This is a genomic window from Kitasatospora cheerisanensis KCTC 2395 (assembly GCF_000696185.1).
Classification (GTDB): Bacteria; Actinomycetota; Actinomycetes; order Streptomycetales; family Streptomycetaceae; genus Kitasatospora; species Kitasatospora cheerisanensis.
The window spans coordinates 7,305,645-7,352,510 of the sequence record NZ_KK853997.1; the positions used below are offsets into that span (position 1 = coordinate 7,305,645).

Annotated in this window: 46 protein-coding genes and 6 pseudogenes; 30 read left to right on the forward strand and 22 right to left on the reverse strand. The window is 75.2% G+C overall.

All coding sequences use genetic code 11. The features are described 5' to 3' along the window. Nucleotides 1-190: 190 nt before the first annotated feature. A complete protein-coding gene (locus KCH_RS32890) occupies nucleotides 191-928 on the reverse strand; it encodes an SDR family NAD(P)-dependent oxidoreductase (protein WP_035869256.1) in 738 nt (245 codons plus the stop codon). 90 nt (nucleotides 929-1,018) lie between these two features. Between KCH_RS32890 and KCH_RS32895 the strand changes: the two genes are divergently transcribed. Further along, nucleotides 1,019-1,864, forward strand: coding sequence for a LysR family transcriptional regulator (locus tag KCH_RS32895; RefSeq protein WP_035869258.1), 846 nt, complete (start codon nucleotides 1,019-1,021; stop codon nucleotides 1,862-1,864). A gap of 7 nt (nucleotides 1,865-1,871) precedes the next feature. Here KCH_RS32895 and KCH_RS32900 read toward each other — a convergent pair whose 3' ends face one another. Next, nucleotides 1,872-3,098, reverse strand: coding sequence for an FAD-dependent monooxygenase (locus KCH_RS32900; RefSeq protein ID WP_051653709.1), 1,227 nt, complete (start codon nucleotides 3,096-3,098; stop codon nucleotides 1,872-1,874). A gap of 100 nt (nucleotides 3,099-3,198) precedes the next feature. Continuing rightward, nucleotides 3,199-3,876, reverse strand: a complete 678-nt coding sequence (locus tag KCH_RS32905) for a hypothetical protein (protein ID WP_035869260.1) — start codon at nucleotides 3,874-3,876, stop codon at nucleotides 3,199-3,201. 105 nt (nucleotides 3,877-3,981) lie between these two features. On the opposite strand from KCH_RS32905, the gene KCH_RS32910 reads away from it, so the two are divergent. Both KCH_RS32910 and KCH_RS45385 read left to right on the forward strand, forming a co-directional pair. Then, nucleotides 3,982-4,569, forward strand: a complete 588-nt coding sequence (locus KCH_RS32910; RefSeq protein WP_035869263.1) for a TetR/AcrR family transcriptional regulator — start codon at nucleotides 3,982-3,984, stop codon at nucleotides 4,567-4,569. 9 nt (nucleotides 4,570-4,578) lie between these two features. Continuing rightward, nucleotides 4,579-4,974, forward strand: coding sequence for a hypothetical protein (locus tag KCH_RS45385; protein WP_167573925.1), 396 nt, complete (start codon nucleotides 4,579-4,581; stop codon nucleotides 4,972-4,974). Nucleotides 4,975-6,055: 1,081 nt separating this feature from the next. Here the strand turns inward: KCH_RS45385 and KCH_RS47490 are convergent. Then, nucleotides 6,056-6,379, reverse strand: a pseudogene (locus tag KCH_RS47490) (ankyrin repeat domain-containing protein); the annotation flags it as partial. 81 nt (nucleotides 6,380-6,460) lie between these two features. Between KCH_RS47490 and KCH_RS32935 the strand changes: the two are divergent. Both KCH_RS32935 and KCH_RS32940 read left to right on the forward strand, forming a co-directional pair. Beyond that, on the forward strand, nucleotides 6,461-6,904 hold the full coding sequence (locus KCH_RS32935; protein ID WP_035869275.1) for a hypothetical protein: 444 nt from the start codon (nucleotides 6,461-6,463) through the stop codon (nucleotides 6,902-6,904). Further along, nucleotides 6,897-8,258, forward strand: a complete 1,362-nt coding sequence (locus tag KCH_RS32940; protein ID WP_157032290.1) for a M48 family metalloprotease — start codon at nucleotides 6,897-6,899, stop codon at nucleotides 8,256-8,258. Before KCH_RS32935 ends, KCH_RS32940 begins: the two co-directional genes overlap by 8 nt. A 69-nt stretch (nucleotides 8,259-8,327) precedes the next feature. Here the strand turns inward: KCH_RS32940 and KCH_RS32945 are convergent, their stop codons facing one another. Then, nucleotides 8,328-8,897 carry an SMI1/KNR4 family protein gene (locus KCH_RS32945; RefSeq protein WP_035869283.1) on the reverse strand — a complete coding sequence of 190 codons (570 nt, stop codon included), beginning with the start codon at nucleotides 8,895-8,897 and terminating at the stop codon, nucleotides 8,328-8,330. A 75-nt stretch (nucleotides 8,898-8,972) separates the two neighbouring features. Between KCH_RS32945 and KCH_RS32950 the strand changes: the two are divergent. The 5 genes and pseudogenes from KCH_RS32950 (at nucleotide 8,973) to KCH_RS32970 (ending at nucleotide 15,911) form a co-directional block, all read left to right on the forward strand. Then, nucleotides 8,973-9,922, forward strand: a pseudogene (locus KCH_RS32950) (TIGR01777 family oxidoreductase). 392 nt (nucleotides 9,923-10,314) lie between these two features. After that, nucleotides 10,315-11,286: an ABC transporter permease gene (locus KCH_RS32955; protein WP_084224061.1), complete on the forward strand. Its 972-nt coding sequence runs from the start codon at nucleotides 10,315-10,317 to the stop codon at nucleotides 11,284-11,286. Between the two features lie 89 nt (nucleotides 11,287-11,375). Beyond that, nucleotides 11,376-13,127: an ABC transporter substrate-binding protein gene (locus KCH_RS32960; RefSeq protein WP_051653711.1), complete on the forward strand. Its 1,752-nt coding sequence runs from the start codon at nucleotides 11,376-11,378 to the stop codon at nucleotides 13,125-13,127. Between the two features lie 88 nt (nucleotides 13,128-13,215). Continuing rightward, nucleotides 13,216-14,211: an ABC transporter permease gene (locus KCH_RS32965; RefSeq protein ID WP_035869286.1), complete on the forward strand. Its 996-nt coding sequence runs from the start codon at nucleotides 13,216-13,218 to the stop codon at nucleotides 14,209-14,211. Nucleotides 14,212-14,222: 11 nt separating this feature from the next. Beyond that, nucleotides 14,223-15,911: a dipeptide ABC transporter ATP-binding protein gene (locus KCH_RS32970; protein WP_051653712.1), complete on the forward strand. Its 1,689-nt coding sequence runs from the start codon at nucleotides 14,223-14,225 to the stop codon at nucleotides 15,909-15,911. 19 nt (nucleotides 15,912-15,930) lie between these two features. Here KCH_RS32970 and KCH_RS41895 read toward each other — a convergent pair whose 3' ends face one another. After that, a complete protein-coding gene (locus KCH_RS41895; RefSeq protein WP_157032291.1) occupies nucleotides 15,931-16,152 on the reverse strand; it encodes a hypothetical protein in 222 nt (73 codons plus the stop codon). 724 nt (nucleotides 16,153-16,876) lie between these two features. Between KCH_RS41895 and KCH_RS32975 the strand changes: the two genes are divergently transcribed. Next, nucleotides 16,877-17,236 (forward strand): MerR family transcriptional regulator, encoded by a 360-nt coding sequence (locus KCH_RS32975; RefSeq protein WP_035869290.1) that lies wholly within the window; start codon nucleotides 16,877-16,879, stop codon nucleotides 17,234-17,236. 75 nt (nucleotides 17,237-17,311) lie between these two features. Here the strand turns inward: KCH_RS32975 and KCH_RS32980 are convergent, their stop codons facing one another. Beyond that, nucleotides 17,312-17,953 (reverse strand): NADPH-dependent F420 reductase, encoded by a 642-nt coding sequence (locus tag KCH_RS32980; protein WP_035874871.1) that lies wholly within the window; start codon nucleotides 17,951-17,953, stop codon nucleotides 17,312-17,314. 81 nt (nucleotides 17,954-18,034) lie between these two features. Here KCH_RS32980 and KCH_RS32985 point away from each other — a divergent pair. From KCH_RS32985 to KCH_RS41900, 3 genes and pseudogenes are all read left to right on the forward strand, one after another. After that, a pseudogene (locus tag KCH_RS32985) lies at nucleotides 18,035-18,387 on the forward strand (winged helix-turn-helix transcriptional regulator). Continuing rightward, complete coding sequence (locus KCH_RS32990; RefSeq protein ID WP_035869292.1) at nucleotides 18,384-18,644, forward strand: hypothetical protein; 261 nt, start codon at nucleotides 18,384-18,386, stop codon at nucleotides 18,642-18,644. The pseudogene KCH_RS32985 and the gene KCH_RS32990 overlap by 4 nt, the downstream one beginning before the upstream one ends. Nucleotides 18,645-19,156: 512 nt before the next feature. Beyond that, the gene (locus tag KCH_RS41900) at nucleotides 19,157-19,294 is read left to right on the forward strand and encodes a hypothetical protein (RefSeq protein WP_157032292.1); all 138 of its coding nucleotides are present in this window, start codon (nucleotides 19,157-19,159) and stop codon (nucleotides 19,292-19,294) included. Between the two features lie 68 nt (nucleotides 19,295-19,362). Here KCH_RS41900 and KCH_RS32995 read toward each other — a convergent pair whose 3' ends face one another. From KCH_RS32995 to KCH_RS33005, 3 genes are read right to left on the reverse strand one after another with little or no spacing between them, the layout of a single operon-like run. Further along, nucleotides 19,363-19,695 (reverse strand): STAS domain-containing protein, encoded by a 333-nt coding sequence (locus KCH_RS32995; protein WP_035869296.1) that lies wholly within the window; start codon nucleotides 19,693-19,695, stop codon nucleotides 19,363-19,365. Further along, nucleotides 19,692-20,780 (reverse strand): cobalamin B12-binding domain-containing protein, encoded by a 1,089-nt coding sequence (locus tag KCH_RS33000; RefSeq protein ID WP_051653713.1) that lies wholly within the window; start codon nucleotides 20,778-20,780, stop codon nucleotides 19,692-19,694. The genes KCH_RS32995 and KCH_RS33000 overlap by 4 nt, the downstream gene beginning before the upstream one ends. After that, nucleotides 20,777-22,420: a PP2C family protein-serine/threonine phosphatase gene (locus KCH_RS33005; RefSeq protein WP_084224063.1), complete on the reverse strand. Its 1,644-nt coding sequence runs from the start codon at nucleotides 22,418-22,420 to the stop codon at nucleotides 20,777-20,779. Before KCH_RS33005 ends, KCH_RS33000 begins: the two co-directional genes overlap by 4 nt. Before the next feature lie 349 nt (nucleotides 22,421-22,769). Here KCH_RS33005 and KCH_RS33010 point away from each other — a divergent pair, with 349 nt between their 5' ends. Continuing rightward, nucleotides 22,770-23,180, forward strand: coding sequence for an ATP-binding protein (locus tag KCH_RS33010; RefSeq protein WP_051653714.1), 411 nt, complete (start codon nucleotides 22,770-22,772; stop codon nucleotides 23,178-23,180). Between the two features lie 45 nt (nucleotides 23,181-23,225). Here KCH_RS33010 and KCH_RS41905 read toward each other — a convergent pair whose 3' ends face one another. Both KCH_RS41905 and KCH_RS38785 read right to left on the reverse strand, forming a co-directional pair. Further along, nucleotides 23,226-23,384 (reverse strand): SsgA family sporulation/cell division regulator, encoded by a 159-nt coding sequence (locus tag KCH_RS41905; protein WP_157032293.1) that lies wholly within the window; start codon nucleotides 23,382-23,384, stop codon nucleotides 23,226-23,228. After that, on the reverse strand, nucleotides 23,369-23,629 hold the full coding sequence (locus KCH_RS38785; protein ID WP_051653715.1) for an SsgA family sporulation/cell division regulator: 261 nt from the start codon (nucleotides 23,627-23,629) through the stop codon (nucleotides 23,369-23,371). The genes KCH_RS41905 and KCH_RS38785 overlap by 16 nt, the downstream gene beginning before the upstream one ends. A 263-nt stretch (nucleotides 23,630-23,892) precedes the next feature. Between KCH_RS38785 and KCH_RS33020 the strand changes: the two genes are divergently transcribed. The 10 genes and pseudogenes from KCH_RS33020 to KCH_RS47495 all read left to right on the forward strand — a co-directional run bounded on the left by KCH_RS33020 (nucleotide 23,893) and on the right by KCH_RS47495 (nucleotide 30,772). Continuing rightward, nucleotides 23,893-24,366 carry a Dps family protein gene (locus KCH_RS33020; RefSeq protein WP_035869302.1) on the forward strand — a complete coding sequence of 158 codons (474 nt, stop codon included), beginning with the start codon at nucleotides 23,893-23,895 and terminating at the stop codon, nucleotides 24,364-24,366. A gap of 199 nt (nucleotides 24,367-24,565) precedes the next feature. Next, on the forward strand, nucleotides 24,566-25,420 hold the full coding sequence (locus KCH_RS33025) for an STAS domain-containing protein (protein ID WP_035869304.1): 855 nt from the start codon (nucleotides 24,566-24,568) through the stop codon (nucleotides 25,418-25,420). Beyond that, on the forward strand, nucleotides 25,417-25,794 hold the full coding sequence (locus KCH_RS33030; protein WP_035869306.1) for an STAS domain-containing protein: 378 nt from the start codon (nucleotides 25,417-25,419) through the stop codon (nucleotides 25,792-25,794). Before KCH_RS33025 ends, KCH_RS33030 begins: the two co-directional genes overlap by 4 nt. Beyond that, a complete protein-coding gene (locus tag KCH_RS33035; protein WP_035869309.1) occupies nucleotides 25,791-26,207 on the forward strand; it encodes an anti-sigma regulatory factor in 417 nt (138 codons plus the stop codon). Before KCH_RS33030 ends, KCH_RS33035 begins: the two co-directional genes overlap by 4 nt. Next, nucleotides 26,195-26,686 carry an anti-sigma regulatory factor gene (locus KCH_RS46820; protein ID WP_341865444.1) on the forward strand — a complete coding sequence of 164 codons (492 nt, stop codon included), beginning with the start codon at nucleotides 26,195-26,197 and terminating at the stop codon, nucleotides 26,684-26,686. Before KCH_RS33035 ends, KCH_RS46820 begins: the two co-directional genes overlap by 13 nt. Further along, on the forward strand, nucleotides 26,683-26,883 hold the full coding sequence (locus KCH_RS46825; RefSeq protein WP_341865445.1) for a hypothetical protein: 201 nt from the start codon (nucleotides 26,683-26,685) through the stop codon (nucleotides 26,881-26,883). Before KCH_RS46820 ends, KCH_RS46825 begins: the two co-directional genes overlap by 4 nt. Further along, nucleotides 26,883-27,374, forward strand: coding sequence for a SpoIIE family protein phosphatase (locus KCH_RS46830; RefSeq protein ID WP_341865446.1), 492 nt, complete (start codon nucleotides 26,883-26,885; stop codon nucleotides 27,372-27,374). The genes KCH_RS46825 and KCH_RS46830 overlap by 1 nt, the downstream gene beginning before the upstream one ends. Next, a pseudogene (locus KCH_RS46300) lies at nucleotides 27,371-28,759 on the forward strand (sensor histidine kinase); the annotation flags it as partial. The gene KCH_RS46830 and the pseudogene KCH_RS46300, both read left to right, overlap by 4 nt. Then, nucleotides 28,759-29,142 (forward strand): response regulator, encoded by a 384-nt coding sequence (locus tag KCH_RS45400; RefSeq protein ID WP_244305537.1) that lies wholly within the window; start codon nucleotides 28,759-28,761, stop codon nucleotides 29,140-29,142. The pseudogene KCH_RS46300 and the gene KCH_RS45400, both read left to right, overlap by 1 nt. Then, nucleotides 29,139-30,772, forward strand: a pseudogene (locus KCH_RS47495) (SpoIIE family protein phosphatase). The gene KCH_RS45400 and the pseudogene KCH_RS47495 overlap by 4 nt, the downstream one beginning before the upstream one ends. Before the next feature lie 28 nt (nucleotides 30,773-30,800). On the opposite strand, the gene KCH_RS33055 reads toward KCH_RS47495, so the two are convergent. From KCH_RS33055 to KCH_RS33065, 3 genes are read right to left on the reverse strand one after another with little or no spacing between them, the layout of a single operon-like run. Continuing rightward, nucleotides 30,801-31,601 (reverse strand): phosphatase PAP2 family protein, encoded by an 801-nt coding sequence (locus KCH_RS33055; protein ID WP_035869312.1) that lies wholly within the window; start codon nucleotides 31,599-31,601, stop codon nucleotides 30,801-30,803. Further along, complete coding sequence (locus KCH_RS33060; RefSeq protein WP_035869315.1) at nucleotides 31,598-32,590, reverse strand: YihY/virulence factor BrkB family protein; 993 nt, start codon at nucleotides 32,588-32,590, stop codon at nucleotides 31,598-31,600. The genes KCH_RS33055 and KCH_RS33060 overlap by 4 nt, the downstream gene beginning before the upstream one ends. Next, on the reverse strand, nucleotides 32,590-34,188 hold the full coding sequence (locus KCH_RS33065) for a bifunctional phosphatase PAP2/diacylglycerol kinase family protein (protein WP_063750221.1): 1,599 nt from the start codon (nucleotides 34,186-34,188) through the stop codon (nucleotides 32,590-32,592). Before KCH_RS33065 ends, KCH_RS33060 begins: the two co-directional genes overlap by 1 nt. 131 nt (nucleotides 34,189-34,319) lie before the next feature. On the opposite strand from KCH_RS33065, the gene KCH_RS33070 reads away from it, so the two are divergent. Continuing rightward, nucleotides 34,320-35,546 (forward strand): phospholipase D-like domain-containing protein, encoded by a 1,227-nt coding sequence (locus tag KCH_RS33070; RefSeq protein WP_035869319.1) that lies wholly within the window; start codon nucleotides 34,320-34,322, stop codon nucleotides 35,544-35,546. 139 nt (nucleotides 35,547-35,685) lie between these two features. On the opposite strand, the gene KCH_RS33075 is transcribed toward KCH_RS33070, so the two are convergent. Next, the gene (locus KCH_RS33075; RefSeq protein WP_035869324.1) at nucleotides 35,686-35,856 is read right to left on the reverse strand and encodes a hypothetical protein; all 171 of its coding nucleotides are present in this window, start codon (nucleotides 35,854-35,856) and stop codon (nucleotides 35,686-35,688) included. A 200-nt stretch (nucleotides 35,857-36,056) separates the two neighbouring features. Between KCH_RS33075 and KCH_RS33080 the strand changes: the two genes are divergently transcribed. Further along, on the forward strand, nucleotides 36,057-36,578 hold the full coding sequence (locus tag KCH_RS33080) for a GNAT family N-acetyltransferase (protein ID WP_035869327.1): 522 nt from the start codon (nucleotides 36,057-36,059) through the stop codon (nucleotides 36,576-36,578). A gap of 3 nt (nucleotides 36,579-36,581) precedes the next feature. Here KCH_RS33080 and KCH_RS33085 read toward each other — a convergent pair whose 3' ends face one another. The 3 genes from KCH_RS33085 to KCH_RS33095 form a co-directional block, all read right to left on the reverse strand. Continuing rightward, nucleotides 36,582-37,103, reverse strand: a complete 522-nt coding sequence (locus KCH_RS33085; RefSeq protein ID WP_035869329.1) for a GNAT family N-acetyltransferase — start codon at nucleotides 37,101-37,103, stop codon at nucleotides 36,582-36,584. 201 nt (nucleotides 37,104-37,304) lie between these two features. Beyond that, nucleotides 37,305-39,653, reverse strand: a complete 2,349-nt coding sequence (locus KCH_RS33090; protein WP_035874883.1) for an ATP-binding cassette domain-containing protein — start codon at nucleotides 39,651-39,653, stop codon at nucleotides 37,305-37,307. Nucleotides 39,654-39,840: 187 nt separating this feature from the next. Further along, nucleotides 39,841-40,719, reverse strand: a complete 879-nt coding sequence (locus KCH_RS33095) for a LysR family transcriptional regulator (protein ID WP_244305538.1) — start codon at nucleotides 40,717-40,719, stop codon at nucleotides 39,841-39,843. Nucleotides 40,720-40,869: 150 nt separating this feature from the next. Here KCH_RS33095 and KCH_RS33100 point away from each other — a divergent pair, with 150 nt between their 5' ends. The 3 genes from KCH_RS33100 (at nucleotide 40,870) to KCH_RS33110 (ending at nucleotide 43,799) form a co-directional block, all read left to right on the forward strand. Next, a complete protein-coding gene (locus tag KCH_RS33100) occupies nucleotides 40,870-41,370 on the forward strand; it encodes a hypothetical protein (RefSeq protein ID WP_208866013.1) in 501 nt (166 codons plus the stop codon). Beyond that, complete coding sequence (locus KCH_RS33105) at nucleotides 41,363-42,961, forward strand: multicopper oxidase family protein (RefSeq protein WP_035869332.1); 1,599 nt, start codon at nucleotides 41,363-41,365, stop codon at nucleotides 42,959-42,961. Before KCH_RS33100 ends, KCH_RS33105 begins: the two co-directional genes overlap by 8 nt. An 82-nt stretch (nucleotides 42,962-43,043) precedes the next feature. Continuing rightward, the gene (locus KCH_RS33110) at nucleotides 43,044-43,799 is read left to right on the forward strand and encodes a metallophosphoesterase family protein (protein WP_035874889.1); all 756 of its coding nucleotides are present in this window, start codon (nucleotides 43,044-43,046) and stop codon (nucleotides 43,797-43,799) included. 129 nt (nucleotides 43,800-43,928) lie between these two features. Here KCH_RS33110 and KCH_RS33115 read toward each other — a convergent pair whose 3' ends face one another. From KCH_RS33115 to KCH_RS42940, 3 genes and pseudogenes are all read right to left on the reverse strand, one after another. Further along, nucleotides 43,929-45,545, reverse strand: coding sequence for a serine/threonine-protein kinase (locus tag KCH_RS33115; RefSeq protein WP_035874891.1), 1,617 nt, complete (start codon nucleotides 45,543-45,545; stop codon nucleotides 43,929-43,931). A 57-nt stretch (nucleotides 45,546-45,602) separates the two neighbouring features. Continuing rightward, a complete protein-coding gene (locus KCH_RS45405; protein WP_244305539.1) occupies nucleotides 45,603-46,193 on the reverse strand; it encodes a TolB family protein in 591 nt (196 codons plus the stop codon). A 471-nt stretch (nucleotides 46,194-46,664) separates the two neighbouring features. Continuing rightward, nucleotides 46,665-46,866: pseudogene (locus KCH_RS42940) on the reverse strand (MFS transporter); the annotation flags it as partial.

Here is a 46,866-nt window from a genome sequence, read left to right on the forward strand (position 1 = left end):
GGACGGCGTCGTTCTTCGGGCGCGCGGTGCGGCCGCTGTCGGTTTCGGCGCGGCTCGGGCGGTCGGCGCGGTTCGGGCGGTCGGTGTTCGGGTGCATGGTGAGGCCCCCCTCGCTGGTCGGTGGACCGAGGAGTGCCCCGGCCGGACGGCAAGATCGCATGCTCACCGTCAAGCCGTCAATGGCGGTCCGTCACCAGGGGAGCGGGCCGTCCTCGTTGAAGAACCGGCCGCTCGGCCCGTCGTCCGGCAGCGTGGCCAGCTCGACGGCGATCGCCGCGCCCTGGACGGGAGTTCGGGGACCGCTGTGGCCGTTCAGGTCGGTGTCGCAGTAGCCCGGGCAGGCCAGGTTGAACAGGATGCCGGTGTCGCGCAGCTCCTTGGCGTACTGCACGGTGACGGCGTTCAGCAGGGTCTTCGACGGCGCGTACGCGGCCGAGATCGGCCCGGTGAAGGCGTCCGGTTCGGACTGCATCGCCAACGAGCCCACCGCGCTGGACATGTTGACGACCCGTGGGGCGGCCGAGCGGCGCAGCAGCGGCAGGACGGCGTTGGTCACCCGGATCACCCCGAGCACGTTGGTCTCCAGCACCGCCCGCACCTCCGCCAGGTCCACGACGGTCGGCTCCTGCGGTATGCCGCCCGTGACCGCCGCGTTGTTCACCAGCACGTCGAGCCGTCCGAAGCGCTCGTCCAGCAGTTTCGCGGCCGCCGCCGCGGAGGCGTCGTCGGTGACGTCCAGCGGCACCCCGAAGGCGTCCGCGCCCCGGGCCCGCAGCGCCGCCACCGCGTCCGTGCGGCGCCGCTCGTCCCGGGCGCCGACGCCGACCAGCCAGCCCAGCGCGCCGAGGCCCGCCGCGATCTCGTACCCGATGCCCTTGTTCGCGCCGGTCACCAGCGCGACCGTCCGCCCGTTCGTGTTCTCGTTCATGCCGCCATCGTCCGGCCGGGCACCCGGTGGTGGCCAGGACCGATCGGGTGGGCGGCGATACCGCAGCGGTATCACCGTAGGCTGGGGCGGGTGGAGACCCGGGAATTGCGCTATTTCGTGGCCGTCGCCGAGGAGTTGCACTTCGGACGGGCCGCTCGCCGGCTCGGGATGGCGCAGCCGCCGCTGTCCCGGGCCATCGCCCAACTGGAGCGGCGGCTCGGCACCGTCCTGCTGGAACGCGACAGCCGCGGCGTGGCGCTGACCGACGCCGGGCAGGTGCTCCTGCACGAGGGCCGCACCGCGCTGGCGGCGGTCGCCGCCGCCGAGGCCCGCACCCGCCGGGCCGGCCGCCCGCCCGGACTCGTGCTGGCCTCGAAGGCCGGCGCGTCCACCGACCTGCTGGCGGTGCTGCTCGACGCGTACGCCGCCGGGCCGGACCCGGTGCCGGTCGACCTGCGGCTGTGCCGGGTCGGCGAGCAGGAACGGCTGCTGCGCGCGGGCGAGGTGGACGCGGCGCTGCTGCACGTGCCGTTCAACTCCACCGCCGGCCTCGACAGCGAGGAACTGCACACCGAGGGCCAGGTCGCGCTGCTCCCCGCCGGCCACCCGCTGGCCGCCCGCAGCACCGTGCGGATGGCCGAACTCGCCGAGCTGCCAGGTCTGCCCGCGCCGCGCTTCCCGCGCCACGACGGCAGCTTCCCCGAGGGCGCCGGGCCGGAGATCCACGACCACTCCCAGCTCGGCCAACTGGTCGCCCTGGGGCGGACGTTCGCCGTCCTGCCGGACTCCAGCCGGAGCCAGCTGCGCCCCGACGTCGCCGTCGTCCCGGTGCTCGACGCCCCGCCCGTCACCTCGGTGCTGGCCTGGGCCCCGGGTTCCACCTCCCGCGCCCTGGCGGGGCTGGTCCGGGCGGCGATCGGCGCGTTCGGCGGCTGACGGGGCGTCAGTTGCGCCGGTCGGGGATGGTGGGTGGCTGCCAGGTGTAGGTGGGGGCGGAGCGGTCGAGGAGGAAGCGGTCGGGCAGGCGGCCGGCGAGGGCGAGGGCGGTGTCACGCAGGAGGGTGCCGGGGCCGCTGCGGACGGCGACCAGGCGGCTGATGCTGCGGGAGCCCGCGACGATGCGGGAGGTGCGGGGGAGGCGGGCGGCCGAGTAGCCGGGCAGGGCCGAGACCGGGTCGGATCCGGAGCGCCGGGGCGGCATCGCGGCGGCGAGCACGACCGCGTCCTCGATGGCCTGGCAGGCGCCCTGCCCCTGGAACGGGGACATCGCGTGCGCCGCGTCGCCGAGCAGTGCGACCCGGCCGCGGTGGAACGCGGGGAGCGGGTCGGTGAGCTCCCACACGTCGTGCCGCAGCACCCGGGAGGCGTCGGTGCGGCTCAGCAGTTCCGGCAGCGGGGCGCACCAACTGCCGTACCGGCGCAGGAGCTCCGCGTGCTCGTCACCGTCGGCGGCGCGCTGCCCCGCCGGGGCGAGGGCGGCCGCGTACACGTACACCCGCCCGGCGGCGAGCGGCACGATGCCGGCCAGGGCGCCGCGGCCCCAGATCTCGCCGACGGCGGCCGGCGGGCGGTCCGGGGAGTCGATGACGGTCCGCCAGGTGGTGAACCCGGAGTAGCGCGGGCCCGGGTGACGGGGGAAGAGGTCGCTGCGGGCGGCCGAGCGGATGCCGTCGGCGGCGACCACCAGCGAGGCCGGGACCGGCCCGTCCACCGTTTCGACCAGGGCCGGGGTGGCGGCGTCGCCCGGGTCGGCGAGGGCGGCGGGGGAACCGGTGCGGACGGTGCCGGGCGGGAGGGCGTCCACCAGTGCGGCGATCAGTTCGGCGCGGGCCACCGCCAACACTGGGTCGCCGAAGTGCCGTTGCACCGCGTCGGTGTCGGTCCGGGCCAGCCAGCGGCCGGACGGACGGCGCAGGCCCACCGCCGGGTGCCGCACGGCGAGGGCGCGCAGGCGCGCGCCGACCCCGAGAAGGTCCAGCGCCCGCAGCGCGTTCGGGGCGAGGGCCAGGCCCGCACCGACCGGTTCGAGGCTCGCGGCGCGCTCGTGGACGGTGACCGGGATGCCGCGACGGTGCAGGGCGAGGGCGGCGGCGAGGCCGCCGATGCCGCCGCCCAGAACGAGCGCGGGGTGCGCGGCGGGTTGAGGAGCGGAAGGTGACGCGGAGGGCATGGCGGGACTCCGATCGGCCGGTGGGACTACAGACGTAGTGTCGAGTGCCGTGGCCGAGCGTACTACGGATGTAGTTGCGGTGGTCGGGTGCGTCCGGGCCTCAGAGGGCGGCGAGGGTCTCCACGACGGTGGCCGGGCTCCAGTGCCCGGCCGCGCCCGGACGGGTGGCCAGGTAGGCGGCGGACTGTTCGAGGGTCCAGCCGTGGGACTCGGCCAGGCCGCTGGCGAAGTTGGCCAGGTAGGCCGGGGTGGGCGGGTTCAGCTCGGCGTCCGCGAGCGTCCACGGGCAGGTGAACGTGAGCACCGGGATGCCGTCCAGCGTCCCCGCGCAGACGAGGGTCTCGTAGCGGCCCGGCCCCAGCCGGTCCCGACCGGTGGTCACCGCGCGGCCGAGGTCGAGGTCGATGCCCGGCTCGCGGTGCATCTCCTGGGCGGCGATGTCGGCGAACTGCCCGGCCGTCACCAGGTACGCCCGGGCCGGCATCTCGCCGGCCGGGGCCGGATCGTAGAGGCCCATGGCGCCGCCCCAGGTCAGCGACTCGAACGCGAAGTAGAGGGTGCCCGGCAGCAGCAGCGGCACCGTCCGCGCGGGCAGGGTGCGGTCGCGGCAGCCCGGGTACGTCCGGCCGCAACCGGGCGGGCGGCCGCCGGCGATGTAGCAGCCGAGACGGACGGCATGCATGTTCGACCCGTACGCCGCGTACCAGACCGAGGTCCAGGGCAGCGGCGTACCGGGCAGTGCCTGCGGGCGTCGGGCGGCCGGCGGGGTCTCGTTCATGCTGCCGACGGTAGTCGCGTGCTGACGGACCGTCGGCTTGCCGGGTGGGGTGTCGGGTGGGGCGGCGTTTTGGGTGGTGGAGCTCCGGCGCGGGATGATCGGGCCATGAGTGTGCCGCGCCCGACCCGAATCGCCGATGCCGCCGTAGCCGTGATCGCGGAGCGCGGCCTGCGCGGACTGACCCATCGGGCGGTGGACGAGGCGGCCGGCCTGCCCGTCGGGTCGACCTCGAACCTGGCGCGGACGCGCTCCGCGCTGCTGGAGCTGGCGTTGGTGCGGATCGCCGAGGTGGAGTCCGCGGCGGTGGTGGGCGACGTCCCGGACGTCCCGGTCGGCGACCGGCGCGCGGCGCGGCGGATGCTGATCGCGGTGGTCGCCGACGGCCTGGAGCAGGCGCTGACGACCGGGCGGACGTTGACGGTGGCCCGGATCGAGCTGGCGCTCGAAGCGGCGCGGCGGCCCGAACTCCGCTCCGTCTACGACCGGTTGGGGGCGGGCTTCCTGGACGTCGCGGTGCGGCTGCTGCGCGCGTGCGGCTCGGCCGGGCCGACCGCCGACGCGCGACGCCTGGTGCGCTGGTGCGAGGGCGTCCTGTTCAACGGGACGGCGGGCAGCGGCCACGCGCACCCGCCGGGCCGCGCGGAACTCGCGGCGGACGCCGAACGGTACCTGGCCGCGCTGCTCGACGGGTGACGGCAGAGCATGCTCGGATTGCCGGCGGGTTCGTGGTGGGACTGGGACGTGGTCTGCTGGGATCCGGGCCGGCTGGTGCTGGCGGCGGGCCATGACCTGACGTACCACCACCTGCTGGAACTGCACTTCGACGAGCCGGAGTTGGTGGTCTGTCCGGCTGCCTTCCACGATCCGGTCTTCCGCGACCCGACGCCCGCCGAGACGGCCCGCGTCCGCGGGCGACTCGGCGAGGCCCCGCCCGTGCTCGTGGCGTTCACCGCGGACGCGGGCGGCGCCGAGCCGTTCGACGGACTGATCGCCGCGGGCGGGGTGCGCATCGTCCAGGGGCTGGTGTACCGGTACTGGCGAGGGGAGTTGGGCCCGGGGGAGCGCCACGCGCCGTGGGTGCGACCGGGTGGCGGGTGACGGGCTCACGGGTGGGGAGGCCGGCGTGACCCTGTGCGGTAGCGCGGATCCGGTGCCGTGTCGCGGACCCGGTTCGGAAGGGGCCGGTCAGGGGCCGTGCCGGCGGAGGCGGTGGCAGGCGACCTCTTCGAGGAGCCAGCAGGCGGGGGAGGACTCGTCGAGCGGGCCGAGGGTGTTCAAGGTCGCGTCGCCGCGGGGGTCGTTGCGGAGGGCGAGGCGGGCGGCGGCCTCGATGCGGACGGTGTGGTCGGGGTCGGCGAGGAGGGCGGCGAGGGCGTCGGCGGCGGCCGGGGCGTGGGGCGGGCTGCGGCGAGGGTGCGGCAGGCGTGCTGACGGACCGTGGGGTCGGGGTCGGCGGTGAGGGCGACGGCGGTGGCGAGGGCCGGGCGTCGCCGCGGCGGACGGGGGCGGAGAGGCCGATGACCGCGGAGATTCGGACCCGGGCGTCGGGGTGGCGGGCGAGGGTGCGGAGCGTGGCGTCGCAGCGGGGATCGCCGGTCTCGGCGAGGCCGGTGGCGAGCACGTGGGTGACGCGCGGGTCGGGTTCGACCGCCACCCAGGTCAGGAACAGGTCGATCAGCCCGCCCTCGCTCGAACAGTCCTCACGCTCGTCGAAGAGGACGAGGAGCCGGACCACCTCGGCGCCGAAGCAGCGCTGGAGCGGGTCGGGGCTCTCGCGCAGCGCGGCGGCCTTCCGCCAGGTCTCCGGGTCGTCGCGGCGGGCGGAGAGGACGAAGACCGACTCGCACCACACCTCGTGCTCCGGGTCGGCCTCGGCGAGCGCGCGTGCGAGCAGGCCTTCGAAGGGGGTGACGGTGCCGTACTTCGGTTCGAGCCAGGTCAGGATCGCCGAATGGCCCGTCCTGAACACCGCGTCGTCCAGGGAGAGTTCCTCGCAGGTCGACCCGATGGAGGAGCGGACGGTCCGGTGCAGGACCGGGCCCGGGCGGCCGGTGCGGTGGTACAGCTCGGTGCGGAGATCCACCCCGTGCCAGTGGCGTGCCAGCGTCAGCGCGTCGCGGCCCTCGCCGTCGGGGAGCCACATCGCGGCGCCCTGAGCGACGAGGAGTCGGACGAGGTCGAGGGCGCCCAGTTCGATCGACCGGTGCAGGGGCGTGCGGCCCAGCGCGTCGGGGCGGTCCGGACGGGCTCCCCACTGGAGCAGGGTGTCCGCCATCGTCTCGTCGAACGCGTCAACGGCGAGGAACAGCAGGGGAGTTCCGTGTTCGTCGACGGCCTCGGGATCGGCGCCCGCCAGGATCAGGGCGTGAACCCGCTCGGGGTCGCCGCCGCGCACCGCGCGGGCGAGTGCCGGATCGTCGGCGGCGGGTCGGGCAGTGGTCATCGGATCCTCCCGTAGCTGTGTCGGAGGATCCGGCCTGTCTCGCGGCCCCGTCAAGCGCATTGCTGCGAAGGTGGGTTACTGCCGGTTTGCCGGATCGCCGGGTGGGGAGACCGTCGGCAGGAGCGCAGAGAGGGGCAGACCGTGACGGTCGAGGCGTACTGGGACAAGAGCGACGACGAACTGTACGAGCTGATCGGGGCCGCACTGCTCGGCGACGGCCCCGGGCTCTCCCCGGAGGACGAGGAGGAGCACCGGCGGTTCGGCCGGGAGTGGTTCACCAACAAGCACCGCGAACTCCAGCGGCGGATCTGCCACGACCCGCGCCTGCAGGGCCTGTTGGGCACCACCTCCTCGGACCGGCTGCTCGACGCCGCCGGCATCTACGGGGTCCTCCAGGGCCTCGAAGGGGATTCGGCGGTCACGGGCGCGGTCAACTCGGCCGTGCTGGCCGTCCTGGTGGCCCGCATCGGTCTCGGCACCTTCTGTGTCAACGCCCGGCCGGACTGTGACCGAACCGACCATGGCCGAGCGCCACCGCCTCCTGGTGGCGCCCGACCGGCAACAGCAACTCGCTTCCATGCGTGAGGAGTTGGACGCCCTGGGCGATGCCCGCGGGCGGGCCGACCTCGACGGGGCGATGAGCGGCTTCCTCGGCTCCGAGTGGGCCGACCACCAGGACCCGGTGACCGCCCTCGCCGAGCAGCTCACCGACGACCTGACCTCGGCCCTCGCCGAACTCGGCACCGCGCCCGCCCAACTCGCAGGCGTGGTGGCGACCTTCACACTCCAGGACGACGCATCCGCCCGGCTGCGCCCGTTCGCCGACGGCTCCGGACTGGTGATGGTCTCCGATGCGGTCCTCACCGCGGCCGACGTGTACGCCGCGGCGGCCGCGGGCAGCCTCGCCCGGCTCGCCGAGGGCGGCGTGCTGCGACGACTGTGGCGCGCCGCCGGGGCGCACCGGCGCGGCGCGTTCGCCAGGGACCCGCAGGTGCTGACCGGGCTGCTGCGCTACTACCACGTCCACCAGCGGGTCTACGGCCTGTCCGGCAAGCTCGGCGTGCGGGTCGGCGGCGACGGCGGGCAGATCCGGACCCTGCTGAACGTCCAGGCCGCGAGGTTCGTCTTCGGCCACGAACTGGCCCACCACGTCCTGGGGCACGGCCGGGCCGTCAGCGGATTCTCCCCCGACGAGCGACTGCCCGTCTGCTCCGCCGCGCAGCAGCAGGAACTCGACGCCGACCTGCTCGCCCACCGGGCGAGCGTCCGCGCCCTGGAACGGGACCTGGCGAGCGTTCCGCAACTGGCCGAACTCGCGGGCCTGATCGCCGTCCTGGGCAGCCTGACCGCGATGCTCGCCCTGCACTCCACGGAGCGGGCGCTCTTCGTCCGGTGCGGCAACACGCATCCGCCGGCCGGGGACCGGGCGGCCCGGCTGCTGGCCCGGCTGAGTGACCGTCACCAGCAGTTCGCCGCGATGCTGCTCGGCTCCCTGCTCCCCGTCACCGAGCAGGCCTGCGCCTACCGACCGGACGCGACCCCGTTCGACCCCGCCCTGCCCGGGCGCGTGCGCGAGCTCGAAACCCCGCACCCCGCCGCGTACTTGGCGAAGATCGGCGCGCTCGACACCCTGCTCTGCCGGCCGACCGGCTGGCTGGTGCAGGTCCTCGCCGACGCCGACCCGGAGGGTGCGCCGCAGCTGGGCACGGGAGCACGGCAGGCGGCGGACGGGGAGGCCGAACAGGCACTGCTCACCTGGGGGTTGGCCCCGGCCCTGGCCGCCCGCACCGCCGACCCCGGCCAGGCCCTGACCTTCCACACCCTGTACAGCAGGCTGCGCACCGCGATGACCGCCGCCGGTATGCCGACCGAGCAGCGGCTCGCCCTTCCGCTGGCGGCCGCCCGGCTGGTGGAGGACACGCTCCGGGCGACGGGCTGACCTCGCGCGACGGCTCCGGGTGTTGCCGGGGTGGGTGAGGGGGCCGGCGGGCGCACGGACCGGGGCAGGTCAGGACACGGCGTCGTGCCAGTCCTTGTTCGCCGCCCAGTGGGCGACCCAGCCGGCGAAGCCCGGGGCGGCCGTGGTGCCGCCGAAGGGTGCGCCGTACGGGTGGGCGCCCTCGCCGCAGATGAACCAGATGTGGCCGCGGTGCGGGCCGGTGACGATCAGGTGCCAGTACATGCCGCAGCCGTCGGTGCCGAGGACGATCGAGCCGTGGTGGAAGACCGGGCCGAGGGCGCCTTCGTCCTCCTCCTCGTCCTCGTCGGGTTCGTCGTCCTCCCAGAACCAGGGCTCGGTGAGGGGGAAGGGCTCGGCGAGTACCCGTTCGGGGCGGTTCGCGCCCCAGTCCGAGGGCAGGTCGGCGAGCGCGGTCAGGCCGCGGGTCGGCGGGCCGAGGTGGGAGCCGTCGGTGATCTCGGCGACGAAGGTGCGGTACGGCTCCGGAAGGACGATGCCGTGCCGGGCCTCGAAGGCGTGCACGGCCTCCCAGCCGAGCGCGGACGCGCCGTCGTCGGTGACGTCGAATGCGGCGCGGAGGACGGCGAGTTCGGCCGGGTCCGGGTGTTCGGTCTGCATGCGCCATGGATACCAGCACGATCGGACAGCCGAAAGAATTGAACGCGTTCAGTGTGACGGTATACGTTCCTTCTCGTGAAGTTCGTGATTCCCGGCGGGACCGGGCAGGTCGGAGCGATGCTGGAGCGCGCCCTGCGCGCGGACGGGCACGAGGTGGTCCTCCTCACCCGCACCCCCACCCGGCCCGGGCAGGTCGCCTGGGACGGCAGGACGCCCGGCCCGTGGACCGAGGAGCTGGACGGCGCCGGCGCGGTGATCAACCTGGCCGGGCGGACGGTGAGTTGCCGCTACACGCCGGAGAACCTGCGGCAGATGATGGACTCCCGGGTGGAGTCGACCCGGGTGATCGGCGCGGCCATCGCGGCTGCCGCCAGGCCGCCCGGGTGTGGCTCCAGATGAGCACCGCGACCGTCTACGCGCACCGCTTCGACGCCCCCAACGACGAGACGACCGGCCTGATCGGCGGCAGCGAACCCGACGTCCCGGCCTACTGGGAGTACAGCGTCCGGATCGGCCGCAACTGGGAGGCCGCCCAGCAGGAGGCCGTCACCCCGGCGACCAGGAAGGTCGCGCTGCGGACGGCGATGGTCCTCAGCCCGGACCGGGGCGGCGTGTTCGACATCCTGTCCTGGCTGCCCCGGCTCGGCCTGGGCGGCTCCGTCGGCGGCGGGCGGCAGTACGTCTCGTGGATCCACGAGCACGACTTCGTCCGTGCGGTGCGCTTCCTGGTGGACCGGGAGGACGTGTCCGGCCCGGTCAACCTGGCCGCACCGAAACCGCTTCCGCAAGGGGAGTTGGCCCGCGAGCTGCGCCGCGCCCACCGGATGCCGCTGGGCCTGCCGGCGACCCGGTGGATGGCCGAGATCGGGGCCTTCGCCCTGCGGACGGACACCGAACTGCTGCTGAAGAGCCGCCGGGTCGTCCCGGGCCGGCTGCTGGCCGACGGCTTCTCCTTCGCCTACCCCGAATTCGCGGACGCGGCGCACGAGTTGGTGACGCGACGGCGAGCGGGGGCGGCGCGGTGAGACAGTTGCCGAGCCGCGAGTGGGGCTCGCATCGACCGGGGCGGTGAGCTGAGCCGGAGGCGCGACACGGAGCTCGTCTCCTGACGGTCCGCCACCGGTGCGGCATGGGCTGTGGCGGACGTCTCAGTATGCGGAACGGACGGTGCGGTTCGAGGGGGTATGTCCGTTCTTCTGCAACGGCCGTGTTGCGGGGAAATGAAGCCGCCACAATTCCGGAAACAGGGCGGAAGGAATGCGGCAGGAGTTCCGCAAGGGGATTTGCGGAACGGCGGAGAGATCCGATCTGATGGCGCTCGAACGGCAGCCGGGAAACCCCCGGGAGTCGATTCGGAAATGCCCACCAGCGCACCCTCACCCACGGGGCGGCGGAGAATTCGGGGAGTACGCCTCTCATGGCAGCGCTCGACACAGTCGCAGTCACCGGCCCGGTCCCCGGGCCCGCCGAACCGAGCCTGTTGCGCAGGGTGGTGCACGACCGGGTCGGCGCTGCCGCTCTCGCCGTCGTCCTGTTGTTCCTGCTGCTGGCCCTGGCCGCGCCGCTGATTGCCGCGCTGTACGGGAAGAATCCGGTCGAGCACTACGGTCAGAACACTCCGGGCCTGCTCAGTGACGGTGGCGTGCCGATGCTGCCGAACGGCGGGATCTCCGGCGAGTTCTGGTTCGGCCTGGAGCCGGGCCTCGGCCGGGACGTGCTGACCCAGTTGCTGTACGGCATCCGGACCTCGCTGCTGATCGCTTTCGCCGCGGCGGGCGTGACCACCGCGCTCGGTGTGCTGGCGGGCGTCGCGGTGGGCTATCTCGGCGGTATCGCGGACCGGTTGTTCGGGTTCCTCGCCAATGTGCTGCTGGCCTTTCCGACACTGCTCCTGCTGCTCGCGATCAGCCCGGTGATCCAGTCCCGGCTGGTCGATCCGAATGCGGCGGAACCGGATTGGATGCAGTTCCTGGTGCTGGTCCTGGTGTTCTCCGCGTTCGGATGGATTCCGCTCGCGCTTTCGCTCCGGGCCACCGTCCGCTCGCTCCGGGAAAGGGATTTCGTGCAGTCCGCCCGGGCGCAGGGCGCGAGCCGGTTCCACGTCGTGGTCCGCGAGCTGCTGCCGAACGTCCGCTCCCAGCTGCTCGTGCACGCCACCATGGCCGTGCCGGCCTTCGTCGCCTCCGAGGCCGCGCTGTCGTTCCTCGGCGTCGGCGTCACCGAGCCCGTCCCCGACTGGGGGCGGATGATCTCGCGCGGCTCGGAGGTGTTCCGGTCCGACCCGACCTACCTGGTCTTCCCGGGCGTGGCACTGCTGCTGTTCGTGCTGGCCTTCAACCTGCTCGGCGACGCCGTCCGGGACGCGCTGGACCCGCGCCGCGCCCGCTGAACCCCCGCGCCCCGCTGCCCACTTCTTCACCGATCACCCATCCGAACCCTCCCCGACGCCGACGTGCTCGGGCCAAGGAGACATTCGCCATGCGCTGGACCAGACCGTCGCTCGCCGTCATCGCCGCCGCCCTGCTGACGACCTCCTGCTCGGCCGGTGCCGGCAGCACCGGCCACGCCGGCGGGGCCGCGTCGAAGGACACCTCGCCGCTGACCGCCGCGCTCGGCACCGAGAAGGACAGCGCCGGCCCCGCCCCGGCCGTCCCCGGAGCCCGCCCGGGCGGCACGGTCAACGTGTACAACAGCGTCGAGTTCCGCCACCTGGACCCGCAGAAGGTCTACGCGGGCGCCACCTACAACGCCTCGCTGCTGTGGGGCCGTCAGCTGACGCAGTACCAGGTCGTGGACGGGAAGGCCAAGCTGGTCGGCGACCTGGCCACCGACACCGGCACCTCGACCGACGAGGGGCGGACCTGGACCTACCGGCTCAAGGAGGGCGTGGCCTGGGAGGACGGCAAACCGATCACCTCCGAGGACGTCAAGTACGGCATCGAGCGCACCTTCGGCAAGGGCTACGAGGTCGGCCCGCCGTACTGGCCGCAGTGGCTCACCGGCGAGCCCAACTACGAGGCGGCGCGCGCCAAGTACGCCGGCCCGCAGGCCGGGGGCCTGGCCGCGATCGAGACCCCGGACGCGCGCACCCTGGTGTTCCACTTCCCGCAGCCGCAGGCCGACGTGCCGTACATGGCCGCGCAGTCCTCCTCCTCGCCGGTGCGCCGGGACAAGGACACCGGGACGGAGTACGACCGGCTGCCGTTCGCCACCGGCCCGTACCGGATCGTCGAGCACGTCCAGAACACCCGCATGGTGCTGGAGCGCAACCCGGCCTGGAAGGCGGAGACCGACCCGATCCGCAACCAGTACCCGGACCGGTTCGTCTTCACGTACGGCAAGGAGGCGCTCAACGGCAACCAGGAGATCCTGTCCGGGCGCGACGGCGGCGCCAACGCCACCACCGCCTCCGACGAGCTCTCCCCGGAGCTGTACCAGGTCACCGACACCGACCCCAAGGCCGGGGAGCTGGTGGTCTCCGGCCGCCGCGGCGCCTTCGTCAGCCAGCTGGTGATCAACAACGAGCGGGTGCCGGACGTCGAGGTGCGCCGGGCGCTCAACCTCGCCTACCCGCGCCAGCAGGCCCGGCAGGTCCAGGGCGGCTCCCGGACCGGCGAACTGGCCAGCACGCTCAGCTCGCCCGCGCTGCTCGACTGGCAGAAGTACGACCTGAACCCGGCCCGGCCCGAGGGCGACCCGGAGGCCGCCAAGGCCGCGCTCGCCAAGGCGAAGCAGGCCCCGGGCACCCTGAGCTACGCGTACAGGAACACCCCGGACGGGCAGCGCGTCGCCCAGGTGCTGGTCGACGGCTTCGGCAAGGCGGGCATCACCGTGGTGCCCAAGCCGATCGACCCGAAGGCCTTCCTGGACGAGGTGCACCGGGCCGACTCGCCGTACGACCTGTTCGAGGAGACCAGCTCGGTCGACTGGCCGACGCCCTCCACGCTGATCCCGTTCTCCTTCGACGGCCGGGCCGGCAGCGACATCAACTCGGCGCGCTACCGCAATCCCGAGGTCGACCGCGAGATCGACCGGATCAACCGGATCGGCGAGCCGCGCGCCAAGGCCAAGGAGCTGTACGCGCTGGAGCAGACCGTGATGAAGGACCTGCCGGTGCTGCCGCTCGCCTACCCGACCGTCAACCAGCTGCGCGGCAGCAACGTGGGCGGGGCGTTCATCCACCCCATCTACGGTGCGGTCGGGCTGACCTGGCTGTACCTCAAGTCCTGACCCCCTCGCCCGGTGCCCGCCGCCAGCGGCGGGCACCGGGGCGACCCCCGCCCTCCGAATCCCCCGTCACGTCGACCCCGGACCGGCCATGCTCACCTTCGTCCTGCGGCGGACCCTCCAGGCGCTCGGCGTCCTGCTCGCGGTCTCCGCCGCCGCCTTCGCCCTCTTCTACGCCGCGCCCGCCGACCCGGCCCGGGCCGCCTGCGGCCCGCGCTGCGACAGCGGCCAGATCGCGGCGGTGCGCCAGAGCATGGGCCTCGACCAGCCGCTGCTCACCCAGTACACCGAGTACCTGGCCGGCGTCGTCGCCGGACGGGACATCAACGACGTGGACGGCTCGGCCATCCACTGCGCGGCCCCCTGCCTCGGCTACTCGTACCGGCTGCACCAGCCCGTGGCCGAGGCGCTGGCCGACCACCTGCCGGTCACCCTCTCGCTGACCGCCGGGGCGCTCGCCGTCCTGCTGGTCCTCGGCCTCGGCACCGGGTTCGTCTCCGCGCTGCGGCACGGCCGCCGCACCGACCGGCTGCTGTCCGGCTTCACCCTGGTCGGCGCGAGCGTGCAGATCTACTTCCTCGGCTACCTCGCCCAGTGGTGGCTGGTCCACTCGACCGGCCTGCTGCCGCTGCCCTCCTACACCCCGCCGACCGAGGACCCGGCGGCCTGGGCGGGCGGGATGCTGCTGCCCTGGCTCGTCCTCGGCTTCGTCAACTCGGCGGTGTTCGCCCGGCTCTCGCGCTCCCAGCTGCTGGAGACGATGAACGAGGAGTACGTCCGCACGGCCCGCGCCAAGGGCCTGGGGCGGTTGCGCGCCCACCTCAAGTACACCTCGCGCGGGGCGGCCGGGCCGCTGGTGCAACTGCTCGGCCTGGAGGCCGGGGCGCTGCTCGGCGGAGCCGTGATCAGCGAGACCGTGTTCGGACTGAACGGCGTCGGGCGGTTCGCCGCCCAGGCGGTCTCCGGGCAGGACCTGCCGGCCGTGGTCGGCGCGGTGCTGCTGGCCGCCTGCTTCGTGGTGCTGTTCGTCGCGCTGGCGGACCTGGCGGTGGCCTGGCTCGACCCGCGCATCCGACTGGGCCGATAGGAGCCGCAACGATGAAGCCTCTGGAATCCCGAAACGCCGCGGAGACCGAACCGGTGCTCAGCGTACGGGACTTGACCGTCGAGTTCGCCGGTCCGCGCGGCGGCGCCCCGACAACTGCCGTACGGGGACTGTCCTTCGACCTCGCGGCGGGTGAAGTCCTCGGCCTGGTGGGCGAGTCGGGCTCCGGCAAGTCCACCGTCGGACTCGCCCTGCTCAGCCTGCACGACCCGCGCACCACCCGCGTCACCGGCTCGATCCGGCTGGCCGGAAGGGAGTTGGTGGGCGCCGCGGAGTCCGAGCTGCGCGCGGTGCGCGGAGCCCGGGCCGCCCTGGTCTTCCAGGACGCGCTCACCTCGCTCAGCCCCTTCCACGGCGTCGGCGCCCAACTCGCCGAGGCCTACCGGCTGCACCACCCGCGGGCCGGCCGCGCCGAAGCCCGGCGGCGCGCCGCCGCGATGCTCGACCGGGTCGGCATCCCCGCCGCCCGGCTGCGCGACCACCCGCACCAGTTCTCCGGCGGCATGCGGCAGCGGGTGATGATCGCGATGGCGCTGATGAACGACCCCCAGCTGCTGGTCGCGGACGAGCCGACCACCGCGCTCGATGCCCGGGTGCAGCGCCAAGTGCTCGACCTGCTCGGCGAGTTGCAGCGCGAGCACGGCACCGCGGTGCTGCTGGTCAGCCACGACCTCGGCGTGGTCGCGGGGACGGCCGACCGCACCCTGGTGCTGCGCGACGGGGCCGAGGTGGAGTCCGCGCCGACCGCCGAACTGCTGGCCGCCCCGCGCCGCCCCTACACCCGCGCCCTGGTCGGCGCGGCGCTGCGGCTCGACTCGGTACCGGGCAGCGCCCTGCCCACAGTTGACGAACCGTCACCCGCTCGGCTGTTCGCCCGCCGGCCGAAGGCGGCCGGGCGGCCCGAGCGGTGGCTGATGGAGGCGGAGGAACTCTCCGTGCACTTCCCCGGCCGCCGGCGCCTGCCCGCACTCCGGGCCGAATCGGTCCGGGCGGTGGACGGCGTCGGCCTGCGGATCGCCCCCGGCGAGACGCTCGGCCTGGTCGGCGAGTCCGGCTCCGGCAAGTCCACCACCTCCCGCGTGCTGGCCGGACTGCAACGCCCCACCGGCGGACGGCTCCGGTACGACGGCCAGGACGCCACCCGCCCGGACCGGGAGCTGCGCCGCCGGCTCAGCCGCGAGGTCCAACTGGTCTTCCAGGACCCGTACGCCTCGCTCAACCCGCGCCGCACCGTCGCCCAGACCCTCGACACCCCGCTGCGCCTGCACACCCCGCTCGACGCCGCGCAGCGCCGGGAACGCGCCGCCGAACTCCTGGACCAGGTCGGCCTCCCCGCCGCCCACCTCGACCGCTACCCGCACGAATTCTCCGGCGGCCAGCGCCAACGCATCGGCATCGCCCGGGCGCTGGCTCCCGAGCCGCGCCTGATCATCGCGGACGAACCGGTCTCGGCACTCGACGTCTCGGTGCAGGCCCAGGTCCTCAACCTGCTGATGGAACTGCGCGAACGCCTCGGCGTGGCCTTCCTGTTCGTCTCCCACGACCTCGCGGTGGTCCGCCACTTCTGCGACCGCGTCGCCGTGATGCACCGCGGCCGACTGGTCGAACTGACCGACCGGGAGCAGTTGTTCGAGGCGCCGCACACCGAGTACACCCGGGAGCTGCTGGCGGCGAGACACTAGAACTGTGCCGAGTGCCGCCCTACGGGGGGTCCGGGTGCCGACCGCGGTGATGTCGGGGGTCGAGGGCGTCCCGCAGGGCGTGCAGGTCGGCGAAGGTGACCTGCACGGCGAAGCGGGCCAGCAGGCGGCGCAGGCTCCGCTCGTCCCGGTCGCGGACGGCTTCGGCCAGGGCGGCCATCAGCGAGGTCCGCTCGCGCGGGTCGGACGTACGCCCCCCGCCTGCGGCCTTCGGCTCTTCCAACGGTCGCCCTCCCGTCCGCGCTGCTGCTCGTCGCCCCGGCCCGGCGTCCGCGCATCTCACCCCGGGTCCTCCTGCAGAGCGCAGATTACCTTCCTCTCGGACACCGAAAAATCTGTGCTCGCGGGAGTAGACATTGCCATGTCCTCGGGTTAGCGTTTCTCGCGTAAGCGCAGTCAGGAACTGGCCCGGCAGACATGAACTGGCGGGAAGAAGTTCGCAGGACGGCACGGCTGTGGGGCCCTGAAGCCAGAGATCGTTCAGTGAGGCGACAGGGCCGACGGCCGGGCCGGGTGGCCCGCAGGCATCAGGGGCCGCCGCCGAGCGGTACCAGCAGTCGCGGTACAGAGGTATCCCGGCAAAGGCGTCAGGCTGCGGCGCGCGTGCCGGGAGTCCGGCAGCGGGCGTCCCGCCCGGACGAGTTCGCAGGACCAGCAGTTGGCAGTACCAGTCCATTGATGAGGATGAACGGAGGGACTGAGCGCCATCAGGATCGCCCGGCCAGTGATGCCTTTCACCCGGGCGGACACCGCAGACCCCCTATGAGTACGAGGACGGTGGTTTCCGGTCACGCAGAAGCGATCCCCGCAGGTCCCCTCAGTCGGGACAGGGCGGAAGAAGGAACCCGGCCCAGGCCGGTAGATGGTGTTGTTTCCCCTTCGGGGCCCCGGAGCCGCCACGGCGCCGGGGCCCCTCGACGCGTTCCTCGGGAACCAAGAGAGGTGCAGTGACTACGACGACCGACCAGCCCGACACCCCGGACACCGTCAGCTCCTTCGACGACGACGACTACCCCGCCTACACCATGGGCCGTGCCGCCGCGATGACCGGCACCACCCCCGGCTTCCTCCGGTCCCTCGGCGACCAGGGCCTGATCACCCCCCTGCGCTCCGAGGGCGGCCACCGCCGGTACTCCCGCTACCAGTTGCGCATCGCGATGCGCGCCCGCGACCTGGTCGACCAGGGCACCGCCATCGAAGCGGCCTGCCGCATCATCATCCTCGAGGACCAGCTCGAAGAAGCCCTGCGCATCAACGAACAGCTGCGCCGGCGCCAAGCCGGCCCGGACTCCGCAGCCGACACCTGACCCACGGCACCCCGGCCACGGCCCACGAGCCGAGGCCCCGTCACGCTCAACGCCGGGGCAGGGCCGGGCCCGGCGTCAGCCGGTGGCGTGGGGGAGGGGCGGGGCGAGGGCCTGGACGTCGGCGTTCTGGCCGACCCAGAGGGTGATGTAGAGGGCGGCGGTGGCCTCCAGCAGGTGGGCGTGGGTGAGGGGGCCGGCGGTGACGGGGGTGCAGCCGAGGGCGCGGACCAGCTCGGCGGTGACGGTCAGGGCTCCGGGGTCGTCGCCGCAGAGGGGGACGGCGAGCGGGCGGCCGTCGAAGACCGGCGGGTTCAGGCGCCAGACGCTCTCGTGGCAGAGGTTGAAGGCCTTGACGACCCGGGCCCCGGGCGCGGCGGCCGCCAACTGCTCGGCGGCGGACGGCCCCTGCCCGGTGAGGAGGCGGAAGCCGGGGCCGACCGGGTTGGCGCAGTCGATCAGGACGCGGCCGGCCAGGGCGTCGCGCAGTTCGCGGGCCACCTCGGCGCCCGCGCCGTACGGGAGGGCCGCGAGCACCACCTCGGAGGACTCCGCCGCCTCGCGCAGGCCGGTCGGGCGGGCGCCGTGGCCGACCTTCCCGGCGAGCCGGCGGGCCTTGGCGGCGTCCCGGCCGCCGATGGCGAGGCGGTGGCCGGCGCGGGCCCACCGGGTGGCGAGGGCGTCGGCCATCCCGCCCGTTCCGAGAATGCCGACGGTCAGGGGATTCATCAACCGGCTCCGTTTCGTGCGGGGTTGGTGCGGCGTTCGTTGTCTTCGACAGTAGGGAGCCGGTCGGGCACCATTCGGTACGTGACCGATGCCTATCTCGCCGACTGCCGGGCCCGCCTCGCCTTCGACCTGCTCTCCAACACCTGGAACGCCGTGGTGCTGTGGGCGCTGCGCGACGGCCCGTGCCGCCCCGTCGAGTTGCGGGAGCGGATCGGCGGCATCAGCTCGAAGTGCTGACCGAGACGCTGCGCCGCCTCCAGTACCACGGGCTGGTCGCGCGCGCGCCGCAGGGCCACGGCGTGGAGTACGGGCTGACCGCGCTCGGCCGCACCCTGCTCGCCCCGATCGACGCCTTCGGGGCCTGGGCGTTCGAGCACGGTGACGAAGTGATGGCCGCTCAGGAGGCGGCGGAGGCCGGCGCGTGAGCGAGGCGCAGCCGGGCGCGGCGGAGATCGCGGCGTGGCTGGACGCCGTCGCCGACGGCCGGGCGGACCGGGACGCGGCGGACCGGTGGGCCGGGCGGTGGCTGCTGGACGACGCGCTGGAGTGGGACGAGGTGTCCCGGCGGGGCCTGGAACTGCTGTACGGCATCGACCTGCGCTCCGGCGCCGGCGAACCGTACCTGCACGACGCGGAGCAAGTCCGGGGTTGGGCGGCGGAGTTGAGGGCGCGAGCGGGGTGAGGCCGGGGCGGTCGGCGGCCGTGCCCGTCCGCCGGGGAGGCCCGGCCGGTTACCGGCCGGTACCGAGTGCGGGCCGGTCGGGGGGCGCTGACGGCGGGCAAGCGCTGGACCGTCGGAATGGAAAGCCGCGCGAGGCCGCACGAAGTATCCGGCGAAGGGTTAGATTTCGGGCAATCACCCCCTTCGATCGCAGCCGGGCCGCCGCCGCAGCGCGCGCCGTCCGGCCGGGAACACGAGGAACTCCCCCATGGCACCGCACTTCCGAGGCGCCGCACTGCTCGCGGCCGCCGCTATGACGCTCATCCTTGCCCCCACCGCCGCCGCTGTCGGCAGTCCGGTCGAACCCACCACGACGACCCTCACGGCCCCGCCGCCGACGATCCCCAGGCCGGCCCCCAGGCGGACGTCCCGGCCGACCCGGCCGACGACCAGCTCGGCGACATCGCCACCCCGGCGCCGCCCCCCTGCCGGGCGACGTCGCCACGCCCGGCAGCGCCCCGATCCCCGGCGGCGTGCCCGGGTTCCAGGACGGCGGGGCGTCGAACACCGCGCTGCGGCCCGTCGACAAGGTCTACCCGGCACTGCCGCCGCCCGGCCGGCTCGTCCACGGCGAGCCCGTCAACCGGGCGCTGCCCGCGCTCGGGCGCTGACCGCGCGCGAGCCGCGCCGAACGGGTGAAGGCCCGCACCGGACGGACGGTGCGGGCCTTCGCGCGCCTTCAGTGCGGGCGGTGGTCGGCGAGCAGGTAGTCGGCGGTGCCGGTGAGGTGCAGCAGCCGTTCCAAGTGTGCGGGCCGGCGGTCCAGCAGCAGGCGGCGGCCGGCCGCGTCCACGTCGCGGCGCAGCTGCAGCAGGACGGACAGGCCCATCGAGTCGCACAGCGACATGCCGTGGCAGTCCAGGCGGACCGCCTCGGCGTCCGGACGGGCGGCGAGCAGCTCGGCGACCGCCCGGAGCAGGTCGTCGCAGCTCTCGTGGTCGAGCTCGCCGGTGACCGGGACGGTGACGGCGGCCGGCGGGGCGGCGGCGGGGGCGCGCTCGGGGCCGCTCATGACGGGGACCCGAGGTCGGAGGGCTGCCGGGCGGCCGTCAGGACGGCGACGCTGCGCGGCAGGTCGCGCAGCTCGTCGGCGAGCACGCGCAGCGAGAACGCGAGGAAGGCGTCCGGGACGGAGCGGGCGGCGAGGACCTCGCCCGTCCACGCCAGGAAGTCGGCGAAGAGTGCGGGATCGCCGGTGTAGAGCGCCACCGCCAGGTACTCGACGATGTGCCCGAGGTCGTCGAGGGTGTGCTCGCGCTGGAGCTCGGTGTAGTTCCGGACCGGCGGGAACTCCCGTTCCAGCGCGGCCAGCACGGCCGCCACCAGCTGCCGGGAGCTCCTGCTGACCAGGGTGTACTCCTGGTCGACCAGGTGCGGCAGGTCGTCCACCGGAAGGTGCGGCGAGGCCGGGGCGGGCAGGCCCCCCGCGAGCCGGTCGGCGGCGGAGCGGGCGTCGGCCGCCCAGGCGTCCGCGCCGAGCAGGTACGCGTACCGCCCGTCCGCGCCGAACGCCGCCCCGCCCGCGATCACCGGCACGCCCGCGGCCTGCGCGGCCGTGATCGCCGCGTGCGCGGCGGGCAGCCGGGCCGCCAGCGAGGCCGACAGCGCCAGCGCGTCGGGCGCGGTGCGGTGCAGGTGGGCGATCAGGTGCGGGGTGGGGCACTGCGCGCCCAGGTAGTCCACCCGCCAGCCGCGCAGCGTCAGCACCTCGGCCAGCAGCCGGGCCGGGAAGGCGTGCCACTCGCCGTCCACGCAGGCCACCGTGACCCGGCCGCGGGCCGGCACGGCGGGCGCGAACGCCGGATGGCCGGCGAGCACGCCCACCACCCGGTCGGTGACCGCGGTCGCGGCGTGCTCCTGCACCACGCTGATCCGGTCCGCCGCCCACTCGCGGCCGATCCGGGCCTGCAGGGGCGCGATGACGTCCAGCAGCAGCGCCTCCGGGGCGAGGCCGGACTCCAGGGCGCCCACCGCGAGCGCGGCCGCCGCGGTCTGGTCGCCGGCCAGCACGGCCGTCCACAGCCGGTCGGTCAGGTCGGCGGGGGAGGGGACGGGAACGGGGAGGCGGGCCGGGGCCGCCGTCTGCTGCGCGCTCATGCGGCCCGCCCCGGGCGGCCGCCGACCAGGGCGAGGTGGCCGCGCGGCGGCGCGGCGATCACCATCACCGCCATGTCGTCGTGCCGTCCGTCCCGGATCCACTGCGAGGCCAGCATCTGCACCCGTTCCACGATCGCCTCCGCGGGCATGCCCGCACACTCGCCCAAGGCCTGTTGCAGCCGGTGGTCGCCGAACTGCTCCCGGCCGGTCGGCCCGCCGCGGGCCTCGGTGATGCCGTCGCTGTACAGCACGCACGCCTCGCCGGGATCGAGCAGCACCGTGTCGGTGCGGGTGGTGGCCTCCGGCAGCACGCCCACGATGCTGCCCAGCGTGCTGGACGGCGTGACCCGGCCGTCGGCGCGCACCACCATCGGCGCGGGATGGCCCGCCGCCGAGAGCCGGACCCGGACCCGCTCGCCCTCGCGGCGCACCGAGGCCAGCACCAGCGAGGCGAACCGGGTGTGATGGGACGTCAGCAGCGCCCGGTTCAGCAGTTGCAGCACCCGTTGGTGGTCGTCCGCCAGCGGCAGCAGGGCGTGCAGCGTGTTGCGCACCTTGCCGGTCATGACCGCCGCCTCCAGGCCCTTCCCGCTGACGTCGCCCAGCAGCGCCAGGGCCTCGCCGTCCGGCTCCGCGGACGGGTGCACGTCGTAGAAGTCGCCGCCGATCCGGTCCCGGTCCACGGACGCCCGGTAGCCGCCCGCGAAGTCCACGCCGTTCAGGTGCGCCAGCCGCGGCGGCAGCAGCTCGCGCATCAACAGGTCGGTCACCGAGGCCTGGTCGGAGTACATGACGGCCGCCGAGACCGCCGCGCCGGCCCGCGCGGCGAACATCCGCGCGAACACCTCCTCGTCGGCGTCGAAGCCGCCGCCGGCCGCGCCGCGCAGCAGCACCAGTGCCCCCGCCGGGACGCCGTGGCCCGGCAGCGGCGTCACCACCACCGAGCCGACCCGGCCCAGGCCCTCCGGCACCAGCCAGTCCGGCGTGGCGCTCGGGTCGATCCACCGCGACGGCACCGGCGGGAACCCGCGCAGCGCCTCCGCCAGCCCCGGCACCTCCGCCGGATCGGCCCGCACCTGCCGGTGCACCGGGTCGCCGCCGCCCAGCGCGGAGACGAAGCGCAGCGTCCGCCCGCGGGGCGGGGAGACCACCACGGCGGCGTCCGCGAGGTGCAGCGCCGCCTGCCGGGCGGCCGTCTCCAGGATCCGGTCCACGTTCAGCGAGGACAGCAGCAGACCGGACAGCCGGGTCAGCAGCTCCCAGTCGCACGGTCCGCCGCCGGCCGTCCCCGGCAGCACCGCCGAGCAGCCGTCCGCGCCGACGAACCACCACACCACGCTGCCGTCGGCCTGCGGGGAGGGGTGCGCCTCGACGGTGCCGGCCAGCGGGTCGCTGTGCCGGACGACACCCGTGCGGCCCCCGCCGGCCAGCCGCAGGTGCGCCCGCCGCAGCCAGGCCGGCACCGGACCGGCGGTCGCGTCGCCGTGCTGCGGGTCGGCCGGCGGCGCCAGCAGGCGGCGGGCGGCGGGGCTGGCGTGCCGCAGCCCGCCGGCGGGATCCAGCACCGCCACGGGGTACGGGGAGCCGGTCAGGAACTCCGCGCCGGCCGTCGCCGGGGGAAAGATGGGGGGAAAAGCCATGGTCGGGGCCCCGACGGGCCCTCACCTCGCAATCGGTCGTCGCCGGCCGCGGCTGACGCTGGGGCCTGCCGCGCTCGGCGAGCGTGGTGCGGGCCGACCGGGGCCGGTACCGGACCGGACGGGCCGCACCCGAACGGCCATGCTATCGCCCGCCGCGCGCCACCCCGAGGCGCGCGCCCGCGAGGGCCGGGCGGCCGGTGCGGCGGCGCGGAAGCGTCCCGGACGGCGGACGGTACACGTTCGGCCGGTGTGGCGCGCGGATGGCCGGGCAACCGAGAGGTGACAGACCCGCGTGCGGCCCCGTGGTTTCGGGGGCGGGACGCACAGGAGCCGATCCGAGGACACCACCATGCCGCCCACCGACACCGATCCGACCGGGCGGGCCGCCGCCGGCCCGGCGGTGCGGACCGCCGCCGAGGCCCGGGCCGCGGTCACCGCCGCGCTCGGCCGGCATGCCGCCGAGCACGTCCGGCTGCACGGCGACGCCTGCCTGGCCGTCACGGAACTGGTCACCAACGCCATCCGGCACGCCGGGGGAGTGACCGGGTTCGCCGTCCGGGCGGGTGCGGGCGGCAGCGTGCTGACGATCGACGTCGAGGACGCGGACGACCGCCGCCCGAGCGGGGACGGGGCCAGCCTGACGGACCCGACCCGGATCGGCGGGCGCGGCTGGGCGCTGGTCCAGCTGGTCGCCGCGAGCTGGGAGATCCACGGGCTGGCCGGGGGCGGCAAGCGGATCAGGATCACCCTGGCGGCCTGACGCCCCGTCACCGGGGGCCCGGGGCGGAACCCGGGGCGGACGAGGTCAGGCGAGGATCCGGGCCAGCAGGTCGTCCAGGTCGAGGTGCTCGGACTCGTCGCCGGGCGGGACGAGCGCGAAGGAGTCCTCCAGGAACGCCGCCACCGCGTCGGCGGGGATGCTGATCACCGCCCGGCCGTCGTGCGGGCTCAGGGTGACCAGCACCCGGCCGTCCGGGCCGGGCCGACCAGCACGTCGCCGTCGCCGACCGGGGCGCGGCGGCCCTCGTCCAGCAGCTCGCGGCCGAAGTACCACTCGATGGTCCCGCCGTCCGGGCCGCGGGACGGGAAGGCCAGGCACACGCCGTACGGCAGCGCCGTCTCGAAGCGGAGTTCCGCGGTGACGGCGACGTGCGGGAACGGGCCCTCGGGGAGGGTGACGTCGGTGGACCGGGACGTGGCGACGGGCATGCGGCGGTACCTCATTCTGCTGGAGGTGCGGTGCTGACGAGTCCGGTGCGTCCGGCCCGGCCGGGTGGCCGGGGCCGGGGAGCGGCACCGCGCGGCTACCCGGAGCGGCGCGGTCCACGCGTCGCGGTTGCGGAACCGTTACCGGCCGCCGGCCGGCGCTTCCGCCCGCCGGCCGGGGGGTTTCCGTCCGGCCCGAGGGGGCAGCCGGAGGGCGGCCGGACGAACACCGGCCCCATCACACCCCCGATGCGGAAGGACCCCCCATGGACCTCACCCACAGCCCGCTGGCGGACGGCGACCGCGACACGGCCGGGGGCGCACTGCAGGGCGCTCTGGTCGACCTCGTGGATCTGTCGCTGGTGGCGAAGCAGGCGCACTGGAACCTGTACGGACCCCGGTTCCGCTCCGTCCACCTGCACCTCGACGAGGTGGTGGCGACCGCCCGCGACTTCGCCGACCAGGTGGCCGAACGGGCCGCCGCGATCGGCGTCAGCCCCGACGGCCGGGCCGCCACCCTGGCCCGCACCAGCGGCCTGCCGGAGTTCCCGGCCGGCTGGATCGCCGACGACGAGGTGGTCGGCCACCTGGTGGAGGCGTTCGGCGCGGTGATCGGCCGGATGCGGGAACGGATCGAGCAGACCGACAGCGCGGACGCCGTCACCCAGGACCTGCTGATCGCGGTCACCGCCGCCCTCGAGAAGCACAGCTGGATGTTCCGCGCCGAGAACCGGAACTGACCAGCGCCGCAAGGCCGTTGCCGCCCGCCCGGGGCCGCCGTGGCACGGGCGGGCGGCCGCGCGGGGAAAATCCGGCGCGCCGGGTGCATACCTTGCGCCGCTCGGGGCAGCCGGAGCCCGGTGGCCGGACCGACCCTCCCGGGTCGGCGGCGCCGAGGCTCCCCACCGGAGGGAGCCGCACGAACGAGGAGAACGCCACATGGCGGTGGAGCATGCGTCCGAACGGCTCGTCGAGCTGCTGAGCCGGGACGACGCGCTGCAGGACCAGTGGGTGGACGCGGTGGCGGCCACCCTCGGCGGCCGGATCAGCCGCGCCGAACTGGAGCGCGAACTGACCGACCTCTACCAGGCGCTGACCCAGGCCCTCGGCAAGGGCGGCCTGGACTGGCGCGGCGAGGACTACTCCGAGGTCCGCGCCCTGCTGGTCGAGATGTCCCGCACCCGGGCCCGGCACGGGTTCACCCCCACCGAGACCGCCGTCAGCGTCTTCGCGTGCAAGGACGTGCTGGCCCCCACCACCGACAGCACCGCCGAGGACATCACCGCCTACCTCCAGCTGACCCGGCTGCTGGACGCCCTCGGCCTGTTCACCATCGAGACCTACGCCCGCGCCCGCGAGGAGATCATCAGCGCGCAGGCCGAGCAGCTGCTCGAACTCTCCACCCCCGTCGTCAAGCTGTGGGAAGGCGTGGTCGCCGTCCCGCTGGTCGGCACGCTCGACTCCGCCCGCACCCAGGTCGTCATGGAGAAGCTGCTGCAGAGCCTGGTCGACTCCGAGTCCGAGCACGCCATCATCGACATCACCGGCGTGCCCGCCGTCGACACCGAGGTCGCCCAGCACCTGCTGAAGACCGTCGTCGCCGCCCGCCTGATGGGCGCCGAATGCACCATCTCCGGCATCCGGCCGCAGATCGCGCAGACCCTGGTCGCGCTCGGCGTCCAGTTCGGCGACATCGTCACCAAGGCGACCCTCGCCGACGCGCTGCGCCACGTCCTGCACCGCAGCGGCGCCCAGCAGCCCGCCGCCCCGAGCACCGCGGGCGGCGACCGGTGAGCGACCGCGTCCCCATCCTCCGGATCGGCCAGGTCCTGCTGGTCTCCATCCAGATCGACCTGGAGGACCAGACCGTCCTCGACCTGCAGGACGACCTCGCCGAACGGATCGTCGCCACCGGCGCCGGCGGCGTCGTCATCGACATCACCGCCCTCGAGATCGTCGACTCCTTCGTCGGCCGGATGCTCGCCAACACCGCCGCCATCTCCCGCATGCTGGACGCCGAGACCGTCGTCGTCGGCATGCGCCCCGCGGTCGCCATCACCCTGGTCGAACTCGGCCTCTCGCTCGGCGGGGTGCGCACCGCGCTCACCCTCGACAAGGGCCTGGCGCTCCTCGAACGCGACCGTACCGCGCGTACGGCCCGCCCATGACCGGGCACGAGGTGGAACAGGAGGAGACCGTCCCGATCACGTCCAACGACGACGTGGTGCGCGCCCGGCAGACCGTGCGGACCTACGCCCAGCAGTGCGGGCTGTCGCTGGTCGACCAGACCAAACTGGTCACCGCCGCCAGCGAACTCGCCCGCAACACCCTGGTCTACGGCGGCGGCGGCCGGATGCGCTGCGCCGCCGTCCGCCGGGCCGGCCGGGTCGGCGTGCACGCCGTGTTCGAGGACCGCGGGCCCGGCATCCCCGACCTCGACCTGGCGCTGACCGACGGCTGGACCTCCGGGGGCGGCCTCGGCCTCGGCCTCAGCGGTGCCCGCCGCCTGGTCGACGACTTCGACCTGCACAGCGAGCCCGCCACCGGGACGAGGGTGTCGGTGACCAAGTGGAAGCGCTGACCTCCCCCGTCCTCGAGGGCGAGGACGCCGTCTGGCTGCGGCACTCCGAGTCGCTGCCCGCCGCCGCCCGCGGCACCGCCCGCCAACTCGCCCACCGCATCGGCCTGCTGCCCGAACGGGTCGCCGAAGTCGGAGTCGCCGTCAGCGAGGCCGCCACCAACCTGCTCCGGCACGCCGCCGACGGGGCGATGGTGCTGCGCGTGGTGCGCACCGACACCGAGGCCGCCCTGGAGTTCGTCACCGTCGACAGCGGACCCGGGATGACCGACGTCCCCGGCGCGCTCGCCGACGGCTACTCCTCCGACGGCACCCTCGGCATCGGCCTCGGCGCGATCGCCCGGCTCGCCGACACCTTCGACCTGCACTCGCTGCCCGGCCGCGGCACCGTGCTCGTCGCCCGGTTCTGGAACCGCACCCCGGCGGCCGCGACGCCGCCGCCCAGGGCGAGCCCGTCGCCGCCGGCCTCACCCGCCCGATGAGCGGCCAGGACCTGTGCGGCGACGCCTGGGCGATACGCCCCGCCCACCCCGCGCCCGACCGGTACGCGGCCGGCGCGCTCGCACCCGGCCGAGCCGGGGCCGCCCGGCTCGACTGGGCGGCGCTCACCAACCGCGCCCCCGGCCGGCCGCCCCCGCCGGACCCGAACAGCCGGGCGGCGGCGGCGCGTTCCTGCTGATGTTCTGCGACGGGCTGGGTCACGGCCCGCTCGCCGCCCGCGCCACCTCCGACGCCGTCGCCGCCTTCCACCGCAGCGCCGCACACACCCCCGACCAGGTGCTCGCCGACCTGCACCGGGCGCTGCGGGCCGGCCGCGGCGGCGCGATCGCCGTCGCCCTCGTCGAACCCGCCGAACGGCGGCTGACCTTCTGCGGCGTCGGCAACGTCAGCGCGTTCGTGGTGGACACCGCCACCGGCGCCCGCCGGGCGCTGCCGTCCGCGCCCGGCATCGTCGGCCACCAGATGACCGCCCCGCACACCGTCCGGCAGGAACTCGCCCCCGGCAGCGCCGTCGTCCTGCACTCCGACGGGCTCACCGGCCGCTGGCGGGCCGCCGACCTGCCCGGCCTGTTCAGCCACCTGCCGGTGACCGCCGCCGCCCTGCTGCTCCGCGAGGCCGGCGTGCGCCGGGACGACGCCGGCGTGGCCGTCGCGAAGGGCGCCTGGTGAACGGTCCGCCCACCCGTCCGCCCGTGCCGCTGGAGGTCACCACCATCAGCACCGCCCAGGACACCTTCGCCCTGCGCCGCAGCGCCCGGGCCGTCGCCGACCTGCTCGGCGCCGACAGCCAGGACGCCGTCCGGCTCGCCACCGCGCTCAGCGAACTCAGCCGCGACCTGCTCGGCGCCGACCGGCTCACCGCGACCTTCGCGCTGCACCCCGACCCGGCGCCCGTCCTGCACGTCACCCTGTCCTGGCACGGCCTGCACCGGCTGTCCGCGGAGGCCCTGGAGGCCTCCGCCCGGCTGCTCCCCACCCACCACCGGCCCACCGACGACGGCGGCACCGCCCGCGTCGAACAGCGCCTGCACCCGGCGGGCGAGGCCGACACCGACCTGGTCGAGCGGGCCCGCCGGCTGCTCGCGGTGCACAGCGGCCCCAGCGCCCAGGAGGACTCCCGCGCCCAGACCCACGACCTGATCGCCGCCCTCGAACAGACCCGCGCCCAGCGCGAGGAACTCCAGCGCCTCAACAGTGAGTTGGAGGAGACCAACCGGGGCGTCCTCGCGCTGTACTCCGAACTCTCCCGCGAACTGGAGGAGACCAACCGCGGCGTGGTCGCGCTCTACGCGGAACTCGACGAGAAATCACGCCAGTTGCGCGAGGCCAGCGAAGCCAAGAGCCGGTTCTGGGCGAACGTCAGCCACGAGTTGCGCACCCCCGTCAACTCCGTGGTCGGCCTCGCCGAACTGCTCCGCGCCGACACCGACGCGCCGCCCGAGGAACGCGAACGCCAACTCGCGCTGATCGCCGGCTCCGGCCGCACCCTGCTCGGACTCGTCGACGAACTCCTCGACGTCGCCAAGGCCGAGTCCGGCACCCTCGAACCCCAGTGGGCGCCGCTCGACCTGCGCGCCGTCCTCACCCACCTCGAAGGCACCCTGCGCGGCCTCGCCCGCCCCGGCGTCGAACTGCGGATCGGCCCCGTCCCCGACGGCCTCGACCCGCTGCTCGGCGACGAGACGATGCTCGCCCGGATCCTGCGCAACCTGCTCTCCAACGCGCTGAAGTTCACCGAGACCGGCAGCGTCCGCCTCGACACCCGGCTCGACCCGCCGAGCGGCGACACCGCCCACTCCACCCTGGTGCTGACCGTCACCGACACCGGCGTCGGCATCCCCGAGGACCAGCAGGAGCGCGTGTTCGAGGAGTTCTACCAGGTCAAGGGCCCGCACCAGCGCGGCCGCCGCGGCACCGGACTCGGCCTGCCCTACGCCCGCCGCCTCGCCGGGATCCTCGGCGGCACCCTGCACCTGGACAGCGCCCCCGGCCGCGGCACCACCCTCACCGTCCGCCTCCCCGCCCGCCCGCAGCGCGCCCCGGCCGCCCCGCCGTGCTGCTCGCCGTCGACGACGACCCCGCCTTCCGGGCCGTCCTGCGGCCCCTGCTGGAGCAGATCGCCGACCGCGTGGTCGAGGTCCACGACGGCACCGAGGCCTACGCCGCGATCCGCCGCACCCGCCCCGACGCCGTCGTCCTCGACCTGCACCTCGGCGACACCGACGGCCACGACGTCCTCGCCGCCCTCCGCGCCGACCCCGAGCTGACCCACCTGCCGGTCGTCGTCGTCACCTCCGCGACCCTCACCGCCGCCGAACGCGCCCGCCTCTCCCACGCCCGCGACGTGCTGCCCAAGACCGGCCTCACCGCCACCCGCCTCGCCACCGCGCTGGCCGCGCCCCCGCACCGCCGCACCCCGCCCGAGGACGGACCGTGACCAGCACACCCACCGACGCCGGCCCCGCCACCGTGCTGGTGCTCGACGACAACGACGCCACCCGCTACCTGATCGGCAGCTGGCTGCGCCGGGCCGGCCACACCGTCGTCGAAGCCGTCGACGGCACCCAGGCCCTCGACCTGCTCGACCGCACCCCCGCCGCCGAGCTGCCCGAACTCGCCGTCGTCGACATCAGCCTCCCCGACATGACCGGCTTCGAGGTGTGCGAACGCATCAAGCGGCAGCCCCGCACCGCGGCCCTGCCCGTCGTCCACATCTCCGCCACCGCGATCGAGGCCAGCGACCGCACCCAGGGCCTGCACCGCGGCGCCGACGCCTACCTCACCGAACCCATCGACCCGGCCGAACTCCGCGCCACCGTCACCGCCGTGCTCCGCTACACCCGGGCCCGCCAGCGCGCCGAACGGCTGGCCGCCCGGGTCGCCGCCCTGCACCGCTCCACCCTCGCCCTCTACGGCGCCACCGACACCGACGGACTCGTCACCGCCGCCGCCCTCGGCGCCGGACGGCTCGGCGCCGCCCGCGCCACCGCGATCGCCCTCGGACCCGACCGCGACACCCTGCACCTCGCCCACCACGCCGACGGCCCCGAACCCCTCCGGCTGCTGCACGCCCCGCCCGCCTGCTCGACGCCCTCGCCCACCACACCCTCGGCGACGCCACCGGCACCGACACCACCCTCCTCGACGCCGAGCAGTGGCACACCGTCCGCACCGGCCACGGCCTCGCCGCCGCCGGACTCCCGGACGGCCCCACCGCCCTCGTCGTCGCCCGCACCAAACCCGGCCGCCCGCTGCTCGCCCTCGCCGTCGACCGCGACGCCGTCGCCGCCCCCGACGCCCGCAGCCTGCTCTCCCAGCTCACCCAGGCCGCCGCCCTCGCCCTCGAAGCCCAGCGCAGCCAGGCCGAGGAACACGCCCTCGCCCTCACCCTGCAACGCTCCTTCCTGCCCAGCCGGCTCCCCGCCGTCCCCGGCGTCGAACTCGCCGTCCGCTACGAACCGGCCTCCGCCCGCAGCGAGATCGGCGGCGACTTCTACGAGGCCCTCGACACCCCGGCCGGCCTGCTGCTCGCCATCGGCGACGTCGCCGGGCACTCGCTGGAGGCCGCCATGGCGATGGGCGAACTGCGGCACGCCCTGCGCGCCTACGCCATCGAGGGCCACGACCCGCAGACCCTGCTGCACCGCCTGGACGCGCTACTGGTACGGCTGCGCCCCGGCCTCACCGCCACCGTCTGCCTGGTGCTGATCGACCCCGACCGCCGCCACCTCCGGATCGCCAACGCCGGCCACCTGCCGCCGGCGCTACGACTCCCCGACGGCACCACCCGCTACCTCGACGACCACGGCATCCTGCTCGGCCTCAACATGCCGCAGCCGCCGCCCACCACCCACCCGGTGCCCGACGGCGCCACCCTGCTGCTGGTCACCGACGGCCTGATCGAAGTCCCGGGCGAACACCTGGCGACCGGACTCGAAGCCCTCCGCACCGTCTACGCCGACGCCCCGCCGAGCCCCGACAGCATCGGCGACCTGCTGCTGTCCACCTTCGCCAAGGCCCAGAGCGACGACGTCGCGCTGCTCGTCGCCCGGCTCCACCACTCCTGACCGCGCGCCCGCGCCCACCGCCGCGGCATCACTCCGCACGACCCTCGGGGCCCTCCGGCCCGGCAGGCTGGTCGTCGTCGGCGAGTTCCGGCTCCAGACCCTCGGTGACGGGGGCGGCAGGCCGGCCGGTGTCGCGCCGCCAGCCGTCGAACGCCCACGCCGTGGCCGCGACCAGCCCGAGGCCGAGCAGCCAGCCCGCCAGCACGTCGCTCACCCAGTGCACCCCCAGCGCGACCCGGGTGAACCCCACCCCGAGCACGCTGACCACCGCCACCGCCCACGCCACCCGGCGCAGCGCGGGCCGCAGCAGCGGCAGGAGCACCAGCAGCAGCACGGCGCAGCAGGTCGCCGCCGTCATCGCGTGCCCGGACGGGAACGAGAACCCCGGCGCGTGCGCCACCGGATCGGGCAGCGACGGCCGGGCCCGCGCCACCGCCAGCTTCACCGCCGCGCCGATCAGCGCCGACGCGGCGACCGTGCCCGCCGCCCACAGCGCCAGCCGCCAGGCCCGCCGCCACAGCAGCAGCCCGGCCGCCAACGCGACCAGCAGCCGCATCGTCACCGGATCCCACACCCGGTCGCTGAACGTCCGCACCACGCCCAGCAGCGCCGGGTGCGCGCGCACCGCCCGGTGCAGGCCCACCGCCGCGGACTCGTCGAGCCGGTGCAGCGGCCCCCAGTGCGCCTCGACCAGCACCAGCAGCAGCGCCACCGGCACCGCCGCCACCGCGAACGCGGCCACGGCGGCGAGCAGCCGTACGCCCAGCCGAAGGTCGGCGGTGCGCGGGGAGAAGCGTGGGCGGCGCGGGCGGCCGAGGGGGCGGGTCACTGCGAGGTCCTTCCACGGTCGTGGGCCGGCGTCGCCGCCGCCCCGGGGTCGGGCCCGACCAGCGGGTCGGGCAGCACCGGGCCGGGCCGGCCGGTCCGGTCGGCCTCCAACTGGGCGGCGAAGGACAGGCCGACGAACAGCGCGATCGCCGTCAAATATGCCCACACCAGCAGCGAGAAGACAGCACTGAGCGGCCCGTACACCGCGTCGAACGAACCGGACAGGCGCAGGTACAGGCCCAGCAGCCAGGTCGCCGCGACCCACAGCACCAGGTAGACGCCGGCCCCGAAGGCCAGCCAGCTGTAGCCGGGCTGCCGGCGGCGCGGGGCCCGCCGGAACACCACGCTCGCCGACACCAGGCTGAGCAGCACACCCACCGGCCAGCGCAGCCACGACCACGCCAGCACCGTGCCGGGACCCAGCCGGAACACCTCCTGCCCGGCCGCCGCGATCTGCGGCCCGGCCACCAGCACCAGGAACCCGGTACCGAGCGGCAGCCCCGCCGCAGCCGCCATCAGCACGCCCCGCCCGTACTTGCGGGGGAACGGCCGGTCCCGCTCGATGCCGTAGATCCGGTTCGCGCCGCGCTCGATCTGCGCCATCGCCGCCACCAGGTTCACCAGCGAGAACACCGCGCCGAACCACAGCGCGAGGGTGCCGCCGGACCGCTGCCGGCTGCGCTCCAGCACCTCCTGGACCAGCGCCGCACTGGACGGCGGCGCCAGGCGCTCGACGCTCCCCGCCACCAACTGCCCGACCGGCCCGCCGTGCAGCGACGCGGCCAGGCCCACCACGGCGATGGCGAACGGGATCAGCGCCAGCACCGCCTGGAACGCCAGCGCCCGGGCGTGACTGAACCCGTCGGCGTACCGGAAGCGCAGGAAGGCGTCCCGGACCAGCGACCACCGGGCCCGCTCACGCAGCGTCAGCACCGCTTCGTCCGCCGACAGATGCTCGCGTCCGCCCCGGACCCGGCTGGCCGTCCCCATCAGGCCACCGCCTCGCGGGCCGCCGCCGGCGCCGGCAGCCCCGGGGCCCGCACCAGCAGCACGCCCGGACGGACCGTCAGGCACAGCACCCGACCGCCCGGCACCGGGTCGCCGTCGCACTCGCGCGGGCAGGGCCGGTCCGCCGCCAGCACGATCCGGCGGCCCCGGAAGTGCTCCAGCGGCGCGTCGGGGCCGCTCCGGCGCACCCCGGTGACCAGCGCGAACAGCGCCGCGCACCAGCCGCGCAGCCCGTGCGGCTGCACCAGCACCAGATCCAGCACCCCGTCGTCGGGCGCCGCGCCCGGCAGCAGCCGCACCCCGCCCTGGAGCGCACCCACGTTGCCGACGACGGCCGTCCCCACCCGGCGACGCACCGGCGGCCCGTCGTCCACCGTCACCGTCAGCGCGATCCGCCGGTCGCCCAGGTGCCGGGCCGCACCCACCAGGTACGCGGGCCAGCCGAGCCGGCGCTTCAACGCCCGCCCGGTGTCGGCCATCACGGCGGCGTCCAGGCCCATGCCGACCATCGCCGCGGCGGCCCGCTCCGGGAAGCCGTCGCCCTCGGCCCGGATCAGGTCGATCCGGCGGACCGGGCCGCTCAGCGCCGCCGCCAGCGCCGCCTCCGGGCCGGCCGGCAGCCCCAGATTGCGGGCCAGCAGGTTGCCGGTGCCGCACGGGACGACGACCAGCGTCGCACCGGTGCCCGCCACCGCCTCGGCGCACGCCGTCACCGTCCCGTCGCCGCCGCACGCCACCACCGTCCGGGCCCCCGCCGCGAGCGCCCGGGCCGCCGCCGCCCGCCCCGAATCGTCCGCCGCGCCCGGCAGCCGCAGCGGCTCCCCGCCGCCGGGCACCGCCAGCAGCGCGCACAGCCGGTCCAGCAGCGCCCCGTCCACCACCACCGGGTTGAACACCACCGCGACCGGACCGTCCAACGGCAGCCACCGCGGCCGCTCCTGACGGGCCGGCAGCGCCCGGCGCACGGCCCACAGCGCGGCCGCGCCGTTCGCCGCGCCCGCCAGCACGTCCGTCGGATGGTGCATCCCCCGGTACAGCCGGGCGAACGCCACCAGCACCGGCACCGCCCACGCCAGCGCGCACAGCGGCACCCGCCAGCGGCCCCGCACCCCGTGCAGCGCCAGCAGCCCCAGGCCGCCGTACAGCGCGGTCGCCGCGCCCACGTGGCCGGACGGGAAACCCGAGGTCGGCAGCGCGCCGTCCAGCCGCACCACCTCCGGCCGCGGCCGGTCCACCACGTGCGCCACCAGCACGAACAGCGCCGCCTGCACCGCGACCGCACCCGCCAGCAGCACCGCCGGCCGCCACCGCCGGCCGAGCAGCAGCAACCCGGCGGCCACCGCCGTCACCGTCACCACCGCCGGCGTGAACGCCACCGCCGACGCGAACGAACTCACCGCCGTGGCCGCGGGGTTGCGGTGCTCGGCCAGCCACCCCACCAGCGCGCCCTCGCGCGGATCCCACCAGCCGGCCGGCGGATGCGTGATCAGCAGTCCGACCGCCACCAGCAGCGCCGCCTGCGCCGCCAACACCGCCAGCAGCCCGGCGAGGGGCCGCCCGCCTCCCTGAGTCCTCGTCATGGCACCCGTGTCCCCCCACCGGCGGATTTCATCCCCCGTCGGCCGCGAAAGGCCGCCCGCCCCGGCATCGAACCCGCACCAGCGGGTAGCCGAGCGCGGCCACCCATCCCGCGGACGGAGGAACCCCCGCCATGACGACCGAAGCCACCGTGCCGTCCCCCGCACCCGCTCCCGACCCCTCACTCGCCGACGGCGGCGGGTCGGAACGCGGCCGGGCGCTGCGCCGCCGCCTGGAAGGGCTGATCGGGATCGCCGCCACCGAAGGCAATCTGCTCACCCCGCTGCGCAACGGCGACGAGATCTTCCCGGCCATGCTGGAGGCCGTCGAAGGAGCGCGCCGGACCGTCGACCTGATGACGTTCGTCTACTGGCGCGGAGAGATCGCCCGGGTGTTCGCCCGTGCCCTGGCCCGCAAGGCCGCCGAGGGCGTCCGGGTCCGGCTGCTGCTCGACGGCTTCGGCAGCCGCCTGATCGAACCCGACCTGGTCGACCTGATGCTCAGCAGCGGCGTCCGGATCTCCTGGTTCCGCCGCCCGGTCCGGCTCTCGCCGTTCAAGCAGAACCACCGGTGCCACCGCAAGGTCCTGGTGGTCGACGCCCGCACCGCGTTCACCGGGGGCGTCGGCATCGCCGAGGAATGGTGCGGCGACGCCCGGCACCCCGGCGAGTGGCGCGACACCCACGTGCGCGTGGTCGGCCCCGCGGTGGACGGCATCGCCGCCGCCTTCGCCCAGAACTGGGCCGAGTGCGCCCCCGGCACCCTGTACGACGCCGCCGACCGCTTCGAGGACCACGAGCAGCCCGGCCGGGCCGTCGTCCAGGTGGTGCGCGGCTCCGCCAGCGTGGGGTGGCAGGACCTGCAGACCCTGATGCGGGTCGTCATCTCCTCCGCCGAGCACCGACTGCGCCTGGCCACCGCGTACTTCGCCCCCGACAGCTACTTCGTCGACCTGCTGTGCGACGCCGCCCGCCGGGGCGTCGCCGTCGACCTGCTGGTGCCGGGCCGGCACACCGACAAGCGGGTCTGCCAGCTCGCCGGCGAACGCCACTTCGAGCGGCTCACCGCGGCCGGCGTCGCGGTGTGGCGCTACCGGCCGACCATGATGCACGCCAAGGTGCTGACGCTGGACGGGGCGGCCTCCGTCATCGGCTCCGCCAACTTCAACCGGCGCTCGCTCGACCACGACGAGGAAGTCGTCCTCACCGTCCTCGACGAGGAGTTCACCGCCCGGCTCGACCGGCACTTCGACCAGGACCTGTCCCGCAGCGAACGCGTCACGCCCGGCCGCTGGCGCCGCCGCGGACCCGCGCTGCGGGCTCTGGAAGCCGCCACCGCGCCCATCCGGCACTTCCTCTGACGGTGTGTCGGGTCGCTGCCCGCGGCCCGACGCACCTGCGGGCTGCGGGCTGCGGGCTGCGGGCTGGGGGCTGCGGACACGCGGAGGCGGGCACCCCCGGTGTCGGGGATGCCCGCCTGCTGGTGCGTCGTGTCCGGTGCTACCAGCGGTACCAGCGGCTACGGCCGCCGCCGGCAGCCGTGCCCCGGGCCACGAAGCCGACGAGCCACACCACGAGGACGACCAGCGCCACCCACCACAGCGCCTTCAATGCGAAGCCGGCGCCGAAGAGCAGTACCGCCAGGAGCAGGACCAGGAGAAGGGGAACCACGACGGGCCTCCAATTGTGTCGGTACATCAGCTGCGATCAGACCGCCGTCTGCCCGCCGAACCGGGCGTTATGCCACGAAAGTTCGGCGAATGTCTTGAATGCGGGCCGACTGTCGCTGCGGCAGAACCCCGCGCCGGGACGGGAGACGGGCTGTCGTAGGGTGGCGGGCTCCGACTGTCGATGACCAGGAGCTGCCCGCCATGCCGGACGAGATCACGCTGCGGCCCGTCACCGCCGAGGACCTCGACCTCTTCGACCGCGAGTTCGGCGGACCGGAGGGCGTCGGCCCGCACCAGTGGTTCGGGTACCGCTCGACGGGCGGTCTGCGCCGCCGCTTCGCCGAGAACGGACTGCTCGGCACCGACGGCGGCGTCCTGTCCGTCGCCGAGGACGGCCGCACCGTCGGCCGGGTCGAATGGTTCCCCGGCAGCTGGGGACGCCCCGAGACCTCCTCCTGCTGGACCCTCGGCATCGGCCTGATCCCCGCCGCCCAGGGCCGCGGCACCGGCACCCGGGCCCAACGCCTCCTCGCCGACTACCTCTTCGCCCACACCCGCACCGACCGCCTCCAGGCCTGGACCGACCACACCAACCTCGCCGAACAACGCGCCCTCGAAAAGGCCGGCTTCACCCGCGAGGGCGTCCTGCGCTCCGCCCAGTGGCGCGACGGCCGGTGGCACGACCAGGTGATGTACTCGCTGCTCCGCACCGACCCGCGGTGACCGTCACCCGCGGCGGGCGTCCGACCCGCCGCCGCGGCGCATGCAGACCCGGTCGGTGAGGCCGAGTGCCGCCTCCTCCGCGAGCACCTGCCGCAGCCCGTCGGTGAGTTGGTGCTCCGTCAGTTCGCGGAAGCCGAGCCGTCGGTAGTACGGCGCGTTCCACGGGACGCTGCGGAAGGTCGAGAGCGTCAGCGCGTCGAGCCCCCGCCCGGCCGCCCACCCCGCGACGTGATCGATCAGCTCCCGGCCCAACCCCCGCCCCGCCGCGGCCGGATGGACGCTCACCTGCTCGATGTGCGCACACCCGTCGAGCAGCCGGACCAGCACGAAGCCCTGCGGCCGGTCGGCGTCGTCGACGGTCACCCAGAGGTGGCCGAGCCGCTGGTGCGGCGCGAACTCCTCCGCGCCGGGTGGCGGGGCGTCGGCGATCTCCGCCATGCCGACGGCCCGGAAGGCCGCGCCGGCGGCCAGTTGGAGGGCGGGCAGCAGCGCAAGGTCGGCGGGCGTGGCGAGGCGGATCGGCATGACGTCACTCCATCACGGTCGGGGCGCGGGGGCAGCCCAGGTGGACGGGGGAGACGGTGATCCGGCCGGGTTGGAAGAGCTCACGGCCGATCAGTCGCAGGACGGAGGCGTCGGCGGCGAGGGGGAGCCAGACGCGGGGCGGCCGGCGAGCGGGGTGAGGTTACCCGTAGACGGTGCGCCGGGGGCGGGGGAGGGGTTGGATCAATCGGTGCCGAGGTGGGCCGCGAGGTACGGGGCGGTGGGGCTGCCGGGGGTGGCGGCGACGGTGGCCGGGGTGCCGGTGGCGAGGACGCGGCCGCCCGCGGTGCCGCCGGCCGGGCCGAGGTCGATCAGGTGGTCGGCGGAGGCGACGAGGGGCAGGTGGTGCTCGGCGAGCAGGACGGTCGCGCCGGCGTCGACCAGGCGGTGGAGCTGGGCGGTGAGGACTTCGCTGTCGGCGGGGTGCAGCCCCGTGGTGGGCTCGTCCAGCAGGTACAGGGTGTGGTGGCGGCGGGCGTGGTGCAGTTCGGCGGCGAGCTTGACGCGTTGCGCCTCGCCGCCGGAGAGCTCGGGGGCGGGCTGGCCCAGGCGCAGGTAGCCGAGGCCGACCTGTTGAAGGACCGTCAGGACACGGGCCGCGGCCGGCACGTCGGCGAGGAACGGCGCGGCCTCGTCGACGGTGCGGGCGAGGACGTCGGCGATGGTGGCGTCGCGGTAGGTGATCTCCAGGGTCTGCGGGTTGTAACGGCTGCCGTGGCAGTCCGGGCACGGGTTCCAGGCGGTCGGCAGGAAGAGCAGTTCGACCTCGATCGCGCCCGCGCCCTCGCAGGTCGGGCAGCGGCCCGACGCCACGTTGAACGAGAACCGCCCCGCGCCGTAACCGCGCCGGCGGGCCTCGTCCGTGCCCGCGAACAGCTTGCGGACGGTGTCCAGCAGCCCCGTGTACGTCGCCAGGTTGGACCGCGGCGTGCGCCCCAGCGGTGTCTGATCGACCGTCACCACCCGGCCCACGGACGGGTCGTCCGCCGCCGCCTCGGCCGCTGCGCCCAGCAGCGTCGACTTGCCCGCGCCCGAGACGCCCGTCACCGCCGTGAGCACGCCCAGCGGCACGTCCACGTCGACGCCCCGCAGGTTGTGCCGGGTCACACCGCGCAGCCGCAGCACGCCCGACGGGGTGCGGCCACGGGACGCGGGCGGGGCCGGAGGGTCGAACAGGAACCGGCGGGTGGCCGAGTCCTGGACGGCGCGCAGGCCGTCCACCGGGCCGCTGTACAGCACCCGGCCGCCGCCCGCGCCCGCCCCCGGGCCGACGTCCACCAGCCAGTCCGCGCCGCCCACCACCGTCATGTCGTGCTCCACCACGAACACCGAGTTGCCCGCCGCGCGCAGCTCGGCGAGGACCTCGCGCAGCGCCTCGGTGTCCGCCGGGTGCAGGCCCGCCGACGGCTCGTCCAGCACGTACACCACGCCGAACAGGCCGGACCGCAACTGGGTCGCCAGGCGCAGGCGTTGCAGCTCGCCGGTGGACAGGGTCGGGGCGGCCCGGTCCAGCGAGAGATAGCCCAGACCGAGGCGGCGCAGCGCGGCCAGCCGGTCCGTCAGATCGGCGGTGATCAGGCCGGCCGGGCCCTCGTCGGCGGTGAACGGGCGCAGCACCTCCGCCAGGCGGTCGGCCGGGAGACCCGCCAGCTCGGTGATCGGCAGGCCCGCGAACGTCACCGCCAGCGCCTCCGGCCGCAGCCGCCGGCCACCGCACAGCGGGCACGGCGCCTGCTCCAGGAACCCCGCGGCCTTCGCGCGGGCCGCCTCGCTGCGCGACTCGGAGAACGCTTTCAGCACCAGGCGGCGGGCGCTGCTGTACTTGCCCTGGTACGGACGCTGGATCCGGCCCGGCTCACGCTCCGGATGGACCGTCACCACCGGCTGCTCGTCCGTGAACAGGATCCACTCCCGGTCCGCCGCCGGCAGCTCGCGCCACGGACGGTCCAGGTCGTGGCCCATCGTGCCGAGAATGTCCCGCAGGTTCTTGCCCTGCCACGCACCCGGCCAGGACGCGACCGCGCCCTCCCGGATGCTCAGCGACGGATCCGGCACCAGGGACGCCTCCGTCACCCGGTGCAGCACGCCCTGCCCGTGACACTCAGGGCAGGCGCCGGCCGGGGTGTTCGGCGAGAACGCGTCCGAATCCAGGCGCGACGCGCCCGGCGGGTAACTGCCGCACCGCGAGAGCAGCATCCGCAACAGGTTCGACATGGTCGAGATGGTGCCGACGGACGAACGCGAGGACGGCACCGAACGGCGCTGCTCCAGCGCGACGGCCGGCGGCATGCCCGTCACCGAATCCACCTGCGGCGCCTCCACCTGCCGCAACAGCCGCCGCGCGTACGGCGAGACGGACTCCAGGTACCGGTGCTGCGCCTCCGCGAACAGGGTGCCGAACGCCAGCGAGGACTTCCCCGACCCCGAGACGCCGGTGAACGCGACCACCGCCCCGCGCGGCACCGCCACCGCCACGCCCCGCAGGTTGTGCACCCGCGCCCCGCGCACCCGCACCATGCCGTCGTCGACCATCTCCGTGCTGCTCACCGCGCCACGCTACCTCGGCCGGGGCCGGCGGGTGGGGTGCGCCGCGAGGGCGATGGTGCAGGTCACAGGGGTGTGGGGAGGAGAGTGAGGGAAGTCGGGGGCGCGGTGCTGCTCGCGCCGGGGCTGGGGGGTGGGGTGCGCCGCGAGGGTGAGGTCGGGTCACCGGGGGCGGTCAGGGGGTGGGGGCCAGGGCCAGGTGAGGAGGAGGGTGCGCATTTGGGTTGCGGCGGGGGAGAGGCGGGCGGTGGCGGACCAGTGGAGGGTGAGGGTGCGGCGGCAGGTGGGGCGTCGACGGTGAGGAGGGTGAGGGGAGGCGGGCGGCGGCCTGGCGGCCGACGGCGGGGATCAGGCCGACGCCGAGGCCGGCGGAGATCAGGTCGGCGACGGCGGCGAGTTCGTCGCTCTCGCAGACGATCCGGGGCGGTCGGCCGAGGGTGGTGAAGAGGTGGTCGAGGAGGCGCCGGTTCCAGTGGCCGGGGCGGGCGGTGATGAACGGCAGCGGGGCGAGTTCGGCGAGGGCGACGGCGCGGCGTCCGGCCAGCGGGTGACCGTCGGGGACGGCCAGCCAGACCGGTTCGTCGAGGAGCGGTGCGCTGTGCAGGCCCTCGCCGTCGACGGGCTGCGAGGCGACGCACAGGTCGACCTCGTGGGAGCGGAGCCGGCGGGCCATCAGGTCGGCCGGAAGCTGCCGCAGTTCGACCTCGGCGGCCGGGTGGGCGCGCTTGTACGCGGCCAGTGGCGCGGTGAAGGTGAGGAAGGTCTCGGAGGCCAGCCGGACCGTCCCGAAGCCGTCGCCCGCCGCCTCGGCGACGGCCCGGCGGCCGGCTTCCAGTTCGCCGAGGGCGCGCTCCGCGTAGCCGCGGAACAGCCGGCCGGCCTCGTTCAGGCGGAGCCGGCCGCCGCGGTCGAACAGCGGGGTGCCGAGTTCCTCCTCCAGGCGGGCGACGGTGCGGCTCAACGAGGGCTGGGCGACCCGGAGTTCCTCGGCGGCGCGGCTGAGGTGTTCGAGCCGCGCCACCACCAGGAACTGGCGAAGCGCGTGCAGGTCCATGGCCGCCCCCGGTGCCGTCGCCGCCCGTCCATGACGGATCGGTCATCACCCCATAGCAATATTGATCTTAGACGGGATAGCCGGCCGGTCATAACGTCGGGAGGAGAGCAAGTTCCTTCCCCGGCACCAGGATTGAGGCAGATCCCCGCCATGGCTGCATCGGCCGTCCCCGAACCCGCCGTCCCCCGATCCGCCGTCCCCGACCCCGCCGTCCCCGACCCCGCTGTACCCCGACCCGTCGTCCCCGAAGACGCGGCCCGCACCGGTGCCGCCGGCCGGGTGCTGCGCGGACTGGCCGCCCTGCACACCGTCGCCGTGTACGGGCAGCCGGTGTTCGCCGGCGTGTACCTGAGCGGTGCGTACGACGGCCTCGGCTGGCACCTGGCCGGGGCCAACGCCGTGACCAGCCTGGGCTACCTCCAGCTGATCGCCGCCGTCGTGCTGTGGTTCCGCTCCCGGCTCGGGTGGCCGCTGGTGGGCACCGCGCTGGTGGTGATCGCCGAGACGGTGCAGTACTTCGCCGGGCTCGACGGCGCGCTCTGGCTGCACCTGCCGCTCGGGGTGGCCACCATCGTGGGCCTCACCGTGCTCACCCTCGGGCTGCTGCGCGTCCCGCTGCCGGGTCGCGGACCGGCGGTGCGCGGTGAGTGAGCGTCAACTCCCGGTCTCCAGGCGGCAGGTGCTCGCGCTCGGCGGAGCGTTCGGGCTGCTGACGGCGGGCGCCCTGGCCTCCTCGGCGGCGCTCGCCCACCGGCCCGCCGGGACGGGCGGGCTGCTGCGCAGCGCCGTCCCGCTGCCGCCCGCGTTCCGGGTGCCGCTGCCGCGCCCGCGGGTGCTCGCGCCGGTGTCCACCGCCGGCGGCGTCGACCGGTACGAGATCACCCAGCGGGAGACCGTCGGCGAGATCCTGCCGGGGGTGCGCACCCCGCTGTGGACGTACGGCGGCAGCTTTCCCGGGCCGACGGTGGAGGCCCGGCGCGGCCGTCCCACCGTGGTCACCCACCGGAACGAGCTGCCCGTCCCGACGGTGGTCCACCTGCACGGCGGCCGCACGCCCGCCGAGTCGGACGGCTACCCCACCGACCTGGTGCTGCCCGGGAGTTGGTCCGAGCACCGGCACGGCGGCGGGATGCCGGGGATGCCCGGCATGGCGGATCCGCGGGCCGTGCAGAGCCGGGTGGTGCGCGAGTACACCTTCCCGAACGAGCAGCGCGCCACCATGCTCTGGTACCACGACCACCGGATGGACTACACCGCCCCGGCGATCTGGCGCGGCCTCGCCGGGCTGCACCTCGTCCGGGACGACAGCGAGCGGGCGCTCGAACTCCCGGACGGGGAACGGGAAGTGCCGCTGGTGATCACCGACCGGGCGTTCGCCGCCGACGGCAGCCTCGCCTACCCCTCGCTGGACCCGGCGCTGCGCGACCGCCCCGGGGTGCAGGAACCCTACGCGGCCGGGGTGTTGGGGGACGTGATCCTGGTCAACGGCGCACCCTGGCCGGTGCACGAGGTGGCGGCGGTGCGGCACCGGCTGCGGTTGCTGAACGCGTCCAACGCCCGGCACTACGAGATCGAGGCCGTCGACCAGGACGGGCGGACGCTGGACCTGGTGCAGATCGGCGCCGACCAGGGCCTGCTGGCCGCGCCCGTGACGCACCGTCGGCTGCCGCTGGCACCGGCCGAACGCTACGACCTGCTGGTGGACTTCGGCGCGGTGAAGACCGGCGGGACGGTCCGGCTGCTGAACCGGCTGGGCAGCGGGCGCACCCGGGAGGTGATGGCGTTCCGGGTGGTGCGGCAGGAGCGGGACGACAGCCGGGTGCCGGCCGTGCTGTCCACCGACCTGCCGCAGTGGCGGCGCGAAGAGGCCGTCCGGGTACGGGAGTTCGCTTTCCGGGCCGGGCGGATGGGCGAGGGGCACGGCTGGCTGATCGGCGGCCGGCCGTTCGACCCGGCGCGCGAGGACGTCAGCGTCCGGCTGGGCGACCTGGAGGTGTGGCGGCTGATCGCGGACGTCCACCACCCCGTCCACCTGCACCTGGTGGGCTTCCGGATCCTGAGCCGGGGCGGGCGCGCGCCGCTGCCGCACGACGCCGGGCTGAAGGACACCGTGTCGCTGCGGCCGGGCGAGGCGGCGGAGATCATCACCCGCTTCGACGGCTACCGGGGCCGCTACCTGTTCCACTGCCACAACGCGGAGCACGAGGACATGGGGATGATGGCGAACCTGGAGGTCCGCTGAGCGCTCCGGCGAGGGGATGCGGAAATTCGCGGTGGGCGAAGATTCGTTCCGGCGGGGGAGCGCGTGGCGCACAGTGGTGACCATGCCGAACCGCGTAGCCGTCCTGTCCGACATCCACGGTGTGCTGCCGGCCCTGGAGGCCGTGCTCGCCGAACCCGAGGTCCGCGCCGCCGACCGCCTGGTGCTCACCGGCGACATCGCCGCCGGGCCCCAACCGGCCCAGGTACTGGACCGGTTGACCGGGCTCGGCGACCGGGTCGCCTGGGTCGGCGGCAACGCGGACCGGGAACTCCTCGAGTACCGCCGGGGAGAGCGCGACACCGTCCCCGACCCGATCGGCCCCTGGGCGGCGGAGCAGTTGCGGGAGGACCACCTCGACCTGCTCGCCGCGCTGCCGCCCACGCTGACGCTGCCCGTCGAGGGACTGGGGGAGGTGCTGTTCTGCCACGCGACCCCGCGCGACGACGAGGAGGTGGTGCTGGTGGACTCCCGGCTCGACCGCTGGGCGGAGGTGTTCGCCGAAGTCCCGCCCGAGGTACGGACCGTGGTCTGCGGCCACACCCACATGCCGTTCGTCCGCCTCGCCCACGGCCGGCTGGTGGTCAACCCCGGCAGCGTCGGCATGCCGTACGGCCGCGCCGGAGCGCACTGGGCGCTGCTCGGCCCGGGCGTCGACCTCCGCAGCACGCAGTTCGACGTGGAGGCAGCGGCCGCCCGCCTCGCCCGCGAGTCGTCCTGGCCCGGGATCGCCGACTGGGCCGACTACTACCTGCACGCCCGCGCGAGCGACGCCGAGGCACTCGCCGCCTTCGGCCCCCGCGACGGCCGGGGTGCGTGAACCCCGGGCCGGGCCGGCCGTCAGGCGTCGGTGGGCGTCAAGTCGTGGAGCAGGACGTGGAGTTGCCGCTCCTCGTCGGACTCCGCCCACAGCCCGTCGGCCCGAAGCGTTCGATCAGGTGGGCCTGGCTCAGCCGGACTTGGCGATCTTGAGGACCTTGCCGGTGGCGCCGGTGCTGACGTAGCCGCCGCCCTGGTAGGCGTCTGTGAGGTAGTAGCGGAGGGTGATCTCGTCGGCGAACCAGCCGTAGTCGACGACCAGGTGACGGGAGGTCGGGGCGGCGACGCCGAGTTCGGTCCTGGCCTTGGCGAGGCCGGCGGGGAGGAGGGTCCAGTCGATCCGGGCGAGGTCGACCGGCTTCTCGTCGGTGCCGAGGATGCCGCCGGGCTTGGTGGTGACCTTGCCGGCGCGGTAGGTGAGGTTGTCGTAGTGCTTGGGGTTGTCCTTGGTGACGGCCCTGGCCGTGGCGTACTCCGGGTAGATCACCAGCTGGGTGAGGGTGGCGTTGCCGGTGGCCGAGCGGATCGTGTCGACCACGCCGCGGACCCCGTCCGGGGTGAGCAGGTCGGCTGCGGCGGCGGGAGCGACGGGGCTGCCGGGGACGACGGGTGCGCCGCCGCTGCTGGACGTCTGCGGGGTCGACCCGGCCGTGACCTGCCGGCCGTCGGCGCGCAGCAGGTCGTCGAACGACCAGGCGAGCACGCCGAGTACGGCGACCACGGCCACCGCGGCCAGGAGCACCGGCACGGCGCGCCGACGGGCCCCCGGCCGTTCGACGGCGGAGGCGGAGGCGGGGACGGAGGCGGTCGGGAGGGTGGGCGAGTACGGCGCGGCGGTGTTCAGCGTGGTGGGGGTGTGATCGAGCCGGGTGGGCGCGAAGGCGCTGCCGCCGAGGGTGCCGTCGATGCCCTGCTCGGCCGCGGCGAGCAGCCGGTCGAGCTGGTCCGGGTCGGGACGGTCGGCGGGGTCGCGGGCGAGCAGCGCCGTCAGCGTCGCGCCGAGCGGGCCGCAGCGCAGCGGCGGCGGCAGCGGCTCGTCCAGGACGGCGGCGAGGGTGGCGAGCGTGGTGGCGCGGCGCAGCGGGTGGTGGCCCTCGACGGCCACGTACAGCGTCATGGCGAGCGACCACAGGTCGGAGGACGGGTCGCCCTCGTGGCCGCGGATCCGTTCCGGGGCGATGAACTCGGGCGAGCCGATCAGCGCGCCGGTCGCGGTGAGGCTGGTCGAGCCGTGCAGGGCGGCGATGCCGAAGTCGGTCAGCACGGGCGTGCCGTCGGCGCGCAGCAGGACGTTGGCGGGCTTGACGTCGCGGTGGTGGATGCCGGCGGCGTGCGCGGCCCGCAGCGCGGACAGCACGCCGCGGCCGACCCGGGCCGCCTCGTGCGGCGCGAGGGTGCCGCGGGCGAGGCGGTCCTGCAACGAGCCGCCGGCGACCAGCTCCATGACCAGCCATGGGTGCGGGAGTTCAGGGGTGTCGACGATGTGGTGGATGGTCACCACGTGCGGGTGCTGGAGCCGGGCGAGGGCCCGGGCCTCGCGCAGAACGCGCTCGCGCAGCTCGTACGCCGCGGCCGGGTCGGCGGCGAGCATCGCCGGGTCCGGCGGCCGGACCTCCTTGAGTGCGACCTCGCGCTCCAGCATCGTGTCCCGGGCCCGCCACACCAGGCCCATGCCGCCGCCGCCGAGTCTGCTCAGCAACTCGAAACGGCCGTCGACGAGTTGGCCGCCCGGGCCCGCGTTCACCATGGCGGTCATCGTAGGGGCAGCGGCGGACAGCGCCCGCACCGGCCGCCCGACGGGCCGTCAACGGGCGGCCACCGCCGCGGGGGAGGAGGCGCCGGCGGCCAGCAGTCGCGGCGCGCCGGTGCCGTCGGCGGGGACGGACCACAGGTCGGTGCCGCGGCCGTCCTCGGCGGGCAGGGCGTAGCCGAGGGTCCGCCCGTCCAGCCAGGCGGCCTGGTCGTCGAGGTTGCGGCTCTCGGCGACGGGGTGCTCGGACAGGTCGGCCAGGTCGAGGACGTAGAGCCGCCACGGGTCGGCGGGGTCGGCGGAGACGCGTTTCTTGAAGGCGATCCGGGTGCCGTCGGGGGAGAGCGACGGGCATTCGACGTTCTCCTTCAGGGTGCGCGCGGACCAGGACCTGAGGTCGCCCTCGACCAGGTGGGTGCGGCCGCCGGTGGAGACGGTGGCGTAGAAGCGGTTGTCGTCGGCGGCGAAGGTGACGCCCCAGTAGTTGACGTCGGGGGCGTGGTAGCGGGCGCCGTCGACGGTGAGCGGGATGTCCTCGATCGACTTGATCAGGTAGCCGGTGCGCAGGTCGAGGATCGAGGTGCGGGTGGAGAAGCCGCTGACGGCGTACGAGTCGCCGACCGCGAACGCCGTCCAGGACAGCACCTGGCCGGACGGCGAGACCCGGGCCCGGTTCGGGACGCCGGGCAGGGTCAGCGCCTGGAGCTGGTGGAACTGCCGGTCGTAGACGACGGCCTGGGTGCGGGCGGGCGTGCCGGGGTGCCGGGCAGGGCGCGCAGGCAGAGCGCCCGGTCGCCCGCGGCGTAGAAGCGTTCGCAGGACGGCCCGCCGACGGTCGCCGCCGCGCCGCCGGGCCGGCGGCGCGGGCGATCCGGCCGGAGGCGGCGTCCCGGTAGTACAGGCCCGGCGGGTCGAGGGTGAAGCCGGCGTCCGCGGCGACGGCCCGGTGCCGGCCGCCGTGCTGACGGGCGTGCAGCACGTAGCCGAGCGCGCCGCCGAGCAGCGTCAGGACGACCACGAGCAGCACCACCAGGCGGGCCGCCGTCACCGGACGGTCCGTCAGGTCCGGTTCGCCCGCCGGGTGCAGCAGGTCCGGTCCGGTCTCGGTGTCGGTGGTCATGCGGGCTTCCCTTCGGGCAGGATGCGCCAGGCGGCGGCGAGGGCGGCGGCCAGCGCGAGGGCCGCGGCGAGCAGGGCGGGCCGGGTGCCCCACCAGGTCCAGGCCGCGCCGAAGCCGGCCGCGCCGAGCAGGCGGGCCAGGGCCTGGCCGGTCTGCAGGACGGCGAGGCCGCCGGCCCGGCCGCCGGCGGGCAGGACC

Coding starts and splice junctions, on each gene's coding strand:
- KCH_RS32890 (WP_035869256.1), bottom strand. CDS start 928: ATGAACGAGAACACGAACGGGCGGACGGTCGCGCTGGTGACCGGCGCG.
- KCH_RS32900 (WP_051653709.1), bottom strand. CDS start 3,098: ATGCCCTCCGCGTCACCTTCCGCTCCTCAACCCGCCGCGCACCCCGCG.
- KCH_RS32905 (WP_035869260.1), bottom strand. CDS start 3,876: ATGAACGAGACCCCGCCGGCCGCCCGACGCCCGCAGGCACTGCCCGGT.
- KCH_RS32910 (WP_035869263.1), top strand. CDS start 3,982: ATGAGTGTGCCGCGCCCGACCCGAATCGCCGATGCCGCCGTAGCCGTG.
- KCH_RS45385 (WP_167573925.1), top strand. CDS start 4,579: ATGCTCGGATTGCCGGCGGGTTCGTGGTGGGACTGGGACGTGGTCTGC.
- KCH_RS32940 (WP_157032290.1), top strand. CDS start 6,897: ATGCGTGAGGAGTTGGACGCCCTGGGCGATGCCCGCGGGCGGGCCGAC.
- KCH_RS32945 (WP_035869283.1), bottom strand. CDS start 8,897: ATGCAGACCGAACACCCGGACCCGGCCGAACTCGCCGTCCTCCGCGCC.
- KCH_RS32955 (WP_084224061.1), top strand. CDS start 10,315: ATGGCAGCGCTCGACACAGTCGCAGTCACCGGCCCGGTCCCCGGGCCC.
- KCH_RS32960 (WP_051653711.1), top strand. CDS start 11,376: ATGCGCTGGACCAGACCGTCGCTCGCCGTCATCGCCGCCGCCCTGCTG.
- KCH_RS32965 (WP_035869286.1), top strand. CDS start 13,216: ATGCTCACCTTCGTCCTGCGGCGGACCCTCCAGGCGCTCGGCGTCCTG.
- KCH_RS32970 (WP_051653712.1), top strand. CDS start 14,223: ATGAAGCCTCTGGAATCCCGAAACGCCGCGGAGACCGAACCGGTGCTC.
- KCH_RS32995 (WP_035869296.1), bottom strand. CDS start 19,695: ATGAGCGGCCCCGAGCGCGCCCCCGCCGCCGCCCCGCCGGCCGCCGTC.
- KCH_RS33000 (WP_051653713.1), bottom strand. CDS start 20,780: ATGAGCGCGCAGCAGACGGCGGCCCCGGCCCGCCTCCCCGTTCCCGTC.
- KCH_RS33005 (WP_084224063.1), bottom strand. CDS start 22,420: ATGGCTTTTCCCCCCATCTTTCCCCCGGCGACGGCCGGCGCGGAGTTC.
- KCH_RS33010 (WP_051653714.1), top strand. CDS start 22,770: ATGCCGCCCACCGACACCGATCCGACCGGGCGGGCCGCCGCCGGCCCG.
- KCH_RS38785 (WP_051653715.1), bottom strand. CDS start 23,629: ATGCCCGTCGCCACGTCCCGGTCCACCGACGTCACCCTCCCCGAGGGC.
- KCH_RS33020 (WP_035869302.1), top strand. CDS start 23,893: ATGGACCTCACCCACAGCCCGCTGGCGGACGGCGACCGCGACACGGCC.
- KCH_RS33025 (WP_035869304.1), top strand. CDS start 24,566: ATGGCGGTGGAGCATGCGTCCGAACGGCTCGTCGAGCTGCTGAGCCGG.
- KCH_RS33035 (WP_035869309.1), top strand. CDS start 25,791: ATGACCGGGCACGAGGTGGAACAGGAGGAGACCGTCCCGATCACGTCC.
- KCH_RS46825 (WP_341865445.1), top strand. CDS start 26,683: ATGAGCGGCCAGGACCTGTGCGGCGACGCCTGGGCGATACGCCCCGCC.
- KCH_RS46830 (WP_341865446.1), top strand. CDS start 26,883: ATGTTCTGCGACGGGCTGGGTCACGGCCCGCTCGCCGCCCGCGCCACC.
- KCH_RS33060 (WP_035869315.1), bottom strand. CDS start 32,590: ATGGGGACGGCCAGCCGGGTCCGGGGCGGACGCGAGCATCTGTCGGCG.
- KCH_RS33065 (WP_063750221.1), bottom strand. CDS start 34,188: ATGACGAGGACTCAGGGAGGCGGGCGGCCCCTCGCCGGGCTGCTGGCG.
- KCH_RS33070 (WP_035869319.1), top strand. CDS start 34,320: ATGACGACCGAAGCCACCGTGCCGTCCCCCGCACCCGCTCCCGACCCC.
- KCH_RS33080 (WP_035869327.1), top strand. CDS start 36,057: ATGCCGGACGAGATCACGCTGCGGCCCGTCACCGCCGAGGACCTCGAC.
- KCH_RS33085 (WP_035869329.1), bottom strand. CDS start 37,103: ATGCCGATCCGCCTCGCCACGCCCGCCGACCTTGCGCTGCTGCCCGCC.
- KCH_RS33090 (WP_035874883.1), bottom strand. CDS start 39,653: ATGGTCGACGACGGCATGGTGCGGGTGCGCGGGGCGCGGGTGCACAAC.
- KCH_RS33095 (WP_244305538.1), bottom strand. CDS start 40,719: ATGGACCTGCACGCGCTTCGCCAGTTCCTGGTGGTGGCGCGGCTCGAA.
- KCH_RS33100 (WP_208866013.1), top strand. CDS start 40,870: ATGGCTGCATCGGCCGTCCCCGAACCCGCCGTCCCCCGATCCGCCGTC.
- KCH_RS33110 (WP_035874889.1), top strand. CDS start 43,044: ATGCCGAACCGCGTAGCCGTCCTGTCCGACATCCACGGTGTGCTGCCG.
- KCH_RS33115 (WP_035874891.1), bottom strand. CDS start 45,545: ATGGTGAACGCGGGCCCGGGCGGCCAACTCGTCGACGGCCGTTTCGAG.